Source organism: Raskinella chloraquaticus (SeqCode) (genome assembly GCF_021731865.1).
GTDB lineage: Bacteria > Pseudomonadota > Alphaproteobacteria > Rhizobiales > UBA4765 > Raskinella > Raskinella chloraquaticus.
The window spans coordinates 112,720-168,643 of record NZ_JAKFWN010000001.1; the positions used below are offsets into that span (position 1 = coordinate 112,720).

Annotated in this window: 55 protein-coding genes, 1 tRNA gene and 1 pseudogene (2 of these 57 running past the window's edge); 38 read left to right on the forward strand and 19 right to left on the reverse strand. The window is 61.3% G+C overall.

The window, feature by feature from the left end; translation table 11 throughout:
* Positions 1–29, forward strand: a tRNA-Pro gene (locus tag ACINK1_RS00555); it begins 48 nt to the left of the window's first position.
* Between the two features lie 14 nt (positions 30–43).
* Here ACINK1_RS00555 and ACINK1_RS00560 read toward each other — a convergent pair.
* Positions 44–652: a biotin transporter BioY gene (locus ACINK1_RS00560; RefSeq protein WP_376799898.1), complete on the reverse strand. Its 609-nt coding sequence runs from the start codon at positions 650–652 to the stop codon at positions 44–46.
* Positions 653–757: 105 nt separating this feature from the next.
* Between ACINK1_RS00560 and ACINK1_RS00565 the strand changes: the two genes are divergently transcribed.
* On the forward strand, positions 758–1,672 hold the full coding sequence (locus ACINK1_RS00565) for an MBL fold metallo-hydrolase (protein ID WP_376799897.1): 915 nt from the start codon (positions 758–760) through the stop codon (positions 1,670–1,672).
* A gap of 24 nt (positions 1,673–1,696) precedes the next feature.
* On the opposite strand, the gene ACINK1_RS00570 is transcribed toward ACINK1_RS00565, so the two are convergent.
* The 4 genes from ACINK1_RS00570 to ACINK1_RS00585 form a co-directional block, all read right to left on the reverse strand.
* On the reverse strand, positions 1,697–2,068 hold the full coding sequence (locus ACINK1_RS00570; RefSeq protein WP_376799896.1) for a DUF1428 domain-containing protein: 372 nt from the start codon (positions 2,066–2,068) through the stop codon (positions 1,697–1,699).
* Positions 2,069–2,086: 18 nt separating this feature from the next.
* On the reverse strand, positions 2,087–3,004 hold the full coding sequence (locus tag ACINK1_RS00575; protein WP_376799895.1) for a DUF1499 domain-containing protein: 918 nt from the start codon (positions 3,002–3,004) through the stop codon (positions 2,087–2,089).
* A gap of 56 nt (positions 3,005–3,060) precedes the next feature.
* On the reverse strand, positions 3,061–4,692 hold the full coding sequence (locus ACINK1_RS00580; RefSeq protein ID WP_395759940.1) for a long-chain-fatty-acid--CoA ligase: 1,632 nt from the start codon (positions 4,690–4,692) through the stop codon (positions 3,061–3,063).
* 80 nt (positions 4,693–4,772) lie between these two features.
* Positions 4,773–5,471, reverse strand: a complete 699-nt coding sequence (locus tag ACINK1_RS00585; RefSeq protein ID WP_376799893.1) for an HAD family hydrolase — start codon at positions 5,469–5,471, stop codon at positions 4,773–4,775.
* 52 nt (positions 5,472–5,523) lie between these two features.
* Between ACINK1_RS00585 and ACINK1_RS00590 the strand changes: the two genes are divergently transcribed.
* The 6 genes from ACINK1_RS00590 to ACINK1_RS00615 all read left to right on the forward strand — a co-directional run bounded on the left by ACINK1_RS00590 (position 5,524) and on the right by ACINK1_RS00615 (position 10,888).
* Positions 5,524–6,972: an amidase family protein gene (locus tag ACINK1_RS00590; protein WP_376799892.1), complete on the forward strand. Its 1,449-nt coding sequence runs from the start codon at positions 5,524–5,526 to the stop codon at positions 6,970–6,972.
* A 99-nt stretch (positions 6,973–7,071) separates the two neighbouring features.
* Positions 7,072–8,457 (forward strand): aspartate aminotransferase family protein, encoded by a 1,386-nt coding sequence (locus ACINK1_RS00595; protein WP_376799991.1) that lies wholly within the window; start codon positions 7,072–7,074, stop codon positions 8,455–8,457.
* Positions 8,458–8,566: 109 nt separating this feature from the next.
* The gene (locus ACINK1_RS00600; protein ID WP_376799891.1) at positions 8,567–8,755 is read left to right on the forward strand and encodes a hypothetical protein; all 189 of its coding nucleotides are present in this window, start codon (positions 8,567–8,569) and stop codon (positions 8,753–8,755) included.
* Between the two features lie 96 nt (positions 8,756–8,851).
* Positions 8,852–9,787: a metallophosphoesterase gene (locus ACINK1_RS00605; protein WP_376799890.1), complete on the forward strand. Its 936-nt coding sequence runs from the start codon at positions 8,852–8,854 to the stop codon at positions 9,785–9,787.
* 261 nt (positions 9,788–10,048) lie between these two features.
* Complete coding sequence (locus tag ACINK1_RS00610) at positions 10,049–10,282, forward strand: hypothetical protein (RefSeq protein ID WP_395759928.1); 234 nt, start codon at positions 10,049–10,051, stop codon at positions 10,280–10,282.
* A 9-nt stretch (positions 10,283–10,291) separates the two neighbouring features.
* Entirely contained in the window at positions 10,292–10,888 is a 597-nt protein-coding gene (locus tag ACINK1_RS00615; protein ID WP_395759941.1) for a TorF family putative porin, read from the forward strand.
* Positions 10,889–10,891: 3 nt separating this feature from the next.
* Here ACINK1_RS00615 and ACINK1_RS00620 read toward each other — a convergent pair whose 3' ends face one another.
* From ACINK1_RS00620 to pdxH, 3 genes are all read right to left on the reverse strand, one after another.
* Positions 10,892–11,626 carry an MBL fold metallo-hydrolase gene (locus ACINK1_RS00620; RefSeq protein ID WP_395759929.1) on the reverse strand — a complete coding sequence of 245 codons (735 nt, stop codon included), beginning with the start codon at positions 11,624–11,626 and terminating at the stop codon, positions 10,892–10,894.
* A 64-nt stretch (positions 11,627–11,690) separates the two neighbouring features.
* Positions 11,691–12,485, reverse strand: a complete 795-nt coding sequence (locus ACINK1_RS00625) for an SDR family NAD(P)-dependent oxidoreductase (protein ID WP_376799887.1) — start codon at positions 12,483–12,485, stop codon at positions 11,691–11,693.
* 19 nt (positions 12,486–12,504) lie between these two features.
* A complete protein-coding gene (pdxH, locus tag ACINK1_RS00630; protein WP_376799886.1) occupies positions 12,505–13,152 on the reverse strand; it encodes a pyridoxamine 5'-phosphate oxidase in 648 nt (215 codons plus the stop codon).
* 162 nt (positions 13,153–13,314) lie between these two features.
* Between pdxH and ACINK1_RS00635 the strand changes: the two genes are divergently transcribed.
* The 5 genes from ACINK1_RS00635 (at position 13,315) to ACINK1_RS00655 (ending at position 20,905) form a co-directional block, all read left to right on the forward strand.
* Positions 13,315–13,905: an RT0821/Lpp0805 family surface protein gene (locus ACINK1_RS00635; RefSeq protein ID WP_376799885.1), complete on the forward strand. Its 591-nt coding sequence runs from the start codon at positions 13,315–13,317 to the stop codon at positions 13,903–13,905.
* Between the two features lie 87 nt (positions 13,906–13,992).
* A complete protein-coding gene (locus tag ACINK1_RS00640) occupies positions 13,993–14,925 on the forward strand; it encodes a DnaJ C-terminal domain-containing protein (RefSeq protein ID WP_376799884.1) in 933 nt (310 codons plus the stop codon).
* A 207-nt stretch (positions 14,926–15,132) separates the two neighbouring features.
* Positions 15,133–15,930 carry an enoyl-ACP reductase FabI gene (gene fabI / locus ACINK1_RS00645; RefSeq protein ID WP_376799990.1) on the forward strand — a complete coding sequence of 266 codons (798 nt, stop codon included), beginning with the start codon at positions 15,133–15,135 and terminating at the stop codon, positions 15,928–15,930.
* A 78-nt stretch (positions 15,931–16,008) separates the two neighbouring features.
* Positions 16,009–16,608, forward strand: coding sequence for a histidine phosphatase family protein (locus ACINK1_RS00650; protein WP_376799883.1), 600 nt, complete (start codon positions 16,009–16,011; stop codon positions 16,606–16,608).
* Between the two features lie 226 nt (positions 16,609–16,834).
* Positions 16,835–20,905 carry a Pls/PosA family non-ribosomal peptide synthetase gene (locus tag ACINK1_RS00655; RefSeq protein WP_376799882.1) on the forward strand — a complete coding sequence of 1,357 codons (4,071 nt, stop codon included), beginning with the start codon at positions 16,835–16,837 and terminating at the stop codon, positions 20,903–20,905.
* On the opposite strand, the gene ACINK1_RS00660 is transcribed toward ACINK1_RS00655, so the two are convergent.
* Positions 20,883–21,581: a 4'-phosphopantetheinyl transferase superfamily protein gene (locus tag ACINK1_RS00660; RefSeq protein ID WP_376799881.1), complete on the reverse strand. Its 699-nt coding sequence runs from the start codon at positions 21,579–21,581 to the stop codon at positions 20,883–20,885. The two genes, ACINK1_RS00655 and ACINK1_RS00660, sit on opposite strands and share 23 nt — an antisense overlap.
* Positions 21,582–21,676: 95 nt before the next feature.
* On the opposite strand from ACINK1_RS00660, the gene aroC reads away from it, so the two are divergent.
* A complete protein-coding gene (gene aroC, locus ACINK1_RS00665) occupies positions 21,677–22,762 on the forward strand; it encodes a chorismate synthase (RefSeq protein ID WP_376799880.1) in 1,086 nt (361 codons plus the stop codon).
* Positions 22,755–23,993 carry a class I SAM-dependent RNA methyltransferase gene (locus ACINK1_RS00670; RefSeq protein ID WP_376799879.1) on the forward strand — a complete coding sequence of 413 codons (1,239 nt, stop codon included), beginning with the start codon at positions 22,755–22,757 and terminating at the stop codon, positions 23,991–23,993. Before aroC ends, ACINK1_RS00670 begins: the two co-directional genes overlap by 8 nt.
* Here the strand turns inward: ACINK1_RS00670 and ACINK1_RS00675 are convergent, their stop codons facing one another.
* A complete protein-coding gene (locus ACINK1_RS00675; RefSeq protein WP_376799878.1) occupies positions 23,994–24,125 on the reverse strand; it encodes a hypothetical protein in 132 nt (43 codons plus the stop codon).
* A gap of 154 nt (positions 24,126–24,279) precedes the next feature.
* On the opposite strand from ACINK1_RS00675, the gene ACINK1_RS00680 reads away from it, so the two are divergent.
* From ACINK1_RS00680 to ribB, 4 genes are all read left to right on the forward strand, one after another.
* Positions 24,280–25,320, forward strand: coding sequence for a class I SAM-dependent methyltransferase (locus ACINK1_RS00680; RefSeq protein WP_376799877.1), 1,041 nt, complete (start codon positions 24,280–24,282; stop codon positions 25,318–25,320).
* A 180-nt stretch (positions 25,321–25,500) separates the two neighbouring features.
* A complete protein-coding gene (locus tag ACINK1_RS00685) occupies positions 25,501–26,484 on the forward strand; it encodes a TerC family protein (protein WP_376799876.1) in 984 nt (327 codons plus the stop codon).
* 48 nt (positions 26,485–26,532) lie between these two features.
* Positions 26,533–26,976, forward strand: coding sequence for a hypothetical protein (locus ACINK1_RS00690; protein ID WP_376799875.1), 444 nt, complete (start codon positions 26,533–26,535; stop codon positions 26,974–26,976).
* Between the two features lie 35 nt (positions 26,977–27,011).
* Complete coding sequence (ribB, locus tag ACINK1_RS00695; RefSeq protein ID WP_376799874.1) at positions 27,012–28,109, forward strand: 3,4-dihydroxy-2-butanone-4-phosphate synthase; 1,098 nt, start codon at positions 27,012–27,014, stop codon at positions 28,107–28,109.
* Here the strand turns inward: ribB and ACINK1_RS00700 are convergent.
* From ACINK1_RS00700 to ACINK1_RS00725, 6 genes are read right to left on the reverse strand one after another with little or no spacing between them, the layout of a single operon-like run.
* On the reverse strand, positions 28,106–28,366 hold the full coding sequence (locus ACINK1_RS00700) for an exodeoxyribonuclease VII small subunit (RefSeq protein WP_376799873.1): 261 nt from the start codon (positions 28,364–28,366) through the stop codon (positions 28,106–28,108). The two genes, ribB and ACINK1_RS00700, sit on opposite strands and share 4 nt — an antisense overlap.
* Positions 28,367–28,376: 10 nt before the next feature.
* Entirely contained in the window at positions 28,377–29,156 is a 780-nt protein-coding gene (locus ACINK1_RS00705; protein WP_376799872.1) for a hypothetical protein, read from the reverse strand.
* A gap of 25 nt (positions 29,157–29,181) precedes the next feature.
* The gene (locus ACINK1_RS00710; RefSeq protein WP_376799871.1) at positions 29,182–30,108 is read right to left on the reverse strand and encodes a histone deacetylase family protein; all 927 of its coding nucleotides are present in this window, start codon (positions 30,106–30,108) and stop codon (positions 29,182–29,184) included.
* A gap of 36 nt (positions 30,109–30,144) precedes the next feature.
* A complete protein-coding gene (locus ACINK1_RS00715) occupies positions 30,145–30,921 on the reverse strand; it encodes an SDR family oxidoreductase (protein ID WP_376799870.1) in 777 nt (258 codons plus the stop codon).
* Positions 30,922–30,948: 27 nt separating this feature from the next.
* The gene (locus tag ACINK1_RS00720; RefSeq protein ID WP_376799869.1) at positions 30,949–31,695 is read right to left on the reverse strand and encodes a crotonase/enoyl-CoA hydratase family protein; all 747 of its coding nucleotides are present in this window, start codon (positions 31,693–31,695) and stop codon (positions 30,949–30,951) included.
* Positions 31,696–31,719: 24 nt separating this feature from the next.
* Positions 31,720–33,498, reverse strand: coding sequence for an acyl-CoA dehydrogenase (locus ACINK1_RS00725; RefSeq protein WP_376799868.1), 1,779 nt, complete (start codon positions 33,496–33,498; stop codon positions 31,720–31,722).
* Here ACINK1_RS00725 and ACINK1_RS00730 point away from each other — a divergent pair.
* The 6 genes from ACINK1_RS00730 to ACINK1_RS00755 all read left to right on the forward strand — a co-directional run bounded on the left by ACINK1_RS00730 (position 33,492) and on the right by ACINK1_RS00755 (position 38,688).
* Complete coding sequence (locus ACINK1_RS00730; RefSeq protein ID WP_376799867.1) at positions 33,492–34,613, forward strand: L-threonylcarbamoyladenylate synthase; 1,122 nt, start codon at positions 33,492–33,494, stop codon at positions 34,611–34,613. The two genes, ACINK1_RS00725 and ACINK1_RS00730, sit on opposite strands and share 7 nt — an antisense overlap.
* Positions 34,614–34,638: 25 nt before the next feature.
* Positions 34,639–36,078, forward strand: coding sequence for an FAD-binding oxidoreductase (locus ACINK1_RS00735; RefSeq protein ID WP_376799866.1), 1,440 nt, complete (start codon positions 34,639–34,641; stop codon positions 36,076–36,078).
* A 186-nt stretch (positions 36,079–36,264) separates the two neighbouring features.
* Complete coding sequence (locus tag ACINK1_RS00740; RefSeq protein ID WP_376799865.1) at positions 36,265–36,732, forward strand: hypothetical protein; 468 nt, start codon at positions 36,265–36,267, stop codon at positions 36,730–36,732.
* A gap of 30 nt (positions 36,733–36,762) precedes the next feature.
* On the forward strand, positions 36,763–37,683 hold the full coding sequence (locus ACINK1_RS00745) for a TIGR02301 family protein (RefSeq protein WP_376799864.1): 921 nt from the start codon (positions 36,763–36,765) through the stop codon (positions 37,681–37,683).
* A 118-nt stretch (positions 37,684–37,801) separates the two neighbouring features.
* On the forward strand, positions 37,802–38,056 hold the full coding sequence (locus ACINK1_RS00750) for a hypothetical protein (protein ID WP_376799863.1): 255 nt from the start codon (positions 37,802–37,804) through the stop codon (positions 38,054–38,056).
* Positions 38,053–38,688, forward strand: coding sequence for a hypothetical protein (locus tag ACINK1_RS00755; RefSeq protein WP_376799862.1), 636 nt, complete (start codon positions 38,053–38,055; stop codon positions 38,686–38,688). The genes ACINK1_RS00750 and ACINK1_RS00755 overlap by 4 nt, the downstream gene beginning before the upstream one ends.
* A gap of 12 nt (positions 38,689–38,700) precedes the next feature.
* Here ACINK1_RS00755 and ACINK1_RS00760 read toward each other — a convergent pair whose 3' ends face one another.
* Complete coding sequence (locus tag ACINK1_RS00760; protein WP_376799861.1) at positions 38,701–40,038, reverse strand: dihydroorotase; 1,338 nt, start codon at positions 40,036–40,038, stop codon at positions 38,701–38,703.
* An 81-nt stretch (positions 40,039–40,119) separates the two neighbouring features.
* Here ACINK1_RS00760 and ACINK1_RS00765 point away from each other — a divergent pair, with 81 nt between their 5' ends.
* On the forward strand, positions 40,120–40,998 hold the full coding sequence (locus tag ACINK1_RS00765) for a folate-binding protein YgfZ (RefSeq protein WP_376799860.1): 879 nt from the start codon (positions 40,120–40,122) through the stop codon (positions 40,996–40,998).
* Positions 40,995–41,594 carry a DNA-3-methyladenine glycosylase I gene (locus ACINK1_RS00770; RefSeq protein ID WP_376799859.1) on the forward strand — a complete coding sequence of 200 codons (600 nt, stop codon included), beginning with the start codon at positions 40,995–40,997 and terminating at the stop codon, positions 41,592–41,594. Before ACINK1_RS00765 ends, ACINK1_RS00770 begins: the two co-directional genes overlap by 4 nt.
* A 4-nt stretch (positions 41,595–41,598) precedes the next feature.
* On the opposite strand, the gene ACINK1_RS00775 is transcribed toward ACINK1_RS00770, so the two are convergent.
* Entirely contained in the window at positions 41,599–41,928 is a 330-nt protein-coding gene (locus ACINK1_RS00775; RefSeq protein ID WP_376799858.1) for a hypothetical protein, read from the reverse strand.
* A 147-nt stretch (positions 41,929–42,075) separates the two neighbouring features.
* Here ACINK1_RS00775 and ACINK1_RS00780 point away from each other — a divergent pair, with 147 nt between their 5' ends.
* Genes ACINK1_RS00780 through ACINK1_RS00790 form a run of 3 tightly spaced genes read left to right on the forward strand, consistent with a single transcriptional unit; the run spans position 42,076 to position 44,293 of the window.
* The gene (locus tag ACINK1_RS00780) at positions 42,076–42,711 is read left to right on the forward strand and encodes a YfbR-like 5'-deoxynucleotidase (protein WP_376799989.1); all 636 of its coding nucleotides are present in this window, start codon (positions 42,076–42,078) and stop codon (positions 42,709–42,711) included.
* 23 nt (positions 42,712–42,734) lie between these two features.
* A complete protein-coding gene (locus tag ACINK1_RS00785; protein ID WP_376799857.1) occupies positions 42,735–43,253 on the forward strand; it encodes a tyrosine phosphatase family protein in 519 nt (172 codons plus the stop codon).
* Complete coding sequence (locus tag ACINK1_RS00790; protein WP_376799856.1) at positions 43,250–44,293, forward strand: NAD regulator; 1,044 nt, start codon at positions 43,250–43,252, stop codon at positions 44,291–44,293. The genes ACINK1_RS00785 and ACINK1_RS00790 overlap by 4 nt, the downstream gene beginning before the upstream one ends.
* Positions 44,294–44,394: 101 nt before the next feature.
* Here ACINK1_RS00790 and ACINK1_RS00795 read toward each other — a convergent pair whose 3' ends face one another.
* A complete protein-coding gene (locus ACINK1_RS00795) occupies positions 44,395–45,084 on the reverse strand; it encodes a GntR family transcriptional regulator (protein WP_376799855.1) in 690 nt (229 codons plus the stop codon).
* Between the two features lie 239 nt (positions 45,085–45,323).
* Here ACINK1_RS00795 and ACINK1_RS00800 point away from each other — a divergent pair, with 239 nt between their 5' ends.
* The 8 genes and pseudogenes from ACINK1_RS00800 to ACINK1_RS00835 all read left to right on the forward strand — a co-directional run.
* The gene (locus tag ACINK1_RS00800) at positions 45,324–47,420 is read left to right on the forward strand and encodes a 3-hydroxyacyl-CoA dehydrogenase NAD-binding domain-containing protein (protein WP_376799854.1); all 2,097 of its coding nucleotides are present in this window, start codon (positions 45,324–45,326) and stop codon (positions 47,418–47,420) included.
* A gap of 5 nt (positions 47,421–47,425) precedes the next feature.
* Complete coding sequence (locus tag ACINK1_RS00805) at positions 47,426–49,087, forward strand: AMP-binding protein (protein ID WP_376799853.1); 1,662 nt, start codon at positions 47,426–47,428, stop codon at positions 49,085–49,087.
* 4 nt (positions 49,088–49,091) lie between these two features.
* Entirely contained in the window at positions 49,092–50,291 is a 1,200-nt protein-coding gene (gene pimC, locus ACINK1_RS00810) for a pimeloyl-CoA dehydrogenase large subunit (RefSeq protein ID WP_376799852.1), read from the forward strand.
* 6 nt (positions 50,292–50,297) lie between these two features.
* A pseudogene (locus tag ACINK1_RS00815) lies at positions 50,298–51,437 on the forward strand (acyl-CoA dehydrogenase family protein).
* 119 nt (positions 51,438–51,556) lie between these two features.
* On the forward strand, positions 51,557–53,155 hold the full coding sequence (locus ACINK1_RS00820; protein WP_376799850.1) for an ABC transporter substrate-binding protein: 1,599 nt from the start codon (positions 51,557–51,559) through the stop codon (positions 53,153–53,155).
* Between the two features lie 38 nt (positions 53,156–53,193).
* Positions 53,194–54,135 carry an ABC transporter permease gene (locus ACINK1_RS00825; protein ID WP_376799849.1) on the forward strand — a complete coding sequence of 314 codons (942 nt, stop codon included), beginning with the start codon at positions 53,194–53,196 and terminating at the stop codon, positions 54,133–54,135.
* Between the two features lie 32 nt (positions 54,136–54,167).
* Positions 54,168–55,034 (forward strand): ABC transporter permease, encoded by an 867-nt coding sequence (locus ACINK1_RS00830; RefSeq protein ID WP_376799988.1) that lies wholly within the window; start codon positions 54,168–54,170, stop codon positions 55,032–55,034.
* 4 nt (positions 55,035–55,038) lie between these two features.
* Positions 55,039–55,924, forward strand: the 5' portion of a protein-coding gene (locus tag ACINK1_RS00835) for an ABC transporter ATP-binding protein (RefSeq protein ID WP_376799848.1). Its footprint extends 104 nt past the window's final position; 886 of the gene's 990 nt are visible here — the first part of the coding sequence; the start codon lies at positions 55,039–55,041; its stop codon lies beyond the right edge, outside the window.

Below are 55,924 nucleotides of genomic sequence, written 5' to 3' on the forward strand. Positions count from 1 at the left end.
CGCAGGTTCGAATCCTGCCACTCCGACCATCCGCCTGCAGCGATCAGCTGCGGCGCAGACGCGCCGTTGCCTGCCACAAGAGGGGCATGGCAAAGGCCGCCACGGCGATTTTGAGCACTTCACCGGGCAGAAATGGCAGAAGTCCGATCTGGACGGCACGATGGACACCGATACCAAGCGATATCATCAGCCATGACAGTCCGCAGGCAAACAGCACGACATCAGCCATGCCCAGAATGATCGCGAACCGCCAGACCGAGCGATCAAGGCCGCGCCGGGCAGCGTTGCCCACGATCAGCGCCGCCATCAGGAAGCCCAGCAGGTATCCGCCTGTCGGGCCCATCAGATAGGCAGGGCCAGCCACCGCGGGCGGCGTGTTGGTAAAGACAGGAAAACCCATCAGCCCTTCGGCGACATAAAGAATGACGCTCAGCGCACCCAGCCGGGCGCCCAGCGTGGCACCGATGAAAAAGATGGCAAGCGTCTGCAGCGTCATGGGAACGGGATAGAACGGAACCTTGATCTTGGCGGCAATCGTCAGCAGGGCAGCGCCGGCAACCACAAGGGCGATGCGCGCTGCAAGTCCGCGCAATCCTTCCCTGCCAATCAAGCGACCAGCCAGCGTGCCAACATCGAGCGTGGTTGCGTTCATCGACCTTCACCTCCACTGTGGGCGTTCTCGGGCGCCCTCAACTTGCTTTACCATACTCGTTTCATAGCAAGAACGCGGCGTTTGGCAAATATGGCGGATCGCGTAATGGCTGACGATATTCCCTTCGACCGAAGCCTTGTATTCGAATATGGCCGTGCGGACTGGCTGAGCCCGCGCCTGCGCCGTCTCATCGCCAACAACCCCAGCCCGTTTACCTTTGTCGGCACCAATACCTATATCGTGGGCGTCGGCAGGGTGGCGGTGATCGACCCCGGACCGGATGATCCGGTGCACCTGGCGGGCCTCATCAAAAACCTCAACGGGGAAAAAGTGGAGGCGATCCTTGTCACCCACACCCATCGTGATCACTCACCTCTGGCGGTACGTCTGAAGGAGTTGACGGGCGCCCCGGTTCTGGGGATCGGGCCCCATATCGCGGCGCGCCCCCTCAATTTCGGTGAGTTTGACCGGCTGGAGGCGAGCGCCGACACACAATTCGTGCCTGATCGGGCGCTTGGCGATGGCGAAATCATCGCTGGCGATGGCTGGACGCTCGAGACCGTGCCAACGCCCGGCCATACGATGAACCACGCCGCCTTCGCCTTCAAGGAGGATAACGTCCTGTTTGCCGGCGACCATGTCATGGCATGGGCGACGAGCGTTATTGCGCCACCCGACGGCTCGATGAGCGCCTACATGGCATCGCTGCGCCGCGTCGCGGCCCGGCCTGAAACCGTCTATTGGCCAGGACATGGCGGTCCGGTGCGCAATGCCAAGCAATTCGCCGCAGCCTATGTCAAACATCGCCTGATGCGCGAGGCGGCAATTTTGCGCCAGTTGAAGGAGGGACTTACCACCATACCGGCGCTGGTTGGCGCCATCTATCAGGGCCTTGACCAGAAACTGACGGGCGCGGCCGGTCTGTCGGTCCTGGCGCACCTGGAAGATCTGGTCCAGCGGCAACTGGTTATCGCCGCGCCGGCGGCGACACTTACCGCAACCTACCACCCTGCCGGATGAGGGCTGCTGCCGCGATCGCCGGCTTTATTTTTCAAACTGGAACACTGGAGCGAAACCGCCGAAGATCATACGCTTGCCGTCAAACGGCATGGGATTTTTGAGCGCATCGAAACGCGCATCGGTTTTCATCAATTCGTCCATGCGGGACATGGCCGCGTCGCGCGTCTGGCGATCCGGCCATTCGATCCACGAAAAGACGATTGTCTCATCAGGGCTCGCCTGCACAGCGCGGCGAAAATCGGTGACTTTGCCATCAGGCACATCATCTCCCCAGCATTCGACAATGCGTACTGCGCCAAGCTCGACAAATACAGTGTTGCTCAGCGTTGCATGGGCGATGAATTCTTCTTTTGCCGCAGTTGGAACAGCAATCACAAATCCGTCCACATAAGCCATTGATATCACCTGTTATCGTCAGCGTTCAGCCGCCCGGTCCCGCAGTTCCGCCAGAAAATCGACGATCCGCCGGGCGTTGGTTCCAAGATCGAATGACCCGCTGCGCGAGGCGGAGCGCATGTCGATGCGGCTTTCGCGCTGCATGGCGGTGATTCTTATCACCACATCATCACGAAAGCCGTAGAAGCGGGTGCGCGCCACGGCTTCGATGATGCCGGGCGTGTAGTCCTTGATGGCGTTGGGATCGGCAGGCCGCCGCGCCTCCTGTTCAGGGGCGGGCGGGCGTGGTGCCGTGCGGCTGCGGGTGGTTGGTCGCGCACGTTGCGCCCTGCCCGGCGCGGGGGTCAGAATTTCTTCGGGGGCTTTACGCTCGATGATCCGCCAGCCATTGCTTTCAGCAATCTGCAGGGCCAGCGCGAAGGCCTCCGGCGCCGACACATCGATGCGCAGCGGGACAACCGTCGGATAGGCTTCGCTTTGCAGGGCTTTTTGTTGCGGAGGCAGCAAGCCGGCAGCGCGACCATCAACCGGATGATCGCGCAGAGCCGCGTTGAAGGCAGGCGGGTCATCGAAGTCGGTCGTTGCCTGGCGAAGATGGGGAAGCGTGAGGATCGCCGGCAGCAGCGTCGCAGGGATCACCAGAACAGCCAGCGACCAGATGATGCCGATCATGGCGAAGCGCGCGCCATCATAGCCTTCAGTCCAGATCCGCATCAGCGCCAGCACCCCGCAGACAAGTCCCAGCAGGGCACAGGCAACAAACGCACCAAGCACGGCAATTCCCGCGTCGCCATCGGCCGCGCCGGCGCGATGGAAGACAACACCGAACACCGCCATCGGCACCGACAGCGTGCCAAAACGCCGCGACCACACTGCCAGATGGGTGGATCTTTGAGGTGCAAGCGTCCAGGCGCGTCCGAAGGTCAGCATTGTCATGTCAAGGCACCCTCCGTTGTCGGGCGGGCCCGTCGTGCCGTGCGCGGGAGCAAAATTCAAGCATTTGGCAGTTTGTATTCCTTGAATTGCGCCCGCAATGCGGTCTTGAGGATCTTGCCTGTGGCGGTATGAGGGATTTCCGCCACAAACACCACATCGTCGGGAAGCCACCAGCGGGCAACCTTGCCCTCCATGAAGGTCAACAGGCTGTGGCGATCGGGCGTACGTCCTGCCTTGGGCACGATCACCAGCAACGGGCGCTCATCCCATTTGGGGTGGTGGACACCAATCACCGCTGCTTCTGCAACGTCGGGATGGCCGACGGCGATGTTCTCAAGATCGATCGATGATATCCACTCGCCGCCCGATTTGATGACGTCCTTGGAGCGATCGACAATACGCATGTAGCCGTAAGGATCGATGGTCGCGACATCGCCAGTGTCGAAATACCCGTCATCATCGAGTATGCGGCCGCCATCGCCTTTGAAATAGGATTTGGCGACCGCCGGCCCGCGCACCTTGAGGCGGCCGAAGGTCTTGTCGTCCCACGGCAGACGCTTTCCGTCATCATCGGTGATCTTCATGTCGACGCCGAAGGGCGCATGCCCTGTTGTTTGCTTGACGTCGAGCCAGGCTTCTTTGTCGAGATCCTGATATTCCGGTTTCATCGAGCAGACCGTCCCCAGCGGCGACAATTCCGTCATCCCCCATGCGTGCAAGACCTCGACGTCGTAGACATCGCGAAAGGTCTGGGTGACGGCGCGCGGGCAGGCTGAGCCGCCGATGACGACGCGCTTGAGGTGCGGCAGGCGGGCGGCGGGGTTCTGTTCGAGATATTGCAGCAGCATCAACCACACTGTCGGCACGGCGGCGCTGCAGGTCACGGCATGGCTATCGAGCATGTCATAAATGCTTGCCCCGTCCATCTTGGCGCCCGGCATGACCATTGTCGCGCCTGCCATCGGTGCCGTCAGTGCCAGCGACCAGCCATTGGCGTGGAACATCGGCACCACCGGCATGATGACATCGCGCGAGGCGAGCCCCAGCATGTCGGGATTATTGGCCATGACCGAATGCAGGACGTTGGAGCGGTGGGAATAGACTACACCTTTGGGATCACCCGTCGTGCCCGAGGTGTAGCACATGCCGGCAGCGGTATTCTCGTCGAATTCCACCCAGGCGAAATCATCATCCGCTTCAGCCAGCCAGGTTTCGTAAGCCACGGCATTTTTCAAGGTGGTTTCCGGCATGTGGGCAGCGTCCGTCAAAATAACGTAACGCTCGACACTCGTCAGCCTGCCTGCCAGCTTTTCCAGCAAGGGCACGAAGGTGAGATCGGTCATGATCAGGCGATCACCTGCGTGATTGACGATCCAGGCGATCTGGTCAGGGAAGAGCCGGGGATTGAGCGTATGATAGACAGCGCCGATACCGACGATGCCATACCACGCCTCAAGATGGCGATAGCCGTTCCAGGCGAGCGTGCCGACCCGATCGCCAAAGCCCATACCGTCTTTCGCCAATCGCTTGGCAACTTTGAGCGCGCGCTCACGAATGGTGCGATAATCGGTCGTGACAATCGGCCCTTCGACAGAGCGCGAAATCACCTTGCGTGCGCCGTGATTGAAGGCTGCATGATCGATGATGCGGTGCATCAGCAACGGCCAATCCTGCATCAGGCCCAGCATGACATCCTCCCCCTTCATGTCGACGTCAATGATCGATCTGTCGGCAGCTTACGCCACGAGGCCGCAAGTGCAATCGCCGGTTATAACCCCAGCGATTTCAGCGCTGAAGGAAGGTCGAGGGCAATAAGATCAGCAGCCTGCGCAAGGTCGGCGTGATAGGCAAGGCCGGTCGTGACCGCGATGCCAAGCGCGCCAGCGGCGCGCGCAGCATGAAGATCGTGGAGACTGTCGCCGATGACCGCGACCTCGCTCGGTCTGAAGCCGCTGCGATGAATATAGGCGGTGATCATGCCGGGATGCGGCTTGGCGCCAAAGCCTGAATCATAGCCGGCGATAAAGGGCAAATAGATATCAAGACCAAGCTGCACCATCTGCTCACGGGCGGCTGCCTCGCTGTCGTTCGTCACCAGCCCCATCGGCATGCCCGTCGCGCCCAGAGCCAGTATTGCCTCGACAGCGCCCGGCAGCGGGCACAGGCTGTCGAGGCCATGACGGGCAAACAGCAGATCCATCTCGGTGAAAAAATCCTGAGTAGCCTCACGGCCGATGATGTCAGCAAACGGCACGCCATAATCCGCGCTCGAACCGGCGATGATCGGTGAATGAGGGGCGAAGACTGCGCTGCGGGGATCGATGGCGGCGACGTCGATCAGCGCCGACTTCCTTGCCGCATCACCGGCGGCCAGATCGTCAAGAACTCTCAGCGTTGCCGGGCCCCAGGTGCGGGCGAAATCGAGGATGGTGCCATCCTTGTCAAACAACACTGCGCGGATCGCCATCAGTTGATTTTTCCCTCACGAAGGTTCACCACTCGCGAAGCGAGGTATTGCCATGTCGATTGATCTCACCCTGCCCGCGCATCGCCTGCTTGCCTTGCTGACGTCACGCCAGATCAGTGCCCGCGAGGTGGTTGACGCAACGCTGGCGCGGATCGAAACGATCAACCCCCGTCTCAATGCCATCATTGCAGTTGATGCGAAAGGGGCGATCGATGCGGCAGAGCGGATCGATGCCGCGCGGCGCAAGGGCGAAGATATGGCTCCACTTGCAGGGCTGCCCGTCACCATCAAGGATGCCTTCGACGTCGCAGGATTTGCTACCGTCGCCGGTGTCGAGGCGCTGAAGGAGAACCGCCCTGCGACGGATGCGGTGAGTGTGGCGCGGCTGCGGGCTGCGGGCACGATCATCATCGGCAAGACCAATGTACCACCCATGTCGGGGGATTTTCAGACCTGTAATCCCGTCTTCGGCACCACCAGCAATCCGTGGAAACGGACCCACACGCCCGGCGGCTCGTCAGGGGGCGCTGCGGCAGCCATTGCCGCGGGGTTGAGCGCTTTGGAGCTTGGCAGTGATCTGGGAGGCTCGATCCGCTGGCCGGCCCATGCCTGCGGCATTTTCGGTCTGAAGCCGACGCAGGGGATCATTCCGGCGACCGGCGGTGTTCCGCCCGCGCCCGGCACGCCGGCAACACCCAATATCCGCATCGCCTCGCCCGGGCCGCTGGCGCGCTCGGCGAAGGATCTCGCGCATGGCCTGCAAGTAATGGCCGGGCCGGAAGAAGACGCGCTCGTGCTCAAACTGCCGCGCTTCAAGGCCCATGGTCTGAAGGGCAAGCGGATCGCGATGCTGACCGCACATCCGCTGGCGCCCACGCAGCGTGCGATACAAGCCGGCGTGGTGAGCGCGGGCGCCGCCCTTGCCAGCGCCGGCGCGGTGGTCGAGGAGATTGACGACCTGCCGGCAAGCCTCAGCAACATCCATCGCCTGTTCACGACGCTGATGATGGCGCTGGTGACCCTCGATTTTTCGGAAAAGCTCAAAGTGTTTTTGCGCGAGAAGGCAAAGACGATCGCGCCCGATGATCCCTCCGGCGAGGCGGGACAAGCGCGGGGGGCAGCGCTCGATTTTGCCGGATGGATGCAGGCGGAAGGTGAGCGCGCGCGCATGGAGGCGGCGATGAAGGTGTTCTTCCAGCGCTATGATGCCATATTGTGCCCACCGGCAACCACGCTTGCCTTCGCCCATGATCATGGGCCATTCAACAGCCGCACCTTCGATATCGACGGGACGGCGCGCCCGCATGGCGATTTTTCCGCATGGTCCTCGATTGCCGGATTGCTGCGCCTGCCCGCAGTCGTAGCCCCGGTTGGTATGCATGACGGCCTGCCGCATGGCGTGCAGATCATCGCTGCGCCCTATCATGACCTGAAGGCGATCGGGATTGCTGGCATCGTCGAGAAACACCTGGGTGGAGCGCGCACGCCTCCCCTGCCGTGAGCGCAAGCGGTCGCCTCTTGCGGAGCCGGCATCTCCATGACCAAAGTGGACCCGGCTCTGCCCCGTGTACTGACGCTGCCCCTTATGTCGGAGATGATCATGCCCCTGTCCAACTCTGCCGTGCGCGATATCGAGACGCTGGTCCACCCCTACACCAATCTCGCGCTGCACCGCGAGACGGGGCCGCTGGTGATCAATCGTGGCGAGGGCGTGTTTGTCTATGACGAGCATGGCAAGGCCTATCTCGAAGGCATGGCGGGCTTATGGTGCGCGGCGCTGGGCTACGGCAATGAGGAGCTGGCGGAGGTTGCCGCTCGGCAGATCCGCACGCTGTCCTTCACCCATCTCTTCGGCGGCAAGAGCCACGATCCGGCCATCGAGCTTGCCGAAAAACTGAAGGAAATCGCCCCCTCGCCCATGTCGAAGGTGTTCTTCACCTGCTCGGGCTCGGAAGCCAATGACACACAGGTCAAGCTCATCTGGTACATGAACAACGCACTCGGGCGGCCGCAGAAGAAAAAGATCATTTCCCGCATCAAGGGCTATCACGGGGTAACGATCGCCTCGGCGTCCCTCACCGGCCTGCCCAACAACCATATCGACTTTGATCTGCCGATCCCGGGCATTCTGCACACCGGCACGCCGCATCACTACCGCAACGCGCTGCCGGGCGAGAGCGAGGTGGATTTTGCTACCCGACTTGCAGATGAACTCGAAGCGTTGATCCTCAAGGAAGGGCCGGAGACAATCGCCGCCTTCATCGCCGAGCCGATCATGGGAGCAGGCGGCGTCATTATCCCGCCCACCACCTATTTCGAGAAAATTCAGGAGGTACTTCAGCGCCATGATGTCGTGCTGATCGCCGATGAAGTGATCTGCGGCTTCGGACGTACCGGCAAGATGTGGGGCTCGCAGACCTTCAACATGCAGCCCAATGCGCTGTCCTGCGCGAAAGCGCTGACATCGGCCTATTTCCCGCTGGGTGCGGTGATGATCGACGAGCGGATGTATGACGCGCTCGTCAGCGAAAGCCGGAAGATCGGCACGTTCGGCCATGGCTTCACCTATTCCGGCCATCCGGTCGGCTCGGCCATGGCGCTGAAGACGATCGAGATTTATCAGCGTGAACGTATCGTCGAGAAAGTCGCCGCCAAGGCGCCGCAATTCCAGAAAAGGTTGAAGGCGCTGGCTGATCATCCGCTGGTTGGCGAAACGCGTGGAATTGGCCTCATCGGCGCGCTGGAGATGGTGGCGGACAAAGCGTCGAAGCGCAGCTTCGAGGCGAAGAAAATGATCGGCGCCATGTGCGTCAAGCATTGCGAAAAGGAAGGTCTGATCCTGCGCAATCTGCCCAATGACGCGATTGGCATCTGTCCTCCTCTTGTCATCAGCGAAGCGGAAATCGATCTGCTGTTTGACCGCCTGACGACAGCGCTGGACAAGACAGAAGCGGATGTGTCGGCACAAAATCTGCGCGCCGCTTAAAGTAACCAATTCATGAAAAAATTTTCAAATTTGTCTGGCTTTTGCCGCAATGGCGGCGTCAAATCTCCGCGAAGGTTCGACATTGATACGGACCTCACGGGAGAACGCCATGTTTGAATCCTCAACCAGACCGACCACGACAAGTGCACGGACAGCAACATCTGAACACGATCCCCTGTTCGATACAGGTGATGTCAAACTCGCCGCCGTTGCCGGCGCACTTCATGCCGGGCGGGTCAGCGCCAAACCTTGCGTTGAAGGCAATGTGCTGCGCCAGTTCCCCTGCGATTCGGATTGACGCGTCCACCTCGTCGCTCTTCGAGATGGCTCACGATCATCAACCCTTCGGCGAGATTTGAGTGGCATAAGCTCGCGTCCTGACCGAAGGACTGCCATGACGATTCGCTTGACGCGCCGCCAGGTATTGCGCTCTGCCTTGATGCTGGGGGGCAGCGGTCTGGCGTTTGGCGCTTATGCCAGCTGGGTCGAGCCGCGCTTTCGTCTGGCGATCCGCGAATATCGGATCAGCCCATCGGGGTGGCCGGCCGGCCTGCGGCTTACCGCCGCTTTTATCTCCGATCTTCATGCCAGCGAACCTTACATGTCGACGCAGCGCATTGCTGGCATCGTCGAGACGACCAACGCCCTGAAGCCCGACATCATTCTGCTGGGCGGCGATTATTGCGGCGGCGCCATCAACAAGCCGTTTATCGGCCCAGCCACCGTCGCGCCAATTCTGGCCGACCTTCACGCGCCGCTAGGCCGCCACGCCATTTTCGGCAATCACGACCACAATATCGGGATCGCCAGTGTCAGGCGTGCCTTCGCGGTGGGGCGTATCCCGACGCTTGAAAATGCGGTGACCCGGATCGAGACCGAAGCTGGCGCGTTCTGGCTGGCCGGCACGGCGTCCGCTCTTGCCTATTGGCTGCGGCGCGGCGGCGAGAGCGGGCCCGAGGAGCGCCCGATCGTCACCATACACGGGCGGCGTTTTCGCGGAGCGGATGATTTGCCCGGCACGCTGGCCAAAATCACCGATGACGCGCCAGTCCTCCTGCTCGCGCATGAGCCGGACCAGTTTGCGCAAGTCCCTGAGCGCGTCGCGCTCACCTTCAGCGGCCACACGCATGGCGGACAGGTCTACATTCCCGGCATCGGCCGCCCCTTCGTTCCCTCGCTCTATGGCGAGCGCTACGCCTATGGGCATATCGTCGAGAAGGGGCGCCATCTCGTCGTCAGTGGCGGGCTTGGCCTGTCGTTTCTGCCGGTACGCGCCCTATGCCCGCCGGAGATCACGCTGGTGCGAATCAGCGCTTCCTTTGCTGCGTAATTTCTGAGCACAACCATGCCAGCGATTGCGCGGCCATAAAAACAATGCGGGAAAGTCGAGAAACAAGTACCATTATGCCTTCAATTGAGAGTTTTTGACTCCTGTTTTTCATGATTCTGCACAAAATTTGATGTTTTTTTTGATTAACGTTTCATTAACTATATTTCGATTGGTTGGCGTTGGGCGAACGGGATGCGCAGTTGATGCAGTGGACATCCGCTCGGTTAACGTCGCTCGAATGGCTGATTGATTGGGGGCACCATGCGCATTCTGTTTTCTGCCTTTGCGGCAACATTGATCACCGTGTCTGTCGCACAAGCTGCCGACCCGCCGGCGGAAGCGGCACCACCACCGCCTGACTTCGATATCGCTTTCGGCGCCAAATGGCTGAGCGATTATAATTTCCGCGGGGTGTCACAGACCGATCGCGATTATGGCTTCCAGGGATATATCGAACCTAAATATAAATGGTTTTATATCGGCGCTGCCGGCTGATCGACCAGGCTGCCGACGCGGCCAACCGGCGAGTTCGATTTTTACGGCGGTGTTCGGCCCGTCTTCGGCAATCTCTCCTTTGATTTCGGCGCCACCTATTATTATTACGGCAAAGAAACCCAGTTGTTCTTCCAGGGCGCGCCGATAACCCCGCGCGAGACTTCCTATGTCGAGCCCTACGCCAAGGTGGCCTATAATTTTGACGACAAGGGATCGCTTGGCCTGGCGGTCTATCACGCTCCGAACTATCTGAATTCCGGCGCCTTCGGCACATATCTGTCGGGAACATGGTCGATTGCGCTACCCAATGATTTTTCCTTTTCGGGTGAGATCGCGCGCTACTTCTTCGGGCGCGTTGATCCGTTCCTTGGCGGCATCAACTTGCCGGAATACACCTACTGGAACCTCGGTCTGACCTACTCGGTACAGAACACGTGGAAGTTCGACGTTCGCTATCACCAGACCGATCTCAATCAGGCGCAGTGCCAGACATTGACGACCGATCCGCGCGGTCTGGTCTCAGGGCGCTCGCGGTGGTGCGGCGCGGCAATTGTCGGCACGATCTCGTTTGATACCAACTGGTCATCGCTGAAATGGCCGCTCTGACGATCAGCGCCCCGGCAGTATAATCAGCCGGGGCTTTTGAGGCAGGCGGGTCCGCGACACGATCAATTCCGGCGCGGCCCGCTCTTCCACCTGCCACTCATCGCGAACCTGCTCAACAAATCGTTTGAGTGTCCACGGGTTGAAATAGTGCATGGGTATCAGGATGGTCGGCGACAAATGCCGCACCACATCGACCATACCCGGCAAATCGAGCGTCCAGCTGCCGTCAACCGGCACCAGCAGGATATCGACACGGCCGATGGCCTGTATCTGTTCGGGCTCCAGCGGGTGGTGGAGATGACCGAGATGGGCGATGCACAGCCCCGCCACCTCGAAAATAAAGATCGAATTACCGCTTATCTCCGTACCCCTGAAGGTGCGGATATTGGTCGAGACATTGCGCAGCCGCACATCGCCAATCGCGAGATTATGGAAGGCCGGGGTGTCTGGAATATCGCTCCAGCCCCGCAGAACATGGGTAATCGCCGGGTCAGGTGAAAATGAAAAATGCGTGGAGTGCGCCTTGTTCATCGTCGCGATGACCGGCACCCGCCCTGATCTTACATAATCGTTGTAATCGGTTTCGATGGTGATGCCCTGCGGGCTTTCGATCAGAAACGTCGCATGACCGACAAACGTCAGTCGCACCTCGTCGCGGGCAAGAGGCGTTGCCGCGCGCCATACCGGGCCACGATCAGCCAGCAGCCGGCAGGCATCGCCTGTTGCCGGCTGAGCCATGAGAGGCGCGGCATTGAGCGCGAGCGCGGCCAGAAAGCCGGCTATCGCCCAAGTGCCTGTCGCGTTAGACGTGCTGCCCGCCATTGATGTGCAATTCCGCCCCGTTCACATAGGATGACTGATCGCTGCACAGGAAGTAAATGGCCTTGGCGACTTCTTCAGGCGTGCCAAGACGTCGCATGGGGATGTCCTCCTCGACGATCTTCTGGGTGCCGGGAGACAGGATCGCGGTATCAATCTCGCCGGGAGAAATGGCGTTGACCCTGATTCCCAGGGGCCCGAAATCATGGGCCATTTCGCGCGTCAGCCCCTGCAGGGCCGATTTCGACGTGGCGTAGGCGGCGCCAGCGAAAGGATGGACACGCGACCCGGCGATCGACGTGACGTTGACGACAGCGCCATGGGCTTTCGTCAATTCATCAACAAGGCCGCGCGCCAGCAGGATAGGCGCAAAGAAATTCACCTGAAACACCCGCTGCCAGGTCGGCACGTCCGTGAGGATCGTACCCAGACGCACACCATCGACGCCTTTGGGAGAAATGCCGGCATTATTGACCAGCGCATCGAGCCGTGACCCGTCAGCGACCAGCCTCCCCTTGATCTCGGCAATGGCCCGCATTGTATCCTCGCTGTCCGACAGGTCGACCTGGATGTGATCTTCCGGCCCCATTTCCCACGGACAGTTTTCCGGAAAGCCGTGGCGCGAGCAGGTGATCACCCGCCAACCTGCGGCGGAGAACCGTTTGACGGTGGCATGACCGATCCCTCGCGAGGCGCCGGTCAGCAACAAAATGCGACGCGGTTCGCTTCCACGTGCCGTGGCAGCTCCCTCGCTGTGGCGCGTCTCGCGTGCCGGCATGTCAATCAACCTCTCTGCATCATGGGTATAGGCGGGTGATCGACCATTGGTCAGTCGGGGAGTGGCGGCGAAAGACCGCCCGATCATGGAGGCGAAACGGTCGATCACGCCAGAACTCTATATAGGTCGGCACGATGCGAAAGCCACGCCAGTAGGGCGGTCGTGGAATATCACCGATGGCATAGCGCGCAGTCATTTTAGCAATTGCTGCTTCGAGTTCAAAGCGTCCGGCGATGGGCCGCGATTGCTGCGAGGCCCAGGCGCCGATCTGCGACAGGCGCGGCCGGCTGGCGAAATAGGCATCTGATTCGTCCTCGCTCACCGCTGTCACGGCGCCGCGCACGCGCACCTGACGGCGCAATGATTTCCAGTGGAACAACAAGGCTGCCTGGGCATTCTGCGCAAGTTCGCCACCCTTCTGGCTCTCTTCATTCGAGTAAAACACAAAGCCGCCATTATCCACGCCTTTAAGCAGCACCATGCGGACATTCGGCAGGCCGCTGCTGTCGGCCGTTGCCAGCGCCATGGCGTTGGGGTCGTTGATCTCGCTTGCCTGAGCCTCGCCAAACCAGCGGTCGAACAGCGCGAAAGGCTCAACACCGGGGACAAATTCATCGGGTGCATCAGCATTTTTTGATGCAGAAGGTTGCTCGGACTCACCAGCCATTAACCGATCTCATGTTTTTCTAACCGAAGGGGAAGGAGCCGCCGTCGCGGCTGCAGCTGTGATACCATGTTCGTTCGTTCAAGTGATATCAGCTTTCGACCGTATCCTCGTGGACAATCTCGTCGATGGCTCGGATGCCATGCCTTCTTTATCTGCGCGGTCGTGGTGCCGCTGCTCGGGGGGTGCTCGGCGATTTCCATTCCTCTCGGCGATGTTTTCGCCCAGAAACCCTCTGGGCCGTCGACCGCGACCGTGTCGTCAGTGCCGGTGACGAGCGTCACGAGGCAGGCTTTGGCCCCGCTCCCCAGCCGGACAATCGCCAGTGAGGCTGATCCCGTCACCACGGGATCAATCGCTGCGCCTGCCATTCCTTACAGCCCGACGCGGTCATCCTTGACGCAGAGCCACCCAGCGCTTGCCAATTCCGGGCTGGCGTCCATTCCGCCGGCAAAACTGCCCTCCCCCGTCATCAGCGCTGATGACCTGCCACTCATCGGTGCCGGTCTGGCGACAGCCCATCTTGATCAGGACAGTGCGGCGACGCTGCCATGGCTGAACGAAGCCAACGGCCATGGCGGGCTGATCGTGCCAGTTGCCTCGCCTGTCCGGCAAGGCGATACGATCTGCCGAGCCGTTGTCGTCTCCATTCAGCCGCGCGGGCAGCCCAGCGAATGGATTCAGGCCAATGCCTGCCGTACGGGTGCCGGCGAATGGACGCTCAATGACCAGCGGGCATGGCGCAATCCCGTTTGACAGGATACCCATTGCAGGATTGATCAAACCACCCCACATCTCGGGGCAGTCTGACGATGTCCCGATCATAGCGAAGCTTGCGATATCATGCGCGATCCCTACCAAATCCTGGGTATCAACCGTTCCGCTCCGGAAGCCGAAATCAAAAAGGCTTATCGCCGGCTGGCGAAAACGCATCATCCGGATCAAAATCAGGGTGATACCAAGGCAGCCGCGCGCTTCTCCGAGCTTAATCAGGCCTATGAAATCCTCAGCGACAAGGGAAAACGCGCGCAGTTTGATCGCGGCGAAATCGACGGCGAAGGCAAACCCCGTTTTGCCGGTATGGGCGCTGGCCAAGGGGGGGGACGCCAGGGACCTCAGGGCTTTGAATTCGAGTTTGGGCCGGGAGCGGGAATGCGCGGCGGGCGTCGCGGCGGAGGCGCTGATCCGTCCGATATATTTTCTGATCTGTTCGGCTCGATGCGTGGAGGCCCTCAGGGGCCACCGCCCCAGCGTGGAGCAGACGCACATGTCAAGGTCTCGGTGCCCTTCGCCGAGGCCGTGATCGGCGCCAAGCGGCGCATCGATCTGCCAACCGGAAAATCACTCGATGTGGCAATCCCTGCAGGTACGCTCGATGGCCAGACCATTCGCCTGAAGGGGCAGGGTTATGGCTCGGCCAACGGTCCGCCGGGAGACGGGCTGGTGACGATTGCAGTCCAGCCGCACGCCCTCTTCCGCCTCGACGGCGCGGATATCCGCATCGACCTGCCCATCACCCTCGACGAGGCGGTATTGGGGGCCAAGGTACGTGTGCCAACGCTTGACGGCCCCGTCGACATCACGATTGCGCCTCAGTCCAATAGCGGGCGCACGCTGCGCCTGAGGGGCAAGGGTGCGCCGACTGGCAGCTCGCGCGGCGATTTTCTGGTACGCTTGGTGGTCATTCTTCCCGAACAGAGCAACGCACTGTCTCAGCTTGCGGAAGAGATTCGCACGAAGCAGCCCTATTCGGTGCGCGGTCACGATTTTGGCTAATGACTTCAAATATTGCAACAAACCGACTTAATCCTCACGAAATCACGCAATCAGCGCATATCTTTAAGCGAAAGGGCTTTCGAAACAGCCCTTCGTCGTTTAAGGAAGCCGATCTTTTTACAGATCGCGACGGGGCGGTTGCTGCCGGCTGGCGGGCCTAGTCAAGCCGAAGCGCAGATGGGAGTGTAGTGGGTGAGCGGACAATTGATGGCGGGCAAGCGTGGCCTCGTGATGGGCGTTGCCAACAAGATGTCGATCGCCTGGGGCATCGCCAGGGCCGCCCATGCGCAGGGCGCTGAAATTGCATTCACCTACCAGGGTGACGCGTTGAAAAAGCGGGTTGAACCGCTGGCGCACGAGATTGGCGCCCAGGTCGTTGGCCATTGCGACGTGACGGATCCGGCATCAATAGATGCCTGCTTCGAAACGGTGCGCAAATTGTGGGGCAAGATCGATTTTCTTGTTCACGCCATCGCTTTTTCCGACAAGGATCAGCTGACAGGGCGTTACATCGAGACGACAGCGGATAATTTCAGCAAGACGATGCTGATCTCCTGCTATTCATTGACGGCGATTGCGCAGCGGGCGGAAAAGCTGATGGGCGAGGGCGGCTCGATGATCACGCTCACCTATTACGGCGCTGAAAAATGGATGCCGCATTACAATGTCATGGGCGTGGCGAAGGCAGCGCTTGAGGCATCGGTACGCTATCTGGCCGCTGATCTGGGGCCGAAGAACATTCGCGTCAACGCCATTTCCGCCGGCCCGATCAAGACGCTGGCAGCCTCAGGCATCGGCGATTTCCGCTATATCCTGCGCTGGAATGAATATAACGCCCCGTTGCGGCGCACCGTCACCACGGAAGATGTCGGCAATTCCGCGCTTTATCTGCTGTCGGATCTGTCACGCGGCGTTACAGGTGAAGTGCATCATGTGGACGCAGGCTATCATATTGTGGGCATGAAAAATCCTGATGCTCCCGATATGAGCCTTGCCCAGGACTGACGACGGACACGCGACCATGTCTGGCTACTTGCTTATATCGCGCGTAACGATGAAGCGGGCACCGAGGGATGGCTGCCGATGACGCTGCCATCCCCGCTTTATGTGGTACGGCACGGGCAGACCGACTGGAACAAGGCGGGGCGCTATCAGGGTCACGTCGATATCGCGCTCAACAATCACGGACGTTGGCAGGCGGTGCGCAACGGCATGGCGCTGGCGACGCATTTTGCCAGTATTGGAATGGCGCCTGCCAAAAGCGGTTTCGTCTCGTCGCCCTTGCAGCGCGCCAGCGAAACGGCGCGGCTGATCCGTCAGGCGTGCTCGCTCAAACCCGACGATATTCATCATGATGACGGCTTCGTCGAAGCGGCGTACGGGAGCTGGGAAGGATTGACGCAGGCGCAGGCAAGAGAGTGTTTTCCTGAGGATTTTCCCCGCCGGCGCGCCAATCGTCTCGAATTCGCGCCGCATGGAGGTGAAAGCTTTGCTCAATTGACAGAGCGCGTGATGGCACGTGTCAGAACGTTGACGGCACCCACCGTGCTTGTCTGTCACGGCGGCGTGGTCAAGGTGATCTTCGGTGCATATATGGGGCTTTCGGCGCGCCAATCTCTGTCGCTTGATATCCGCCAGGACCGCGTTTTCTGGTTCCGTTCGGGAAAGGTCGTCTATATCTGAGTTGATTTGACGCTGGGAGCAGCCTGCCGCGCATTTACCGTCTTTTTCAGCCCCAATTCAAATTCCGCTCAAGATGGTGCATAAGGGCAATTAACGTAAAGTTTGGTCCGGCCTGATGGCCGCGACCAACAGGGAGAAGGCCGGAGAATTCCGGCAGAGAGCATCATGGCGAAAGCCTTTTTCTTGTGGTCAATGATGGGTCCGCAGCGGCGCGGTCAGGTGAGACATGCTGACTGAAACGCCCGTGATCTCAAGCGATCCGCAGATTGGCCAACTCACAGCCTCGCGCGGCCCGAAACGCCCTGATCTTCTGCGCGATGAATTGCTGGCGGAAATCTTCGCGGCCACGGTGACCATTCATACCAACAAGACCGCGCTGATCGGCGAACTCGAGACCTTGTCCTACGGCGAACTTGATCGGCGCGCGAACGCGCTTGCCCGGGGGCTGGCGCGCCAGGGCGTGACACGCGGCGATGTGGTCGGGCTGTGGTACCCGCGAGGAATTGACCTGCTGGTCGCCCAGCTGGCCATCACCAAGGCGGGCGCTGCCTGGCTGCCTTTTGATGCTGATGTTGCCATCGAACGCATTGGTGTTTGTCTTGCCGACTGTGAGGCCAGGGGGCTGCTTGCCCCGCCGGCACTCCAGCACAAGGCCAGCGGTAAAATCGACGTCTTGATGTGGCATGAGGCTGAGCTGGCTGATCCTGCCAACAACGGCGCCATTGATCTGCGGGCTCTCGGCGTTACGCCGGATGACCGCGCCTATCTCATCTACACGTCCGGCTCGACCGGCATGCCGAAAGGCATCGCCATCTCGCATCGCAATATCTGTCACTATCTGCGCTCAGCCAATGAGACCTATCTCATCCGTGCCGATGACCGGGTGTTTCAGGGTTGCTCGGCCGCCTTCGATCTGTCGATGGAAGAAATCTGGGTGCCATTCCTCGTTGGCGCGACCTTGTGGGTCGCCAGCGCCGAGACGATTGCCGACAGCGAAACCCTGCCGCAGATCATCGCCGGTGCCGGCATCACGGTTCTTGATACCGTGCCAACGCTCCTTGGCCTGATGGCGCGCGACATTCCCTCATTGCGCATCATCATTCTGGGTGGGGAAGCCTGCCCGCCAAGCCTGGCGGAGCGCTGGTGCAAACCGGGGCGTACAATTTTCAATTCCTATGGTCCGACCGAGGCCACGGTGGTTGCCACCGTTGACATCGTTGAACAGGGCGCTCCGGTCACCATCGGCACACCAATTGCCAATTATACCGCGTATGTGGTCAGCGAAAATCTGCAGCCGGTGGCGCCGGGAACGCAGGGTGAATTGCTGATCGGCGGACCAGGCGTTGCCCTTGGCTATGTCATGCGGCCGGAACTGACGGCAGAAAAATTCATCGCCAATCCCTTTACCAGCGATGGCAGCGACCCGATCCTCTATCGCTCGGGCGATGCGGTGAGCCTGGGTCATGACGGCAAAATTCTCTTTCACGGGCGCATTGACGATCAGGTCAAGATCCGCGGTTTTCGTGTCGAACTGGGAGAGATCGAAAGCAAGCTCTCCGCCCTGCCCGGTATCCATCAGGCCGCCGTCATCCTGCGCAAGGATGATGGCATCGAAAGGCTGGTCGCCTTCTTCGTACCCTCAGGCAAAGAGGCGCCGCCCGTAGCCGATCTGCGTTCAGGGCTTGCCCGACAATTGCCGCCCTACATGGTGCCGACGCGCTTCGAGACGGTCGAGGCGTTGCCGCGCCTTGCCGCCTCCGGCAAGGTCGACCGCAAAGCGCTCGCCCTGCGCCCGTTACAAAGCGCGCCTGCCAACGACGTGCAGGAAGAGCCGCGCACGCCGGTCGAGGCAGCTCTTCTGGCAGCGATGCAGCAGGTATTTCCTGGACAGACACTGCCACTTGAAGGCGATTTCTTCACCGAGATCGGTGGCCATTCCCTGCTTGCCGCCCGGTTTGTGTCGCTGATGCGCGCCGACCAGCGCTTTGTCGGCATCACGCTTCAGGACATGTATGAAGGGCGCTCGATTGCGGGCATCGCCGAGCGGCTTGAGCGGCGCGGACTTGGAACAGGCGGGCAGGATCGTACATTTGAGCCGCCGCCGCTGCTGCGCCGCTTCCTGTGCGGGCTGGCGCAGGCCGCCGTCCTGCCGGTCATTCTCTTTTTCACCTGCATCCAGTGGCTTGGGATCTTTACGACGTTCCTGTTGCTTGATCTCGATGTTCTCGGCTTCTGGGGGCAGCTCTTATCGCTGCTTGGCATTTATGTCGTCCTGACCATCGCCACCACATTTGTTGGCATCGCCGGCAAATGGCTCAGTGTCGGGCGCGTCAAACCGGGCCGTTACCCGCTATGGGGCGTTTATTATTTCCGCGTCTGGCTGGCGATGAAATTCACTCTGCTCGTCAAGCCCAAATGGTTCCAGGGAACGCCGATCATGCGCGTCTACATGCGCATCATGGGGGCGCGCATCGGCAAGGACGCCATCATCTCGGAATTCGAGGCCGGCACGCTCGACCTCCTCACCATCGGCGACAGGGTCAGTACCGGCACGAAGCTCAAGATCGCCAATGTCGAAGTGGTCGGCAACGAGATGGTGATCGGTCGGGTGGTCATCGAGGATGATGCCTATATCGGCACCTCAAGCGTTCTCGAGCACGATACTATCATCGGCAAGGGCGCTGAAATCGGCGATCTGACTGCGGTGTTGGCCGGAACACATGTCGGCGCCTGGGAGAAATGGGAAGGCTCGCCCGCCCGCAAAGTGAGCGATATCGACGAGAGAGAATTGCCGCCGCAGGCTGAGGCTTCGGTGCTTCGCAAGAACATCATGACCTGCGCCTATGTCATTGCCTTGCTGACGATCCCGCCCATCGGCCTGCTGCCCATCTTTCCAGCCTTCGGGCTGTTTGATCATATGGATCTGCTGATCGCGGGATGGAGCAAGGCCGATACGCTGTCGGTGCTGCCGCTGTTGACCTGGCCAACGTCAATGGCGCTCATCGTCTTCACCATTGCCATTACGGTTGCCATGCGCTGGATAATCCTGCCAACCCGGCTGCAACCAGGCCGTTATTCGGTCCATTCATCCGTCTATTTCCGCAAATGGGCGCTGGCGCTGCTCACCGACGTCAAGCTTGAAACATTGTCGTCGCTGTTTGCCACGGCCTATATGCGCCTGTGGTATCGCATGATGGGTACCAAGATAGGACGCGGCGCGGAAATATCGACCAATTTGTCGGGGCGCTATGATCTGGTTGAAATCGGCGCCGGCAATTTCATTGCCGATGAAGTGCTGCTGGGAGACGAGGATATCCGGCGCGGCTGGATGACGCTTGAAAAGGTCACGACCGGCGATCGCGTCTTTGTCGGCAATGACGCGGTGGTGCCGCCCGGCACGCGCTTTGACAATGACAGCCTGCTTGGCATCAAGTCTGTGCCGCCGGCAAGCCGCCACATCAAGGCCGGTGAGACGTGGTTCGGATCGCCGTCGATCTCGTTTCCGACGCGCCAGCGCGTGACCGGCATTTCGGCCAACTGGACCTATGAGCCACCGCTCAGTCGCAAGATCGGGCGGCTTATCTTCGAGGCTTTCCACACCTCGTTTCCAACCATGCTGTTCATCACGCTTGGCTATTACACGGTGGAAACGCTTGATCCCCTGATGGAACAGCGCCAGTGGGGATTGGTATTCTGGCTCTTCCTGGTTGCATCCATCGTCATTCCGCTGATCATGACGTCATCGACCATTATCGTGAAATGGCTGTTCATGGGCGCCTACAAGCCGGTGATCAAGCCGATGTGGTCGTTCTGGGCGATGCGAACGGAAGCCTGCGCCGTTCTCTACTGGGGACTTGCCGGCAGGGTCTTGCTTGATTCACTGCGCGGCACTCCCTTTCTGCCGTGGATCTTGCGCCTCTACGGCGTCAAGATCGGCAAGGGAATCTGCATGTTCACCACAGACATCACCGAGTTTGATTGCGTCACCATCGGCGATTACTGCACCATCAACTCGTTGTCCGCCCTGCAGACGCACCTTTACGAGGACCGGCTGATGAAGGTCGGGCGGGTACTTCTGGGAACAGGTGTGAATGTCGGAGCGGGCGCGACCGTTCTCTACGACACTAAAATCGGTGATTTCGCCGATGTCGGTTCGCTGTGCGTGGTGATGAAGGGAGAGACCCTGCCCGCCCATACGGCATGGGTTGGCGCCCCGGCACAGCCGCACATCGCGCGCGCCCACACCTCGGCGAATACGCCGCATAATGCCGGCCTCACCCGCCAGGCGGCCGAGTGAAGACGCAACGCGCCTGAGTGATGAGCGCGGGCGCCGCTTCGCTGGCGCAAGCGCCGGCAAAGCCTTGCGGCAAATCGCTGAGATCATGCCAGTGAGCGTGTGCGCCATGATCCGCCGGCAGGCTCGACAGACCCTCCCATAATCCCTTGCCGCTCATTTTGGCGAGCGCCTCTTTGCGCACCCACATCTGCGTAAAATTATGCGCCAACGCCTCTTCCGACGCGCTGGCAAGCTCGCGGACCTCGGCGGAGGCAAATTCCGAAGCGGCGATGTCAAACGCCGGAATAGACGGGTCGATCGTTTCAAGATCAACGCCCACCGGGCCGGCGCGCGAGAGTGCAACAAGCGCCACGCCTTCCCGGTAGCTGAGGGAGAACGCGATACCACTCGCCTCCGGCCAGGCGAGATGAGGCTGGCGCGCCGGTCCATAGGAGAACAGAAGATCAGCCGGGTTCTGGCCAAGGGCAGCGGCAAGGATCAGCCGCAACGCCCGGCGTGCGGCGCGGTAGCGCTCGCCAACCAGCGGGTCGATAGCTGCGGCGGCACGAATGCGCTCGTCCTGCGACAGGCAGTCGAGTGGCGGCACCTCGGCCAGAACGACCAGCCAGATCGCCACCCCCGTATCCGGCAAGGGGCCGGGCATCATCGCCGGCCATTCGCGTGTATTGATGTCCATCAGAACACAGTGCGGCGGCCGGAGGGGACAGGCAAGCCAGCGCCGGCGATTTGACCGCGCGCCGCGTCCCGCCTAAACCGCAGCGAGGAGTGGCGATGTCGTTCAACAGTTTCGGTCATCTTTTTCGTGTTACCACGTTTGGTGAAAGTCATGGACCCGCCATTGGCTGCGTCGTTGATGGCTGTCCGCCGCTTTTGCCGCTGAGCGAGGCTGACATCCAGCCTTTTCTTGACAGGCGTCGCCCCGGCCAGAGCCGCTATACAACGCAACGCCAGGAAGCCGATCAGGTGCGTATCCTGTCGGGTGTTGTTGCTGACAGCGCCGGCATCCAGCGCACCACGGGCACGCCGATCGGCCTTCTCATCGACAACACTGATCAGCGCTCAAAAGATTATGATCGCATCCAATCGGCCTACCGCCCAGGGCACGCCGATTTCACCTATGATGTGAAATACGGCATTCGGGATCACCGGGGCGGCGGGCGCTCGTCAGCCCGCGAGACGGCGATGCGGGTCGCCGCCGGTGCGATTGCCCGCAAAGTGGTACCAGGCCTTACCGTGCGCGGGGCGCTGGTGCAGATGGGTCCGCACAAAATCGACCGTCAGCGCTGGGACTGGAACGCGGTGGAGGCTAATCCGTTTTTCTGCCCGGACGGCGAGATGGCGGCATTCTACGGTGATTATCTCGATGGCGTGCGCAAGGAGGGTTCCTCCATCGGCGCGGTGATCGAGATTGTTGCCGACGGCGTTCCCGCCGGCCTGGGGGCGCCGATTTACGGCAAGCTCGATGCCGATCTGGCGGCAGCCTTCATGGGCATCAATGCCGTGAAGGGGGTTGAGATCGGCGAGGGGTTTGGCGCTGCCGCACTGCGCGGCGAGGATAATGCTGACGAGATGCGGGCTGGCAATGACGGCAAGCCGGTTTTCCTCTCCAATCATGCCGGCGGTATCCTCGGCGGCATTTCAACCGGGCAGCAGGTGGTGGCGCGCTTTGCGGTGAAGCCTACCTCGTCGATCCTCATTGCGCGCCGCTCGATTGACAGCGCGGGCGATGATGTCGAGGTGAAGACCACAGGCCGTCATGATCCGTGCGTTGGCATCCGCGCCGTCCCGGTGGGCGAAGCGATGATGGCACTCGTGATCGCCGATCATTATCTGCGTCAGCGCGGCCAATGTGGCTGATTTGCCGGCGCTGATCAGGGTAACGATTGAGCGATTGGGGCATCGCGGTGATGGCATAGCCACCAGCGGTGGTCGCACGCTCTTTGTTGCTGGCGCCCTGCCGGGCGAGATCGTCGATATCGATCCCGCCGGTGGCGAGCGAGCGCAACTGGTATCGATCATCGAGCCCTCGGCGCACCGCGTCGCGCCGCCATGCATCCATTTTACAACATGCGGTGGCTGCGTCGCGCAACATATGGATGGTCGCCTCTACGACGAATGGAAGCGCGACAGCATCACAACGGCGTTGGGGCAACAGGGGATTTCAGTGCCACTGGAGGCGATGCTTCGCGTTGAGCCCGGCACAAGGCGTCGCGTTTCGCTGGCGCTTGTACGTGAGGGCAAGACAGTCATTTTCGGCTTTCACGGCGCACGCTCCAACGACGTTATCGCCATCACTGCCTGCCTGGTCATGACACCCGCCATCGCCGCAGCCCTGCCAGCGCTTGCCAGGCTTTTAAGCCCGCTGGTCACGGGGCGCGACAGCCTTGCCGTCAGCGTGCTCGATACCGCGCAAGGTCTTGATGTCTCGCTTGCGCCAGCAAAATTGCCGCGCGACGCGATGAGCCGCCTGTTTGCTGCGGCCGGGGCGATCGGTCTGGCGCGCCTCAGCATCGGGGAGGAAAACGCCACCTTCCGCCCGCCATCCCTGCCGACCGGCGAGATCGCTCGGCTGCAGCCGGCGGGCGGCTTTGCCCAGGCCGTGGCGCCGGTCGAGGAGGCAATTGCCGGGCTGGCAAAGGACGCATTGAGCGGCGCCAGGCGGATCATTGAACTTTTCTGCGGCAGCGGCGCGCTGACGCTGCGCCTGGCCCGCCATATGGCGATCCACGCGGTTGAAAGCGACCCACACGCGCTTGCAGCCCTCGACCAGACAGCGCGCCATGCAAGTGGTCTGAAACCGGTAACCCGCGAGCAGCGAGACCTCTTCCGGCGCCCGCTCATGATCTCGGAACTCAAAAACTACGATGCCGCACTGCTTGACCCGCCGCGCCAGGGCGCGCAGGCGCAGATGGCCGGGCTTGCGGCGTCAAAATTGAAGAAGATCGTCTATGTGTCCTGCGCGCCGGCGAGTTTCGCGCGCGATGCGCGGGTGTTGATCGATGGCGGCTTTCGTCTCAGCCGCATAACGCCGATCGACCAGTTCCTGTGGTCTCATCACGTCGAGCTTGTTGGCGTGTTCGAGCGCTGATCAGAGGGCTGCCACAATGCTCCCCGCATACGGCAAGCCAAGCTCAGCACCGCGCACCGAAGGCGTGCTAAACAGAAGATAGGTTGCCGCCACGACACTCATGGCCGCCATGAAACGAGCTCTATTCAACATGACACTCTCCCCGGCATCACTTGCCGCGTTGTTATGGCGGCACCATCGCGCAGGGCGGTTTCCAAATGGTTGAAATGGGCCATCCCGGCTTGGCCGCAATCGAAGAAGGGTTAAGATTTATGTCTGTGATGATGATCGCCAACAGGAGATCGGGATGGCTACGCCTGTCACGCGCCTTGCCTATACGCTGAACCACGGTTTGCGGGTGGCGTGGTATACGAGCGCTCTGCTGCTGGCGCGTCGCAACGAGGCTAAGCCGACCGATGCCGGCGCGGCGACGCAGGCGGCCCGGGGGTCCACCACCAGCCGCGAGGTGCTGTTGGCCGATATGGCAAGGCTTTTCACCCGGGATGTCAAAAATGCCGATGCCGGGATCTACCGGCTGGCGCATGACTGGTTCGGGCCGCTTGATGAAGAGGTTCGGCGCATGCGCCTTTTCCTCAACGACGTTCCAGCGGTGGCGCGGCGGCGTGCGCAGAAGAGCGCCAACGAGCCGCTCGCGACATATCGCGGCAAGCGCCCCGCCTATTATCTGCAGAATTTCCACTATCAATCTGATGGCTGGATGAGTGAAGAGAGCGCGGCGCGCTACGACATGCAGGTCGAGGTGCTGTTTGGCGGCACGGCGGCCGCCATGCGCCGGCAGACGATTGCGCCGATCGCCCGCCATCTTAAAGGCCGCGACCAGCGATCATTACGCCTTCTCGATGTGGGTGCCGGCACTGCCCGCTGGCTGAAGGATCTGCGCCCGGCCTTTCCTGCCCTGCCGGTCACGATTGCCGACATGTCGGAAACCTATCTGTCACGGGCGCTTGCCGAGCGCGGCAATGAAGGCCGGCTGACGGCGCTCCTTGCCAAGGCGGAAGCACTTCCGCTTGCCGACAGCAGCCAGGATATCGTCACCGCCATCTATCTGTTTCACGAATTGCCGCCAAAAATTCGTCGGGCTGCGGCGGCCGAGATCGCCCGCGTGCTGAAGCCCGGCGGTCTGTTCGTGATGAATGATTCGCTCCAGCGTGGCGATCATCCGCCCTATGACGGCATGCTGGAGCGCTTTCCCCAGGCCGTCCACGAACCTTATTATGCTGGCTATCTTGGCGAGGATCTCAACGCGCTCTTCGGCGCCCATGGCCTCTCGCCGGTATCGCGCGAGCGGGCGTTTCTGTCCACGGTTGCCGCCTTTCGCAAGGGTTGAGACGGCGGTGAGGCAGGCAAGGGCTTGAATTTTTGGCAAAACACCGCTATACAAATCTTCAGTTCGGGCCCCTCTGGCAGCCGTCGTTGACGGTTGCGATGTCGGACGGAAGTTCAACATCTAGGCGCCCGTCTCCTCAATGCAATCCATAGCGGAGCACGCGGCAGAAGGAATTTTGCCATGGACATGGTTTTGTCGTTTGCCTCGTCGTCGGTTCTGGGCACGCCTGTGTGGGTCTGGTTTGCCTTTCATCTCATGATCTTCATTCTGCTGGCTTTCGATCTGGGCGTGCTGAACCGCAGCAGCCGCGAGATGGGCATTGGCGAGAGCCTGAGGCTCTCCGTCTTCTATATCGCTATCGCCATCGCCTTCGGCGTCGTGGTCTGGGGCTATCTCGGATCGCAGAGAGCGATTGAATATTACACCGGCTACACGATCGAAAAGGCGTTATCGATTGACAATATCTTCGTTATTTCGCTCATTTTTGCCTATTTTTCCATTCCGCCAGCCTTCCAGTACCGGGCGCTGGTATGGGGCATCATCGCCGTGCTCATTCTGCGCGGCGTGATGATCGCCGCCGGGGCGGCACTCATCCATCAATATGAGTGGGTTCTCTATATTTTTGGCGCCTTCCTGATCTACACAGGCATCAAAATGCTGGGTGGGCACGACAACGCCCCTGATCTCGACCGCAATCCGCTCCTTGCGTTTCTGCGCCGTCACATGCGCATCACCGAAAAGCTGCATGGGGAAGCATTCTTTGTTCGTCTGCCTGATCCGGCCTCAGACAAAAAAGTTCTGTATGCCACGCCGCTGTTTCTGGCGCTGGCTGTCATAAACGTTGCCGATATTGTTTTTGCCGTTGACTCAGTCCCGGCCATTTTCGCTGTAACGACGGATACTTTTATCGTGTACACGGCGAATATCATGGCCATTCTCGGACTGCGCGCGCTCTATTTCGCGTTAGCGGCGATGGTCGCGCGGTTTAAATATCTGTCGATCTCTCTGGCGCTCATCCTGGTGCTGATCGGCGTCAAGATTTTCTGGAGCGGTCTGGTTGCCAAAGTCGACCCGCTGCTGTCGCTTGCCATGACTTTGGCGTTGCTCGGCGGCGGTATCGGCTTCTCGTTGTGGAAAACCAGATCTGCAACTGCCAAAGATTGACACGACGGCGGGTGGGTCTAGGTTGCGCCTGCCATCTGGAGATCACTCATGCGCGTCGTCCTTGCCCTTGCTGTTGCCATCTTCGCCGCGCCATCGCTGACGGAAGCGCGAACGGTTGATCGGCAAATCCCCGCCGCGCGCTGCGGTCGCCTTGTCTGCGGGGCGCCGATCGATGTCGTGTGTCATGCGCAGGGCGGGCGCACCGCGACGGTGGTGGTGCCGTGGAGCCGCGCTGATCTGCCGTCCTCCGTCATGGCCGGCACACTGACGCGTCTTACCTTCTCCTCGGGGCAATATCGCAGCAGCCTCTATGGTTCGCCACGCCTGCGCACCCGTCACGGCAGAAGCGAAGCCGTCTTCGATATAGGCCCATGGTTCGATGGCGCTCTCTTCGCCCTGCTGCAGACAAGCAGCGATGTCCGGGTCTCTGGCGATTATGGCTCCTACCGGGTCGAACGGCGCAAAGGCCAGGCCGACCCCTGCGCCATCTGAACCAGGCGCTCGTCACCCGACTGAGGTTGAATGTCATGAACGAACGCCTGGACGCCGTGCAGCGAGTGATCGACGCCTTCAAACAGGGCGCGATGGTCGCTGTTCTTGATGATGATGATCGCGAGAATGAGGGCGATCTCATCGTTGCCGCCTCCATGTGTACCAGCGAGAAGATGGCCTTCATCATCCGCCACAGCTCAGGCATCGTCTGTGCTCCATTGACCGTTGCCGAAGCCAGGCGTCTGCGGCTTGATCCGATGGTATCGGTGAACGACGCGCCCCACAGCACCGCTTTTACCGTTTCCGTCGATGTGCGCCACGGCACCACCACCGGCATATCAGCCGATGATCGCACCAACACGGTGCGCGCCCTTGCCAATGGCAATATCGGCGCCAGCGATTTCGTCCGCCCCGGCCATGTCTTTCCGCTTGTTGCGCGCCCCGGTGGCGTTCTCATGCGCTCCGGCCATACGGAAGCTGCGGTTGATCTGTGCCGTCTCGCTGGTCTGCCGGAAGTCGGCGTCATCGGCGAATTGATGAATGATGATGGCACGGTGATGCGCGGGCCGCAGGTGCGCGCCTTCTCAAGCCGGCACGCCATTCCCGTTATCACGGTTGCCGACCTGATCGCCTTCCGGCAGGTGCGCGAGCGGCTGGTGGAGCGTGTGAGTGAGTTCACCGTCACCACGCCCATCGGCCCGGCGCGTGGTATTTCGTACCGCACGCCATTTGATGAGCTGGAGCAGCTGGCGGTCGTTTTCGGCGATGTTGCGGGCAAAGCGGGCGTTGCGGCGCGGCTGCACCGTCAGGATATTCTGGCCGACATCTTCGGCGACCAGACAACATTGAAAGCCACTTATCACAAATTTTCCGAAGCAGGCTGCGGCGTACTCATCTATCTGCGCGAAGGCTCGGCTGGCGTGCCGTCAGCATCGATGGCGCCAGGCGGCAATGAAGGCCATGGCAGCGCGTCAAGCCGTAACGAGACATGGCGCGAAGTAGGGCTCGGCGCGCAAATCCTGCGCGACCTGGGGATCTCTTCGATCCGCCTGTTGTCCTCGCGCGAGCGCCGCTATATCGGGCTTGAGGGATTTGGCATCACAATCGCGGCAACAGAACGGCTCGGTGATTAGGCGCGCTCATCCAGCGGCTCGCTGCCCTGCGGGCTGCCATCCTTTCCAAGCTTGATCTTGCGCACCTTCATCTCCGCTGCCTGAAGCATGGTCTCGCAATGGGATTTCAGCGCCTCGCCGCGCTCATAGATGGCAATCGATTCCTCAAGCGGCACGTCGCCACGCTCAAGCTTGCTGACGATCTGTTCGAGTTCGGCCAGCGCCTTCTCGAAACTCAAGCCGCCGAGATCAGTTTTACTGTCGCTTGCTTTGGCCACGGAGCCTCCTTCAGACGCTTGCCATACCAGCACCGGTTGCCTGCGGAAAGGCGGAAATGATTTCTTCAACAATCGGCCCGTTGAGCTTTTCTTCAAGGCGGCTCAGGGCGCGCGCCACGACGCCACCATCGAAGGCGCGATGGTCGAAGGAAAAAAAGAGTTCCAGCGACCCGTCATCCGCCATAGCGCCGTAGGACAACAGCACGGTGAACATATGGACGGCGTTGGTGATCGTCACACCCTGCCCGGCCAGAGATGAAATACCGAAGGTACCAAAATAATTGGCACGCTGGCGGCCGATATTGAGGCCAAGCCACCATATCAGGCGGCGCAGGGGCAGAGGCAGGGAGGCTATCGCGAACACGCGACGGAAATCGCGCTCCTCCTGCCAGTCAACGGTCTTGGCGCGGCGCAGGCGCTCGGCGAGTTCGCCCAGCGACATATGCTCCGGTCCCTTCATGCGCACGAAGAAGAGCGTCGGCTCGCCGTCGAACACCCGTTCGGTAGCGATCATCGACACGCTCATGGGATATTCGTAGATGTGCGGCCAAGGGAATTTGACATAGGCGCGGCGCAGTTCCGGCATGTCGGCTGCCACCAGCCCGTAGGCTCTGGCAATCATTGCCGGCCATAGCGGTTTGGCGCCGCGGGGCAATTGCGCCAGCACTCTGGCAAGCGGACCCAATCCGAGGCGGCGCGAAATCACGCCCTTCGTGGTGTCGCCAGCAAAATAACAGACATCGGCGATGATACGACGTGGCCCTGACAGAGCAATGCTGCGCCCTTTCATGATGCCTCTCCCGGTGACGCGGCGCTCACATGCCCATCAGCGCGCTTACATGGGAATCGACCGAGCGCGCCAAGCCTTCGAGATCATAGCCACCTTCGAGCACCGAGACGAGCCGCGAGCCGGCATGCTTGTCAGCGATATCCATCAGTCTGCGGGTGACGAGACCGAAATCGCGCTCGTGAACGTTGAGCTGGGCCAGTGGGTCTCGCGAGTGGGCGTCAAAGCCAGCAGAAATGATGACAAACTCGGGCGCGAATTTGTCGAGCGCCGGCAGGATCGCCGTATCAAAGGCGTCGATGAATTCCTCCGACCCCTCGCCCGGCCGCAGCGGACAATTGACGATATTGCCAACGCCGCGCTCAGCCCGCGCGCCGGTGCCGGGATAGCACGGCATCTGGTGGGTCGAGGCATACATCACAGACTTATCCTCCCAGAAAATATCCTGGGTGCCATTGCCGTGATGAACGTCAAAATCGATGATGGCAACGCGGCCGATGCCGTGCTTGTGCTGGACATGGCGGGCAGCAATCGCCGCATTGTTGAGAAAGCAGAAGCCCATCGCCCGGACGCGCTCGGCATGATGGCCGGGCGGGCGGATGGCGCAGAAGGCGTTATCCACTTGTCGTGACAGCACCTCGTCGCTTGCCTGAATGACGGCGCCGGCGCCGCGCATCAGCGCCTCCCAGGTGCCCGGCGACATGGATGTGTCGGGATCAATCGACACCAGCCCATCGCGCGGCGCCATGTCATGCAGCTCGTCCACATATTCGGCGGGATGAGCAAGATAGCCAAGATCAGGCGTGCCAAGGTGCGCACGCTCGCGGACCAGGGTCGAAAAGCGCTCATCCTCCAGCCGGCGCTCAATGGCGCGCATGCGATCAGGCCGCTCAGGATGGCCATGCGGCGGCTCATGGGTGAGGAAGGCCGGATGGGTCACATACAGGGTCGCCATGCGGCTGTCCTCTCAGTCAATCAGGATCACTTACGCCTAAAGCGCGCGGGCGCCAGCAGCAGCCCAGCCGCCATCAGCGGGAATGATCGCCCCTGATACATAACGTGCCGCATCGGATGCAAGGAAAAGACAAACCTGCGCCACATCATCTGGCGTTCCCATACGCTGCATGGGAACCGAGCGGGCGACCGCGTTGCGGGATTTTTCATCAGGTGCGAGGCGTGCCATGCCCTCGGTACCGTCAATCGGGCCGGGGATGACTGAATTGACGCGGATGCCCTCCGGTCCCCATTCGATGGCAAGCGTCCTGGTTACCATATCGACGCCGGCCTTGGCGGCGCACACATGCACCTGAAAGGCCATGGGGATCATCGCCTGCGGCGCCGAGATATTGATGATCGAGCCGCCCGGCTTGGCGATATGGGCATAGGCCGCCTTCATGACATGGAAGGTACCGAGAAGGTCGATATCAATAACCGCCTTGAAGCCATTGGTGCTGAGGGCGGCGGCGGGAGAGGGAAAATTTCCGGCAGCACCCGACACCAGCACATCGACCTTGCCAAAGCGCCCGGCAAAATCAGCAAGCGCGTCGGCGACTGCCTGCGGCTGGCGCACATCAAGGCTGTAGCCCGCTGCTTCAAGGCCGCCTTGTGAAAGGCGCTTGACCGCCGCGTCGACCTTGTCCTGACTGCGGCTGGCGACACCCAGCTGGCAACCCTGCGCGGCGAAGGCTTCGGCGATGCCCAGATTGATGCCGCTGGTACCGCCAAAGACAAAAACGCGTTTGCCCGACAATGCGAAATCGATACTCATCACAGCTCTCCAAAGGTTATCGGGCGCCTATTTCTTGCGGGTCATGAAGGCGGTGAAAGCCTGCATCGCTTCCGGCCCCCGCAGGCAGGCCTTGAAGTGTTCGGCCTCTTCGTCGATGCGGGCGAGCACCTCATCGCGGTCGCTGCGCAGCAAGCGTTTGGTGATCGCCATGGCGTTTGGCGGCTTGGCGGTAATTTCGCGGGCAACCTCGATGGCGCGCGCTTCGGTACCCTCATCCTCGATCATGTCGTTGATCAACCCCGCCGACAATGCCTTGCGGGCATCCCAGCGACGGCCAAGCGCGAAGAGTTCAAAGGCGCGTTGGGGTCCCAGCAGGCGCGGCCCCAGCAGGCTCGAGGCTGCCTCTGGCACCAGACCAAGATCAACGAAGGGGGTGGCGAATGTCGAGCGCTGGCTCGCCACCACGTAATCGCAATGAAGCAGCATGGTGACGCCAACGCCGACCGCTACACCGTCAACGGCAGCGACCAGCGGCTTGTTGCAGCCAACGAGCGCGCGCAGAAAATGCAGGACCGGATCGCCCAATCCGCCACTGCTTGAGGCGGCGATGAAATCCTGGAGGTCATTGCCGGCGCTGAAGGCCCCGGGAACACCAGCAATCAGGACGGCGCGCAAGGCAGAATCGTTGTTGGCCGCTTCAAGATGTCTGGCCATCGCCGAATACATCGCCAAGGTCAGCGCGTTTTTCTTGTCGGCACGGTCCATACGCATGAGCGCGACACCGCCCTCGGCATGATAGGAAATCGATGTCATGGTGCTCGCCTGTTTCCTTCCCGATTATTCAGCGGCGACAAGGGCGATATCGCCCAATGTGCCGGCGCCGTCGACGATGCTGGTTTCGAGGCCGGAAGCGGCGATGGCGATATTCTCGGCAAAGAAACGGGCGCGGGCAATGCGTTGGCTGCTTTCATGATCGGCCGGCCCGCGAACGGACGCCAGCGCCTCTTCGCCCAGCCCCGCTCCACCAGCAGCCAGCGCAAACAGCCGCAGATAGGGGGTGGCGCCGGCCAGCGCGTCGTTGGGCGATGTGCCAAGCGTTGCCAGCAGCCAATCACTGGCGCGCGCCAGAGCCTCAACCGCCTCGTGGAGGCGATCTGCCATGTGACCGAAGGCCGGCTGGTTGCTTTCCTTCAGGCGACGCACGGTGGCGCGGTGGCGATCAATCTCCTGGCGGACGAGCGCGCCATTGCCGATGGGCAGTTTGCGGGTCACGAGATCAATCGACTGGATGCCGTTGGTGCCCTCATAGATGGTCAGGATGCGGGCATCGCGCAGATGCTGGGCTGCCCCCGTCTCCTCGACAAAACCCATGCCGCCATGGATCTGGATGCCAAGCGAAGCAACTTCGATGCCGATATCAGTAGCAAATGCCTTGGCGACCGGGGTCAGCAGCGAAGCAAGCTCGCTTGCCGCGCGTGCCTTGTCACCTTCAAGGCGATGGGATTTGTCGAGTTCGGCCGCAAGGCGAAACGAGATCGCCCTGGCGGCGGCAGTCTTGGCCTTCATCTCCAGCAGCATACGGCGAATGTCAGGGTGTTCGATGATGCGGCTCATCGGGCCGGATTTGACGCCCAGCGCCTTGCCTTGGCGGCGCTCCATGGCAAAGGCCATGGCCTGCTGAGTGGCGCGTTCAGCAATCGCCACACCCTGCAGGGCGACGCCGAGGCGAGCATTGTTCATCATGGTGAACATGCAGTTGAGACCGCGATTTTCCTCGCCGATCAGATAGCCGATGGCGCCTCCCTCATCGCCATAGACCATCGTGCAGGTGGGGGACGCATGAATGCCAAGCTTGTGCTCGACGCCAGCGCAGCGGACATCATTGCGAGCGCCAAGCGCGCCATCGGCACCCACCATGAATTTCGGCACAAGAAAGAGCGAGATACCGCGCGTTCCCTCGGGCGCATCGGGCAGGCGGGCCAGAACGAGATGGATGATGTTGTCGGACAGGTCATGCTCGCCGTAAGTGATAAAAATCTTCTGGCCAAAAATCCGGTAGGTGCCATCCCCCACCGGCTCGGCTTTCGAGCGCAGCGCCGCCAGATCGGATCCCGCCTGCGGCTCGGTGAGGTTCATGGTGCCAAACCACTCCCCCTGGATGAGCTTGCCGAGGTAGGTTGCCTTCAGATAATCGCTGCCATGAGCGGTCAGCGCCTCAACTGCGCCCATGGTCAGCAGGGGGCCTAGCCCATAGGCCATGCAGGCTGAATTCCACATCTCGACGCAGGCTGAATTCAGCAGCACCGGCAGTCCCTGCCCGCCATGAGCCTCAGGACCCGGGAGGGCGTTCCAGCCAGCCTCGCACCATTCCCTGTACACCTCGCCCCAGCCGGTCGGCATGATGACCTTGCCGTTTTCGAGCCGGGCGCCCGCCTTGTCGCCCAGACGGTTCAGAGGAGCGATCCGTTCGTTCGCAAATTTGCCGGCTTCCTCCAGGATGGTGTCAACGAGATCACTGGAAAGATCGCCGTACATCCCAGCGTCCAGCGCCGCCTCAAGCCCGGCAACATGACGCATGGCAAACGCAATATCCTTGACGGGCGCAGTGTATGACATCATTCCTCCCTGAAGCCGCATTGGCGATATGGATCGCGCCCTTGGGGGCAACGGCTTTCTTCAACAGCACTGTCGGGGAAGGCTGGGCCGAGGTCAATGCTGGAGAAATGCGACCCTCGGCTGGCTGGAGAAACATGACGGTGACGGCGCCTTCGCGGATCATGGATGGGGATAACGATCTGGCCATCGCCGAGGCGGCGCGAATCGTGCGGACGGGTCAGCTCGTCGGTTTGCCGACGGAAACCGTCTACGGGGTGGCAGGCGATGCTACGTCAAGCCAGGCGATTGCGCGCATTTACGCCGCCAAGGGCCGCCCCACCTTCAACCCGTTGATCGTGCATGTCGCCAGCCTTGACGACGCGCGCTGCCATGGTGTGTTTTCACCAGCGCTGGAGACGCTGGCGCAGCGCTTCTGGCCAGGGCCGCTGACGCTTGTCATGCCGGTACGTCTGGACAGTCCGGTTGCTGAACTGGCACGTGCCGGCCTGCCAACGGTCGCGCTGAGAGTGCCGGCGCACCCGGTCGCGCGGGCTGTCATCGAGCGCGCTGGCCGGCCGCTTGCCGCCCCGTCGGCCAATCGGTCGGGTCATGTGACCGCCACCGAGGCGCGCCATGTGGCGCAGGATCTGGGTAGCGCGGTGCAGCTCATTCTTGATGGCGGCACGCGCAGCCTTGGGCTTGAATCGACGATACTGACCGAGATCGAGGGCAAAATCGTGCAATTGCGCGCCGGCGCGCTCACGCGGGACAAAATAACAGCCGTTCTTGGTTATCCCGTATCGGCTGCAGAAACCGGCGGCGATGGGCCGCTCGCTCCGGGCATGCTCGCCAAACATTATGCTCCGGAAAAACGGCTGCGGCTTGATGCGGTGTTTCCTTATCCGGGCGAGGCGTTTCTCGGATTTGGTGCGCTTCCGCCCCATTTATCGGCGCTTGCTCCCTCCCTTACCCTGTCGGCAAGCGGCGATCTGACCGAGGCCGCCGCCAATCTGTTTGCGTACCTCAGGGCTCTCGATGGCGGGACCGGTGCAGCCATCGCGGTCGCGCCGATCCCGCATGAGGGACTAGGCGAAGCGATCAATGACCGGCTGGCGCGGGCAGCCCTGGGTCGCTAAGTTCGCAGGCAGAAAAGGCCATTTCATGAGCTTCATCCAACCCACTCTTCTTCAGCGCAGCGTCGATCCACGCCTCATCCCCGGCCTGCGGGCGATTGTCGGCGAGCGATATGTGCTCATCGATGAGGCCGCTGTCGCTCCGCATCTGGTTGAATGGCGTCATCTCTATCGTGGTGCCTGTGCCTGCGTGGTGAAACCGGCAAACACCGCTGAAGTGGCGGCAATCGTTCAGCTGTGTGGCCAGCTCAACGCCGCGATCGTGCCGCAAGGCGGTAATACCGGCCTTGTTGGCGGGCAGATTCCGTTTGATTCAGGCGCTGTTGTTCTGTCGCTGGCGCGCCTGGATCGCTTGCGTTCAATTGATCCGCAAAGCAATGCCATGACGGTTGAAGCGGGAATGACGCTTCGGGCGGCCCAGGACGCAGCGGCCGCCGCTGACCGGCTGTTTCCCTTGTCACTTGCCTCCGAGGGATCATGCCTGATCGGCGGCAATATCGCCACCAACGCCGGTGGCACCGCAGTGCTTGCCTATGGCAATATGCGCGATCTGGTTCTGGGGCTCGAAGTGGTGCTGGCCGACGGGCGGATCTGGAACGGGCTGAGGGCGCTGCGCAAAGACAATACGGGCTATGATCTGAAGAACCTGTTCATTGGTTCGGAGGGGACACTTGGCATCGTCACCGCCGCCGTTCTGAAACTTTTTCCGAAGCCTCGCGCCCAGGAGACGGCCTTTATCGGCGTTGAAACGCCCGAAGCGGCTCTTGGTCTTCTGAACTCAGCATTGGCGCGGGCCGGGCGCGGGCTCACAACCTATGAGCTGATGCCGCGCTTTGGCGTCGACATCGTCCTCAAGCACGCGCCGGGCAGCCGCGATCCGCTTTCTGCCCGCTATCCCTGGTATGTGCTCATGGAGCTGTCATCGGGTCAGGAGGAACCGCTGCGCCCCTTTATCGAAGGCATTCTGGAAGAAGGAATTGCATCCGGCCTTGTCAAGGACGCGGCTCTCGCCGATTCGCTTGAGCAGCGACGCGCGCTATGGCGGTTGCGCGAAGCAATGTCGGAGGTGCAATCACTCGAGGGCGGCTCGATCAAGCATGATGTGGCGGTGCCCGTGCATCTGGTGCCGCAGTTCCTCACCGAAGCGCTGGCAATGGTCAATGCGCTCATCCCCGGATGCCGGCCTTGTGCCTTCGGCCATGTGGGCGATGGAAATATCCATTTCAACATCTCGCAGCCGGAAGGCGCTGACCGCGACGCCTTCATTGCCCGCTGGGAAGAGGTCAATGCTGCGGTACATCGCGTGGTGGCGCGCCTCAATGGCTCGATTTCAGCCGAACATGGCATCGGGCTGCTGAAGCGCGAGGCGCTCGTTGAGGTCAAAGAGCCTGTCGAGCTTGATCTCATGCGCCAGATCAAGGGGCTGCTTGACCCGACGGGGCTCATGAACCCGGGCAAAGTTGTCTGACCCGCGTCCGACCGGCTCAAGGTATGGCCTGTGGGGGATTGTCAGCCCTCATGTGTTGCCTATTTCCGCGGCATTAACTGATGATCAACCAAGATTGATCAAGAATGGCAGCGATGACCTATTTCAGCGAAAGCCCTGCACGCTATGCCATGTCCGTCTGATAGCACCCTTTGCCGTCATGATCTGGTGGCTTTCAATATCAATCCGAAATCTTTTCTTGCAACGGATTACCTCAATCATTTCAATGAAGTGATCATGTTGATCAACATGCTTCCCGATATGCCCGACATGCTCGATGATGTGCTCGAATGGGAGCCTAAAAGCTACCCCAACCATTTTGCACAATCCGGCTTTGCCGGGCGCGAGATGGCGATTGCCGCTTATCATCAATCACCGATCCATGTGCGCGGCGCCTTCGACGCGGTGGTGTCGGAAATCGACACGCTGCTGCTGTCGACCATGTCGGACCTGAAAAGAACGCGCGATAATCCCGAGATGATGATCAATCTGGCCCGCCAGGCCTTAGGCGATCTGCATGGGCTCGTGGAAGCAGCGTCAGGCATTATCAATGCTGCCGACTGCGTGCCGGTTGACAGTCGTGATCATGAAAATCATGCACAGTCGACTATCGATGCCCTGTTCGCAGAGGCTTGATCGTTTGCGCTGAACGGCGCACAAGACGACATGGCGAACCAACCCAAGACACCGGATACTCCCGTGCTCGGCGTCTCCGTCGGCATCTGGCATGAGGAGAAAGTGCTGCTCGTGCGGCGTGGCAACGAGCCGATGGCGGGCAAATGGAGCCTGCCCGGCGGTCGTGTGGAGTTTGGAGAAGGATTGGCGGACGCAGCGTTGCGCGAAGCGCGCGAAGAGACCGGCGTCAGCGTTCATCTCGCCGGCTTTGTCGATTTCATTGAGTTGTTCGCGCGTGGCAAAGCCAACATCCCGCTGCGCCACGTCGTTCTGGCGCTGTTCGCGGGGCGCTGGACGCAGGGCGACGTCGTTGCTGGCAGCGATGCCAGCGCAGCGAAATTTGTGACCCTGGACGAGTTGTCGACCCTCGATGTAACGCCCGGCCTGCGTGGCTATGTCGGGCGCACGAGGGCGTTTCTCGAACGCGTGAAACTCAGAGAAAGCCAAAGCGAACCGGTTGCTGGCGGCGGCGACGGCGACGGCAACAATCTGCTGTCGGCGTTTGCGCCCATGCTGGTCGCGCTATCTCTGGCGGCAGGTGCGTTGCTGCCCTTGCCCGTCGCGGCGCAGACGCCAAGCCCCGAACCGCAGTCAGCGATCGACACGCGTGAGCCGCCCTATCAGAAAAAGATTGAACGACTGAGTGAAATACTGGGCGCGCTCACCTATCTGCGTCCCCTGTGCCGGCCTGAGGACGGCCCGCTATGGCGTCAGCAAATGTCACAGCTCATCGAGGCTGAAGGGACGACGCCGGAGCGCCGGGATCGCCTTGTCGCTGCCTTCAATCGGGGATTTTCTGCGTTTGCCGAAACGCACCGCACCTGCACGATCACTGCCGTGGTGTCTGCTGAACGCTTTCGTCAGGAAGGGACACAACTTGCCGACGAAATCGCCAGTCGCTTCGTTGACTGAACACCGTCGCGTTTCTGTCAAATGCGCCAATTAACCTCTTTGAAAGGTGGGACAAGACGGCGTGGTTCGGGATTGCTAGTTTGCAGGTGTCGAGAAAATGCCCGAGGAGTTGAGTGGCGTGTACAGGATCATATTTCCTTCTGATCGATCCGATGAAGATCAGCGACGTCAGGCCCTGGATTATATCACCGATGCCTGGATCGAGGCGGTGAAGGATGGACTTGATCCCAACCAGATCGCCGTCGCGGCCCTTGAGGCGTCGATCCGCGAGATGGTGGCGCTGCGCGGTGAAACCTACACGATCGACATGCTGGCGCGCCAGAGCGGACGCGTGGAGGCTGGAGAATGTTCGGCGCACGCAACGCGTCAGTGAGCGCGCTTGCACGGCATATGGGACTGGCAGTGATTGCCCTCACTCTGACCGGCCGGCTGGCGTTCGCCGAGGATGCTTTCGGCGGCAAGGGGCTTGCTGATCGCCAGCCGGTCGTGACCAACGCCTCTGAGGTACCCTTCATTCAGCCGGCCAAGACCGAAGTAAAACCGGAAGCAGTGTTACGCGACATCTCGGAGCTGCCAGCGCCAGTCGCGTTGATGCGCAGCCGTATTCTGGCAGCGGCAAAAAGCGGCGATCTTGGCGCCGTCAAGGCGCTGATCAGCGATGGCAGCGTCAAACTGTCAAGCGGGCAGGAGCCGGCGGATGATCCGGTGAGGACATGGCGCCGGCAATATCCCGAGAGCAATGGCGTTGAAATCCTGTCCATTCTTGTTGGCATTCTCGAAAGCGGCTTTGTCCGGCTCGACGCCGGCGCGGAGCGTGAAATCTACGTCTGGCCCTACTTCGCACACATGCCGCTGAAGAACCTCGACCCGCCGCGCCTGGTTGAACTTTACCGGCTGCTCACCGCCTTTGATGTCCAGCGCATGCGCGAAGCCGGCAGCTATACGTTTTTCCGCGTCGGCATTGGCGCTGACGGCAAATGGCAATACTTCGTCTCCGGACAATGAACTGCGTCGCCGTCAGCCACGCGGCAACGCATCATCAAAAACTACCGGCAGACCGGCGCCGCGGGTGACAATCTCGCCTTCCCAGGCGACACGCTGCCCGCGAATGATGGTGCCTACCGGCCAGCCCGTTACCTTTTGCCCGTCATAAGGCGTCCATTTCGCCTTGGAGGCAATCCAGTCCCTGGTAATCGTCACCTGGCGTTTCAAATCGACAACCGTGAAATCCGCGTCGTAGCCAACGGCGATACGGCCTTTGCGCGACATGGAGAACAGGCGCTGCGGGCCGGCCGATGTGAGGTCGATAAACCGTTCCAGCGTCAAGCGTCCCCTGGCGACCCAGTCAAGCATGATCGGCACCAGCGTCTGGACGCCGGGCATGCCTGAGGGGGTATCAGGATAGACACCGCGCTTTTCCTCCAGCGTATGTGGCGCATGATCCGAGCCCAGCACATCAGCAACACCTGATTGCACTCCCCACCACAGAACGTCAGCATGGCGCTGATCACGCATCGGCGGGTTCATCTGCGCGAGCGTGCCAAGCCGGTCATAACAATCGGGGGCGATGAGGGTGAGATGATTGGGCGTCACCTCGCAGCTCGCTACGTCCTTGTGGGCTGAAAGATAACGCATCTCTTCAGCCGTCGAAATATGCAACACATGAACGCGGGCGCCGGCCAGGCGGGCTAAAGCCACAAGCCGGCGCGTTGCCATGAGGGCTGCCTGAGGATCACGCCAGACGGGATGGGAGGAGGGATCACCCTTGATCCGCAGATCGCGCCGCTCGCGCAGTCGAAATTCATCCTCGGCATGGAAAGCCGCCCGGCGGCGGATGCGAGCAAGGATCAGGCCCAGCGTTTCATCATCCTCCACCAGGAGCGAACCGGTGGAGGAGCCGATAAAAACCTTGATCCCCGCCGCGCCGGGAAGACGTTCAAGATCGGGCAGATCAGCAATATTCTCGCGGGTTCCACCAACCCAGAAGGCGTGATCGCAGGACATCCGCCTTGCGGCCCGCTTCAGCTTGTCGGCGAGCGCGCCCTCGCTGGTTGTCTGCGGATTGGTGTTGGGCATCTCGAAAACCGCCGTCACACCGCCCAGCACCGCAGCATCCGCCCCCGTCTGAAGGTCTTCCTTGTGTTCCAGTCCCGGCTCGCGAAAATGCACCTGGCTGTCGATGACGCCCGGGAGAATGTGAAGGCCGGTGCAGTCGATGGTCTGGCCGCCGACATCGCCTGGAATCGTGCCAATTGCGGCGATGCGCCCGGCGGTGACACCAAGATCGCGCCTGCCGATGCCGTCATGATTGGCAACGATGCCGCCGCGTAAAACCAGATCATAGGCAGCCATCAAAATCTCCGTCCTTGTAAGCGCCGCCTTAGCCCCTTACGTTCCGCGCCGGTCATTGGCAACTCTGCTACAGGGAGGGAAGGCATGAGCCTTTCAGCGGCACTTCTGGAAGATCGGGGCGTCGTGGCCGTTTTTGGTCCGGACGCCAGTTCTTTCCTGCAGAATCTGGTCACTTGCGATGTTTTGAAACTCGCGCCGCTCAATGCCAGCCTCGGTGCGCTGCTGAGCCCGCAGGGTAAGATTTTCTGTGACTTTCTCATTGCGCGTGATGACGAGGATGGCTTCCTCGTCGATATCACGCGGGCCCTGGCGGGTGATCTGATCCAAAAGCTCAATCTCTACCGGCTGCGCGCCAAGGTCGAGATCGTCGATGTCAGCGATCAACTCGCCGTCGCCGCGCTGTGGGGAGAAGACGTGGTGATCGGTGATGGCATCAGCTACCGCGATCCGCGCCATCCGCGCCTCGGCCAGCGCGCTTTTCTGCCGCGACAGGACGCTTCAACGTTACTCATTGCCGCAACCGCGACGATCGTCGATGCCGATGCCTATCACGCCCATCGCATCGCCTTGGCGATCCCGGAAGGCGGCAAGGATTTCACGCTTGGCGACACGTTTCCCCACGAGGCTGATCTCGACCGGCTCGGCGGGGTTGATTTTGCCAAGGGTTGCTATGTCGGGCAGGAGGTGGTGAGCCGCATGGAGCACCGCACCAGCGTGCGCAAGCGTGTCGTGCCGATCACTTTCGGCCCCATGCGCCCGATGGACGGCCATGACGTCACATGTGGTGAACGGGTCATCGGCTATGTCGGCTCAACCGCGAACGGGCGCGGATTGGCCATGCTGCGGCTTGATCATGTGGTCGAGGCGCAGGCGAAGGGCGAGACGCTGATGGCCGGCAGCATCGACATCCATCCTCGCAATCCCGACTGGGCCGATTTCCAGCTGGCAGGAGGCAAGGCGTGAGCCTGATATCGCACAGCGACGGGCATAACCGCTGCTGGTGGGCGGGCGAGGATGCCCTTTATGTCGCTTATCATGACAGCGACTGGGGCGTGCCGGAATATGATTCCCGCGCCCTGTTCGAGAAACTCATTCTCGATGGCTTCCAGGCGGGATTGTCGTGGATAACCATTTTACGCAAGCGGGAGAATTTCCGTCGAGCCTTTGCCGGATTTGACGCCCGCAAGCTGGTCGAGTTCGATGCGGGCGATGTTGAGCGGCTGATGCAGGACACAGGCATCGTGCGCAACCGCGCCAAGATCGAGGGCACGATCAGGGCAGCAAAGCTTTATCTCGACATCGAGGAAGGTGAAGGGTTCTCGCCGTTTCTGTGGAAATTTGTCGGCGACGCCCCGCTGCAGCCATGTCGCCAGCAACGAAGCGATGTGCCAACCGAGACAGCCGAGAGCCGGGCGATGTCAAAGGAGCTGAAACGCCGCGGCTTTTCCTTCGTGGGACCGACCATCACCTACGCCTTCATGCAGGCCGTGGGCATGACCAATGACCATCTCACCGGCTGCTTCCGTCACGGCTCGTGCCACGCGCATGGCAAGCATTAAGCGCCTATCTGGAGGATCTGTCCGCAACCCGCATCGCCGTGAGCACGCGGACCAGCGGTTGGCGGGGTGCTGCCAGAACGACAATCCGCGCTGTCGCGGGCGGGGCATCGTCCAGCCCGGCGATACCCCCCTCAAGCGTATATTTCGAGCGCCCAAGACCATCGACGCGCCGGGGGGATGACATCACCCTGCCCTCGCCGAGAAGCGTCCGGACATCGTTGGCCGACAAGGCGCGCTCGCCCAGGCGGGTCCTGGCATGACCGGCAAAGTCGAGACGCAGGCGTTCACTGGCCAGCAGATAGCGAAAAAAGGCTTCCGCCTGGCGTGCGGACATGGGCGCTGCGGCTGGCGAGGGATCAGTCAGCATGATCGGGTTGATGGCAAAATCGGCACTGTGTATCGACGAATCGTCCTATCATCGCACCGTGCCAAGGGTGAAGCGCACTTTCATTCATCGCCCAATACCGGTTATCTCGCCACCATGCCGCGCTCGTCTGCCAAAACCCAACCTCCGCGCGCCTGGCAGCGCATGCTGTCGGGACGGCGCCTCGATTTGCTCGACCCCTCGCCGCTCGACATCGAGATCGAGGACATCGCCCATGGCCTGGCCCGCGTGGCACGGTGGAACGGTCAGACGCATGGGGCGCACGCCTATTCAGTAGCCCAGCACTCGCTGGCGGTCGAGGCACTCTATCGGCAGGCGCATGCTGAGGCCGATGAGAATTCATGCCTGACGACGTTGCTGCATGATGCGGCGGAATACGTGATCGGCGACATGATTTCCCCCTTCAAGGCTGTACTTGGCCCCGAATACAAGGATGTCGAGGCGAGGCTGTCGGCAGCGATCCATCGTCGGTTTCAGCTGCCGGCACTGCCAAGCGCCACGCTGAAACGGCATATCAAGGATGCCGACCGCGTGGCCGCCTATTTCGAGGCAACACGGCTTGCCGGCTTCGATGAGGCGGAAGCGTCGAAATTCTTCGGAGAACCACCCGTCCTTGCCGGCGCCTTTCTGACGGCCTATTTCCTGCCCTGGCCCACCGCACTGGCGCAGGCACGATTTCTTGAACGTTTCGCCGAATTGTCACGCAACCTCACTTTGCGTCGGCTAAAATAGCGCTCAATCCTCGAGGACATGTGATGTATATTCACGTCTGCCCCCTGTCGAAGCTGGAACGGACCGTCACCAACATCAATCCGGCGCGCCTGATCAGTCTGGTGCGACTGGTGCCGGAGGTGCCAAGCCCCCCCAGCATGGCGGCTGAACATCATCTGCGCCTGCCCTTCCACGACATCAGCGAACCGCGCGAAGGCTATGTCATGCCCGGCGCCGAACATGTCGAACGCCTGCTGGCCTTCGCCAATAGCTGGGATCGCAGCGCGCCGATGTTGCTCCACTGTTTTGCCGGCATTTCCCGATCAACGGCTGCTGCCTATGTGGTTGCCTGCGCGCTCCAGCCCCGGCGCAGCGAGGCAGAGATAGCCGATGAACTGCGCCATGCCTCGCCCACCGCAACCCCCAACCCCCGCCTGGTCGCCATTGCCGATGACATGCTGATGCGCGAAGGGCGCATGAACGCAGCAATCATCGCCATCGGACGGGGGGCAGAAGCTGCGGAAGGCGTTCCGTTCAAATTGAAATTATTGGCCGAGGAATGAACTCTCCTGGCGACAGCGCGCTACGCGACCCACTGAGCGGGGCTCCACCGGTGCGCCCCGGGCTCGAGATCGACCTGACGGCTGCCATCATCACGGTCAGCGCTGATCAGCCGCTTATCCTCACCACGCCACCCGAGACAACCGATGATGAGGCAGCAAATTCCGGCGGCCTGCCATCAGGCCCGTTCAATCCGCTCGCCCATCGTACGCTTGAAATCGGTCTGCGCAGCTGGGTTGCCGAACAGACGGGCTTCGAATTCGGCTATGTCGAACAACTTTATTCGTTCGGTGATCGCGGGCGTCATGCCCGCCCTGGCGACAGCAGCCCGCATGTGGTGTCGATTGGCTATCTGGCGCTGACGCAGCTGCGCGATGGCGGCGCGCCGACGCATGGCTCGGGGCGCTGGCGCAACTGGTATGGTCTCCTGCCGTGGGAGGATATGCGCGGCGGCAGGCCGGCTGTTCTCGACACGGTGATCCTGCCCGCTCTCAATAACTGGGCCAAACAAGTCCCGTCTGCCGGCGAAGGGCCAAGGCCTCTGGGGCGGGCGGAACGGGTGCGGCTGCTGTTTGGAACGGATGGTATCAGCTGGGATGAAGAGAAAGTGCTGGAGCGCTATGAATGCCTCTATGAGGCAGGCCTGATGGGCGAAGCCGCGCGCGACGGGCGCCCCAGCGCACTGCGCGACAGCCGCCCGCCGCAACTCGGCTCAACGATGCCGTTTGATCATCGCCGGATCGCCGCCACCGCCATGGGGCGCCTGCGCGCCAAGCTCAAATATCGCCCTGTCGTGTTTGAATTGATGGCGGATGAATTTACGCTCACCGCGCTGCAACGCACCGTTGAAGCGATTTCCGGAAAACATCTGCATAAGCAGAATTTTCGTCGGCTGGTGGAACATGCCGCCCTCGTCGAGCCGACGGGCGAGGTGACCTCGCGCACCGGCGGGCGGCCGGCGGCGCTCTACAGATTCCGCCGCGAGGTGACGCGCGAGCGCCCGGCTCCAGGGCTGAAGCTGTCGGTCGCGCGCCAAGTGTAGTCTTCCGCTCGATCCTTGACGACGGCGCGTGATATCTGCGGACCGCGCCGATCGGTCAGAACCCGACATGCGGCATGAATGCGACGGAAAGACAGCGGCTGTCAGCGGCCGCCGGCAACCTGTTCTGGCTTGTTTCCAGACGCCGCACTGCTCGAAATCGGCGCCGGCATGCTGAGATAGACGTCACGCACCGTTACGATGTGCTGCATCATCGCCAGACGAGCCTTGACATGATCGCCGCGCAAAATGGCTTGAATAACGGCCTCATGCTCCTGATGAGAGGCGACCAGGCGGCCCAGAGATGAGAAAAACTGCGCCCGCCGGAATGGCTGCAGACGCTGGCGGGTCTGCAGTGTCAGTTCGGCGAGGTAGGCATTGTGACCGCCTTCATAAAGGCGAGTGTGAAACACTTCGTTGGCACTCGCATAGGCGGCGCGATCACCTGAACTCACCATGCTCGCCATCTGTGTGTGGATTGCCACGAGATCGTCACGTTGCGCCAAAGTCATGGAGCGTGCCGCGTACTCGGCGCACAGACCTTCCAATTCGGTCATGATCTGGAACATATCACCCAGCATCTGGTCGCTTGGCAATGCGATCACGGCGCCACGATGAGGGCGATGAACGACAAGCCCGCTCGCCGCCAATTGCCGCAAGGCTTCGCGAACCGGCGTTCGCGACGCGCCATAGCTGCGGGCAAGCTCGTTTTCGTCAAGCGCAGACCCCGGCAGGCGCCTGCCTGAAAGAATCTGATCGGTCAGTGCAAGTCGTATAGTTTCAGCGCGCGTCATTCCATTCTACCGTGTATCTGTTCGGCACTGGATTTGTGTCTCACGGCGATGCCACAATTTGCAGCAAAGCGATACAGGCAAACGCGTCATCTACACCGCCGCAGCATCGTGGCGCCGCTTAAGCCGCGCACCAGGAGGCCCCGGGGGGCGGCAGCTTGACTCACCCTCCAGCGCTACCTAGCGTTTTGGTGCTCGTAATTGTGCATCGGCACATCGTCGCAGCAAGCGGGAGAACCAAGGTGGAGCGCAAGGTTGTGACGCGGCATGATGGCCGCATTCTGGTCATCGAACTTGCCAATCCGCCGGTCAATGCCCTGGCTCATGAGGTACGCGACGCGGTTCTGGCGGCGCTACAGGCGGCGCAGGCAGACGCCGGTACAGATGCTGTCGTCATCACCGGCGCCGGCAAGCTCTTCTGCGGCGGCGCGGAAATCAAGGAATTCGGCCAGACGCCGCGGGCACCGCATCTGGCGGAAATCGTCAACGCCATCGAAGAATCGGCAAAGCCGGTCATCGCGGCGTTGAATGGCAGTGCATTGGGCGGCGGATTTGAAATTGCACTCGGCTGTCATGTGCGTCTGGCGGTTCCCGGTGCCAATGTCGTGCTGCCTGAGGTCAAGCTTGGCCTGTTGCCAGGGGCTGGCGGCACGCAGCGTGTGCCGCGCCTGATTGGATTGCGCAAAGCTCTGCCCTTTATCGTCAACGGCGAGGCGATGAGTGCTGCGCAGGCGTTGACGCTTGGACTGCTCGACGGCGTTGAGGACGGCGATATTGTCGGCCATGCCATCAAGCGGGCCCGGCACATGGTCGAGAGCAACGCGCCAATACGGCGGACTGGCCGATTGCGCGACGCGCTTGAGGCGTCACGTCGCGATGCTGCTGCTTTCGAGGATGACGCCGCCGCACTCCTCAAGAAGGCCCGCAGTCTCGAGGCACCGGCGGCGTGCATCACCGCGCTGCGCAACACGCTGACTTTGACGCTTGAAGAAGGGCTCGCGGCGGAGCGGGCGCTGTTCGTCAAACTGCGTGATGGCGGGCAGTCGAAAGCGCTGCGTCATCTGTTTTTCGCCGAGCGCGCTGCGCAGAAGGTGGCCGGCGTGCCCGCAGACACAAAGCCGCGCAGCGTCGGGCGTGTCGCCATCCTGGGCGCTGGCACCATGGGTGGCGGCATCGCCATGGCGTTTGCCAGTGCCGGCTTTCCTGTGAGCGTCATTGATCCCGATACGGCGGCGCTGAAGCGCGGCTTCCAGACAATCGAAAACAATTATCGCGCGAGCGAAAAGCGCGGCGGCATGAGTGCGGGTGCGGTGGCTGCAGCGCTCAACCGACTGACACCGTCGCAGTCGATCAACGACGTCGCGTCCGCCGACCTTGTCATCGAAGCGGTGTACGAGAACATGGACCTGAAGAAGCGGATCTTTGCTGATTTCGACCGCTTGACGACACCGGGTACGGTGCTGGCGACCAATACGTCGAGCCTTGATATCGATGAAATCGCCGCTGCCACCAGCCGCCCCCAGGACGTGGTCGGTATGCATTTCTTCAGTCCGGCGAATGTGATGAAGCTGCTGGAAATTGTTCGCGGCAAGGCAACGGCGCCAGAGGTGCTCGTCACCGCCATGAACATCGGCAAGCGTATCGGCAAGGTGCCGGTGACGGTCGGGGTATGTTACGGGTTTGTCGGAAACCGCATGTTGCATGCGCGCGGCAGCGAGGTTGAACGGTTGCTTCTGGAGGGCGCCAGCCCGCGCGATATCGATGCGGCCGCCACCCGTTTCGGCTTTGCCATGGGACCTTGTGCGGTAGGGGACCTTGCCGGGCTCGATGTCGGCTGGCGCATCCGCAAGGAGCGCGGCATTACATCCCCCGTCGCCGACGCCATCTGCGAGATGGGCCGCTTCGGGCAGAAGACCAGCCGAGGCTATTTCATCTATGAGCCGGGCTCGCGACTTCCCGTTCCCGATCCTGAAGTCGACGCGCTGACAGCAAAACTTGCAAGCGACATGGGCATGGCGCGGCGCAGTATCGCTATCGAGGAAATCCAGGAGCGCCTGCTCTATCCTTTGATCAACGAGGGCGCGCGTATTCTGGAAGAAGGGATTGCCGAGCGGGCGAGCGATATCGATCTCATCTGGATCAACGGCTATGGTTTTCCGCTATGGCGCGGCGGGCCGCTCTTTTATGCCGATACGGTGGGGCTTGGTGTGATCGCCGAGCGGCTCGACCACTACGCCAGCTTGAGCGGCGACAAGCGGCTGAAGCCGGCAAAGCTGCTGCGATCACTTGCGATTGCCGGCAAGGGTTTCGGCGATATTGCCGCTGCTGCGAAAGGCTGAGTGCCATGGCGTCCCCGTGCTGGGAGCGCTTTTATCCACCGGGCATCACAGCCGACTTCGTGCCGGCGCGCGAGACGCTCAGTGCGTTCTTTATCGAATTGGTCGAACGGCATGGCGATCAGATCGCCATCGATTTCAACGATCACCAGATCAGCTATCGCCAGCTTGGCGCTCTCGCCGCTCGTCTTGCCGATGGCCTGAAGCAGCGGGGTATCGGGCCAGGCGATACGGTTGCGCTTTATCTGCCAAACTCGCCTTTTCATCCGGCATTCTTTTTTGCCGTCCTTCTCGCCGGCGCGCGAGTGACGCATCTCAGCCCGCTTGATGCCGTCCGCGAACTGGCGTTCAAATGCCGTGACAGCGAAGCACGCCTTCTCGTCGCTCTTGATGAACCGCCCTTTGCCGACATGGCGTTGCGCCTGCTTGGTGAGGGCGCTGTCGCGAGACTGGTCTTGTGTGATGAGGCAATCGCTTTTTCTGAACAATCCACGCCAACCGCAAGGTCGGTCGGGCCGGCGAACGTCGAGTGCGCGTGCGATCTCATGGCCAACACGGCAGACACGCTTGTCGCAGCCCCCGTCGCAGCCGACGACGTCGCCGTGCTGCAATATACGGGCGGGACGACGGGTGAGCCAAAGGCCGCCATGCTCACACATGGCAATCTGACGTCAGCCACCCGCATCTATCAGGCATGGTTCAGCAACGACATCAATTCAGGGCCGCATGCGGTCGTGCTCGCCGTTCTGCCGCTGTTTCATATCATGGCGCTGGTGTCGATCCTGTTGCGCCGCTTTGCCGACGGGGCACGACTGGTGCTGCTGCGCCGGTTTGAGGTCACAAAAGTCCTCACGCTCATCAGCCGAAAGCGGATCACCGGCTTTGCTGGCGTGCCGACGATGTGGATCGCGATTGCCAATCACCCCGGCGTTGAAAACCATGATCTTTCAAGCCTTCAGCGCATCAGTTCAGGGGGCGCGCCGCTCGCGGTTGAAACGCATGAGCGCATCCGCTCCCTCACCGGGCATGCGTTGCGTGGTGGCTGGGGCATGACCGAGACGTGCGCTGCCGGCACCAATCTTCCGGTCAATATGCCGCCGGGCAAGGAGGGAAGCGTTGGCCTGCCGCTGCCAGGCATCATGATCGATATCGTCGATCCCGATCAGCCCCAGCGCACGCTGGCGCCTGGCGACATCGGCGAAATCCGTATCAGCGGGCCCAATATATGCACCAGCTATTGGCGCCGGCCAGCAGAGACGAAGGCGTCGCGTCGCGGTGATGCGCTTCTCACCGGCGATCTGGCGCGCATGGATGAGGACGGCTTCATCTATATCGTCGAGCGCAAGAAGGACCTGATCGTGTCAAGCGGCTACAATGTCTACCCGCTCGCGATCGAGAATGCGCTGCTGGAACACCCGGCGATTGCCGAGGCGGTGGTGATCGGCGTGAAGGATGCCTATCGCGGCGAAGCAGCAAAGGCCTTTGTCGTACTGCATCCGGGAAAAGCACCGTTTTCACTCGATGAGCTGCGTCTGTTTCTGAGCGATCGCCTCGGGCGCCATGAAATGCCGCAAGCGCTGGTCTTTCGCAGCGACTTGCCAAAGACATCTGTTGGTAAATACTCGCGCAAGATGCTGCGCGATCAGGACGCCGCGAACGGGATGGAATAAAGCCATGGACCTGCAATTCACCGCCGAAGAAGAGGATTTCCGCCAGGAGGTGCGCGCCTTCATCAAAGATCATCTTCCCGAGCGCATCCGGCGGCACCTGATCGAAGGGCGCAGCGCCTCGAAGGATGACATCGTCGAGTGGACGCGCATCCTCTACAAAAAAGGCTGGTCAACACCACGCTGGCCGGTTGAGCTTGGCGGCACGGGGTGGAGTGCGATCAAGCAATATATTTTTCTTGAGGAAGGGCTGGCCGCACCGGCGCCCGAGCTTCTGCCTTTCGGCGTATCGATGGTTGGCCCCGTCATCTACACCTTTGGCAACGCTGCGCAGAAGGCGCGTTATCTGCCGCGCATCGCCAATCTCGATGAATGGTGGTGCCAGGGCTTTTCCGAGCCCGGCGCCGGCTCTGATCTGGCTGCGGTAGCGACCCGGGCGGTGCGGCAGGGTGATCATTACCTCGTCAACGGTCAGAAGACATGGACGACTTACGCGCAACATGCCGACTGGATCTTTTGCCTGTGCCGCACCGACACGGGCGCGAAGAAGCAGGAGGGCATTTCCTTCCTGCTCATCGATATGAAATCGCCCGGCATTGCGGTCCGCCCGATCCAGACGATCGATGGCGGGCATGAGATCAACGAGGTATTTTTCGACGAGGTCAAGGTGCCAGTCGGCAATCTGGTCGGCGAGGAGAACAAGGGTTGGGATTATGCCAAATTCCTGCTGTCGAATGAGCGTGTGGGGATTGCCCGCGTCGGCACGTCGAAGGCGCGCCTGCGCCGTCTGCGCGAACTGGCGGCCATCGCTGGACCTGATGGGCGCAGGGCAATTGATCGACCGCGCTTCCGCGACCGGCTGATCGAAACGGAAATTGCCCTCAAGGCCCTGGAGATCACGCAATTGCGGGTCTTGTCGGATGAGGCCGCCGGGAAATTCAAAGGCCGCCCCAACCCTGCCTCGTCGGTCCTGAAAATTCGTGGATCGGAACTTCAGCAGGCCACCAGCGAATTGCTGCTGGACATCGTTGGCCCCTACGCCCTGCCAGCGCAGCAAAGCACGGACGGGCGCAACGAACCGCCGGTTGGTCCTGACTGGGCGGATGCGGTGGCGCCGCTCTATTTCAATCTGCGCAAGGTATCGATCTATGGCGGCTCGAACGAAATCCAGCGCAACATCATCGCCAAAGCCATTCTCGGATTGTGAGCGCGCATGAATTTCGATCTCAACGACGAACAGCGGCTGCTGACTGAAAGCGTCAGCCGGCTGATGATGGATCGCTATGATTTCAATCAGCGCAAGACCTACGCCATGAGCGAGGAGGGCTTCAGCCCCGCCATGTGGCAGGCTTATGGTGAGCTTGGCCTGCTGGCGCTGCCCTTCAGCGAGGACGATGGCGGCATCGGTGGCGGGCCCGTCGAGATCATGATCATCATGGAGGAGATCGGCCGGGCGCTGGCGCTGGAGCCCTATCTCCCCCACATCGTCATGAGTGCCAGCCTGCTGCGCCACGCCGCAAGCCCTGAGCAGCGGGCGCGCCTGTTGCCCGGCATGATGGATGGTACACGCCATATCGCGCCGGCGCTGGGGGAAATGACAGGAGGGTATGATCTCTCCCATGTCAGGACGACGGCGCGGGAAGAAGGCGCCGGCTTTCGCCTCGATGGCGCGAAAACGCTCGTGCTTCATGGCGGGTGCGCACATACCTTCCTTGTCTCGGCGCGTCTTCAGGGCCGGCCGGCGGATCAGCAAGGGATCGGGCTGTTTGTTGTCGAGGCGGATGACAAGGGCGTCAGCCATCGTCCCTACCGCACACAAGATGGGCAGAGCGCGGCGGAGCTGATGCTCGCCGACGTTCATGTCGCAAAAGACATGATGCTTGCCTGTGGCAGCGAAGCCGGACCCGCCATTGCGCGCATGGCGGATGAAGCCATCGCGGCGATCGCGGCTGAAGCCGTCGGCGCCATGGACAGCCTGGTGAAGGGGACGGTTGACTAGCTCAAGGTACGCAAGCAGTTTGGCCAGGTGATTGGCAATTTCCAGGCGTTGCAGCATCGGGCGGCCGACATGGTGGTCGAGCTTGAACAGGCGCGCTCGATGGCGCTTTATGCCACGATGATGTCGCGCCATGAGGATGCGATTGCGCGCGCGGCGGCGATATCGTCCGCGAAAGTCCAGATCAATCGCTCGGCCCGCCTGATCGCGCAAGCGTGCGTGCAGCTTCATGGCGGCATCGGCATGACCATGGAACACCCGGCCGGTCACTACATGAAGCGGCTGACAATGATCGAAAAGACGCTTGGTGACAGCGATTTCCACATGGATCGGCTGGCGAGCGATACCAACGGATAGTAGAGGCGTGCGCCTAAATTCGCGGCGCTCCTTGCAACGTTGTTGTGCTTGCCAGCCGGCGCTGCCCGCCTCACAATAAGCGGTCAAAGCACCGTGGGTGCGATGGGAGGGGAATGACAATGGATCGCCGGACATTTCTGAAAACAGCCGCAGGCAGCGGGACAATCGCAGCAGCACCCGGTCTCTTCGCACCTGCGCTGGCGCAGGGCGCCGCCAAGGTCCTGAGGTTCGTACCGCAGGCCAACCTTGCCAATTTCGACCCGATCTGGGGCACCACCTATGTCGTGCGCAACGCCGCAGCACTCGTTTACGACACGCTCTACGGCGTCGATGCCAATCTCAAACCGCAGCGCCAGATGGTGGAAAGCGAAGAGACTTCCGCCGACGGGCTGGTGTGGACCTTCAAACTGCGCCCCAATCTCAAATTCCATGACGGCACGCCGGTGCTTGCCAAGGATGTGGTGATGAGCCTCACCCGCTGGTCGGCCCGCGACCCGATGGGGCTGATGCTGAAGGGTATCCAGAAAGAGCTGGTGGCGGTTGATGACCGCACCTTCCGTTGGGTGCTGTCGAAGCCTTATCCGAAAATGCTGCTGGCGCTGGGCAAGAACAACGCGCCGTGCACGTGGATCATGCCGGAGCGGATCGCCAAGACCGACCCGTTCCAGCAGATCAACGAATATGTCGGCTCAGGTCCGATGAAATTCGCCCGCAGCGAATGGGTGCCGGGCGCCAAGGCTGTCTTCGAGCGCTTTGCTGATTACGTGCCGCGTGCGGAACCGGCATCCTGGCTTGCCGGCGGCAAGAAGATGAATTTCGACCGCGTCGAATGGATTATCATTCCCGATGGTGCGACCGCCGCGGCGGCGCTGCAAAGCGGCGAGGTCGACTGGGTCGAGCAGCCGCTGCCTGATCTTGTGCCCTTGCTGCGCAAGAACCCCAATGTCAACGTCGATATCGCCGATCCGCTGGGCAATATTGGCTCGTTTCGCATGAACCATCTTCATCCGCCCTTCAATAATGTGAAGGTGCGGCGCGCCGTTCTCATGGCGCTTGATCAGGAAGACTATATGCGCGCCGTCGTCGGCGACGACACCAGCCTGTGGAAGCGCCTGCCGGGCTTCTTTACGCCCGGCACCGAGCTTTATTCCGAGGAAGGGGGCGAGGTGCTCAAGGGACCGCGCAATCTGGAAGCGGCGAAGAAGCTTCTGGCTGAATCAGGCTATAAGGGCGAGCCGGTGACCTGCGTCGTGGCGCAGGATATCCCGATCACCAAGGCGCAGGGCGATGTGACCGCCGATCTGTTGAAAAAAATCGGCATGAATGTCGATTTCGTCGCCACCGATTGGGGCACGACGATCGCCCGTCGCGCCCAGAAGACCCCGCCCGGTCAAGGCGGATGGAATATGTTCCACACCTGGCATGCGGGCGCCGATTGCACCAATCCGGCCCCCTATACTGCCATCCGGGGCAGCGGCGAAAAAGCCTGGTTCGGCTGGCCAGATGTGCCGGCGATTGAAACCGAAGTAACCAACTGGTTTGAGGCGACATCGCTTGATCAGGAAAAGGCGGCGATCAGTCGCCTCAACAAGGCAGCCCTCGACAACGCCATCTTCGCGCCGACCGGCTTCTTCCTGGTCAATCAGGCGTGGCGCAAGAATGTCAGCGGCATCGTCAAGGGGCCGCTCCCCTTCCACTGGGGCGTCACCAAGAGCTGATCGCCGCGCAATCGCCGGAAAGGGCCAGGGCCGAGACCATGTTTGCCTACATTCTCAAGCGGCTGGTCTCCACCCTGCCCGTCATGGCGGTGGTCGGGCTGTTTGTCTTCAGCCTTCTCTACATTGCCCCCGGCGATCCGGCTGCGATCATCGCCGGGGATCAGGCAACGCCTGATGATATCGCCCGCATCCGTGCCGGACTGGGGCTCGACCGCCCCTTTCTGGTGCGTTTTGCCGAATGGGCGGTCAACATCCTTTACGGCGATCTCGGCACGTCGATCTTCACCGGGCAGCCGGTCATCTATCTTATCAACCAGCGCATCGCGCCCACGCTGTCGCTGATGCTGGTGACGTTTGTTTTTGCAGTGACCGTGGCCGTTCCCATCGGCGTGCTGGCGGCATGGAAAGCCGGCACGTGGATCGACCGTCTGGTCAGCACGTTTGCCGTCCTCGGGTTTTCGGTGCCGAGTTTCGTGGTTGGCTACGTGCTTGCCTATATTTTTGCCCTGCAGCTCAACTGGTTTCCGGTGCAGGGCTATACGCCCCTGTCGGAAGGCTTCGGCCCCTGGCTTGGCAATCTCGTTTTGCCGGCGATCACGCTTGGCTTTGTCTATATTGCACTGATTGCCCGTATCACGCGCGCCACCATGCTCGACGTGCTGCAGCAAGACTATATGCGCACCGCGCGCGCCAAGGGTCTCGGGAAAGGCGCCATCCTTTTTCTGCATGCGCTTAAAAATGCCTCGGTGCCGATTGTCACCGTCATCGGCATCGGCATCGCGCTGGTCATCGGCGGGGCGGTGGTAACCGAAAGTGTTTTTGCTATCCCCGGCCTTGGCCGCCTCACCATCGATGCGATTCTGCGCCGCGACTACCCGGTCATTCAGGGGCTCGTCCTGCTGTTTTCCTTCATTTACGTGCTGATCAACCTGGCCATCGATCTCATCTATACCGTTCTTGATCCGAGGATCCGCTATTGAGCGACGTTGCCCCACGCTTTACCGCCGCCGAAATGCTGCCCGACATCCTGCCGCAGCGGGTACACCGCTCGCTCGTGTGGACGCTGGTGCGCCGCTATCCGACGATTGCGGTGGGCGGCGGATTGCTGCTGGCGATGCTGCTCATCGCCCTGTTGGCGCCGTTGATTGCCAGCGCCGATCCAACCGCGCTGGCGCCAGCAAAACGTGCCCGCCCGCCTTCGGCTGATTACTGGTTCGGCACCGACATGCTGGGGCGCGATATCTTCGCGCGCGTCATTTACGGGGCGCGCGTGTCGCTGACGGTCGGTTTCTGCGTTGCGCTTCTCGCCTCGCTCGCCGGCCTCATGATCGGTCTTGTCTCAGGCATGGTGCGCTGGTCGGATGCGATCATCATGCGTATCGTTGATGGCATGATGTCGATACCGCCCGTGCTGCTTGCCATCACGCTGATGGCGCTGACACGTGGCAGCATTCAAAACGTCATCATCGCCATCACGCTGGCGGAAATCCCGCGTGTGGCGCGCCTGGTGCGCGGCGTCGTTCTGACCCTGCGCGAGCAACCCTATGTCGAGGCGGCGATCACCACCGGCACCTCGATGCCGATGCTGATCTGGCGCCATATCCTGCCGAACACCCTGGCGCCGATGAGCGTGCAGGCAACCTATATCTGCGCCAGCGCCATGATCGTCGAGGCGATCCTTTCCTTCATCGGCGCCGGCGTGCCGCCGACCGTGCCTTCGTGGGGAAATATCATGGCGGAGGGCCGCGCCCTGTGGCAGGTGAAGCCGTTCATGATCTTCTTTCCCGCCGTTTTTCTGTCACTGACGGTGCTGGCAGTGAACCTGGTAGGCGATGGCATGCGCGATGCGCTCGATCCGCGTCTTGCCAAGAGTATCTAGAGCGATGGCGCTTCTCGAAGTCGAAAATCTGCAGGTGCATTTTGCCACCAGCGACGGCGTCAACCGGGCAGTCGACGGCCTCTCGCTGTCTATTCAGGCGGGAGAAACCCTGGCAATTGTCGGCGAAAGCGGCTGCGGCAAATCGGTGACAGCCATGTCGATGCTGCGGCTCATTCCCACGCCGCCAGGCAAGCTTTCCGGCGCCATCCGCTTCGAGGGCCGCGATCTTCTTGCTCTTGGCGATGATGAGATGCAGGCGATCCGCGGCAATCGCATCTCGATGGTGTTTCAGGAGCCGATGACCTCGCTCAATCCGGTGCTGACGGTGGGCAGGCAGATCGGCGAGACGCTGCGCGTGCATCAGGGTCTCGACCGCGCGGCAGCAGAAGCCCGCGCCATCGACATGCTGAAGCTTGTCGGCATTCCAGCGCCCGAGCGGCGCATCCGCGAATACCCGCATCAATTGTCAGGTGGCATGCGCCAGCGGGTGATGATCGCCATTGCTCTTGCCTGCAACCCCAAGCTTCTCATCGCCGATGAGCCAACCACCGCGCTTGACGTCACCATCCAGGCACAGATCCTCGAACTGATGGCGGACCTCAAGCGCCGGGTGGGAGCGGCGATCCTGCTCATCACCCATGATCTGGGCGTGGTGGCGCAGGTAGCCGACCGGGTGGTGGTGATGTATGCCGGGCGCAAGGTGGAAGAAGCCCCGGTGCGCGAATTGCTGCGCCAGCCGCGCCATCCCTATACGCGCGGATTGATGGGCGCGGTGCCTAAACTAGGCGCTTCGCTGCGCGGCAAAAACGAGCGGTTGACCGAAATCCCCGGCAGCGTGCCAAGCCTTAAATCGCGCATTGATGGCTGCATCTATGCCGGGCGATGCGCGC

What these genes read in the sequence shown, in the direction of transcription:
- ACINK1_RS00720 (WP_376799869.1), bottom strand. Translation starts at nt 31,695, where the DNA reads ATGACATCGATTTCCTATCATGCCGAGGGCGGTGTCGCGCTCATGCGT.
- ACINK1_RS00620 (WP_395759929.1), bottom strand. Translation starts at nt 11,626, where the DNA reads ATGGCTCAGCCGGCAACAGGCGATGCCTGCCGGCTGCTGGCTGATCGT.
- ACINK1_RS00610 (WP_395759928.1), top strand. Translation starts at nt 10,049, where the DNA reads ATGCGCATTCTGTTTTCTGCCTTTGCGGCAACATTGATCACCGTGTCT.
- ACINK1_RS00590 (WP_376799892.1), top strand. Translation starts at nt 5,524, where the DNA reads ATGTCGATTGATCTCACCCTGCCCGCGCATCGCCTGCTTGCCTTGCTG.
- ACINK1_RS00595 (WP_376799991.1), top strand. Translation starts at nt 7,072, where the DNA reads ATGCCCCTGTCCAACTCTGCCGTGCGCGATATCGAGACGCTGGTCCAC.
- ACINK1_RS00705 (WP_376799872.1), bottom strand. Translation starts at nt 29,156, where the DNA reads ATGAAAGGGCGCAGCATTGCTCTGTCAGGGCCACGTCGTATCATCGCC.
- ACINK1_RS00820 (WP_376799850.1), top strand. Translation starts at nt 51,557, where the DNA reads ATGGATCGCCGGACATTTCTGAAAACAGCCGCAGGCAGCGGGACAATC.
- ACINK1_RS00785 (WP_376799857.1), top strand. Translation starts at nt 42,735, where the DNA reads ATGTATATTCACGTCTGCCCCCTGTCGAAGCTGGAACGGACCGTCACC.
- ACINK1_RS00735 (WP_376799866.1), top strand. Translation starts at nt 34,639, where the DNA reads ATGAGCTTCATCCAACCCACTCTTCTTCAGCGCAGCGTCGATCCACGC.
- ribB (WP_376799874.1), top strand. Translation starts at nt 27,012, where the DNA reads ATGAACGAACGCCTGGACGCCGTGCAGCGAGTGATCGACGCCTTCAAA.
- ACINK1_RS00655 (WP_376799882.1), top strand. Translation starts at nt 16,835, where the DNA reads ATGCTGACTGAAACGCCCGTGATCTCAAGCGATCCGCAGATTGGCCAA.
- ACINK1_RS00680 (WP_376799877.1), top strand. Translation starts at nt 24,280, where the DNA reads ATGGCTACGCCTGTCACGCGCCTTGCCTATACGCTGAACCACGGTTTG.
- ACINK1_RS00745 (WP_376799864.1), top strand. Translation starts at nt 36,763, where the DNA reads ATGGCGAACCAACCCAAGACACCGGATACTCCCGTGCTCGGCGTCTCC.
- ACINK1_RS00790 (WP_376799856.1), top strand. Translation starts at nt 43,250, where the DNA reads ATGAACTCTCCTGGCGACAGCGCGCTACGCGACCCACTGAGCGGGGCT.
- ACINK1_RS00775 (WP_376799858.1), bottom strand. Translation starts at nt 41,928, where the DNA reads ATGTCCGCACGCCAGGCGGAAGCCTTTTTTCGCTATCTGCTGGCCAGT.
- ACINK1_RS00575 (WP_376799895.1), bottom strand. Translation starts at nt 3,004, where the DNA reads ATGACAATGCTGACCTTCGGACGCGCCTGGACGCTTGCACCTCAAAGA.
- aroC (WP_376799880.1), top strand. Translation starts at nt 21,677, where the DNA reads ATGTCGTTCAACAGTTTCGGTCATCTTTTTCGTGTTACCACGTTTGGT.
- ACINK1_RS00675 (WP_376799878.1), bottom strand. Translation starts at nt 24,125, where the DNA reads ATGTTGAATAGAGCTCGTTTCATGGCGGCCATGAGTGTCGTGGCGGCA.
- ACINK1_RS00585 (WP_376799893.1), bottom strand. Translation starts at nt 5,471, where the DNA reads ATGGCGATCCGCGCAGTGTTGTTTGACAAGGATGGCACCATCCTCGAT.
- ACINK1_RS00560 (WP_376799898.1), bottom strand. Translation starts at nt 652, where the DNA reads ATGAACGCAACCACGCTCGATGTTGGCACGCTGGCTGGTCGCTTGATT.
- ACINK1_RS00825 (WP_376799849.1), top strand. Translation starts at nt 53,194, where the DNA reads ATGTTTGCCTACATTCTCAAGCGGCTGGTCTCCACCCTGCCCGTCATG.
- ACINK1_RS00580 (WP_395759940.1), bottom strand. Translation starts at nt 4,692, where the DNA reads ATGCTGGGCCTGATGCAGGATTGGCCGTTGCTGATGCACCGCATCATC.
- ACINK1_RS00600 (WP_376799891.1), top strand. Translation starts at nt 8,567, where the DNA reads ATGTTTGAATCCTCAACCAGACCGACCACGACAAGTGCACGGACAGCA.
- ACINK1_RS00660 (WP_376799881.1), bottom strand. Translation starts at nt 21,581, where the DNA reads ATGGACATCAATACACGCGAATGGCCGGCGATGATGCCCGGCCCCTTG.
- ACINK1_RS00690 (WP_376799875.1), top strand. Translation starts at nt 26,533, where the DNA reads ATGCGCGTCGTCCTTGCCCTTGCTGTTGCCATCTTCGCCGCGCCATCG.
- ACINK1_RS00570 (WP_376799896.1), bottom strand. Translation starts at nt 2,068, where the DNA reads ATGGCTTATGTGGACGGATTTGTGATTGCTGTTCCAACTGCGGCAAAA.
- ACINK1_RS00795 (WP_376799855.1), bottom strand. Translation starts at nt 45,084, where the DNA reads ATGACGCGCGCTGAAACTATACGACTTGCACTGACCGATCAGATTCTT.
- ACINK1_RS00640 (WP_376799884.1), top strand. Translation starts at nt 13,993, where the DNA reads ATGCGCGATCCCTACCAAATCCTGGGTATCAACCGTTCCGCTCCGGAA.
- ACINK1_RS00710 (WP_376799871.1), bottom strand. Translation starts at nt 30,108, where the DNA reads ATGGCGACCCTGTATGTGACCCATCCGGCCTTCCTCACCCATGAGCCG.
- ACINK1_RS00765 (WP_376799860.1), top strand. Translation starts at nt 40,120, where the DNA reads ATGAGCCTTTCAGCGGCACTTCTGGAAGATCGGGGCGTCGTGGCCGTT.
- ACINK1_RS00650 (WP_376799883.1), top strand. Translation starts at nt 16,009, where the DNA reads ATGACGCTGCCATCCCCGCTTTATGTGGTACGGCACGGGCAGACCGAC.
- ACINK1_RS00605 (WP_376799890.1), top strand. Translation starts at nt 8,852, where the DNA reads ATGACGATTCGCTTGACGCGCCGCCAGGTATTGCGCTCTGCCTTGATG.
- pdxH (WP_376799886.1), bottom strand. Translation starts at nt 13,152, where the DNA reads ATGGCTGGTGAGTCCGAGCAACCTTCTGCATCAAAAAATGCTGATGCA.
- fabI (WP_376799990.1), top strand. Translation starts at nt 15,133, where the DNA reads ATGGCGGGCAAGCGTGGCCTCGTGATGGGCGTTGCCAACAAGATGTCG.
- ACINK1_RS00805 (WP_376799853.1), top strand. Translation starts at nt 47,426, where the DNA reads ATGGCGTCCCCGTGCTGGGAGCGCTTTTATCCACCGGGCATCACAGCC.
- ACINK1_RS00830 (WP_376799988.1), top strand. Translation starts at nt 54,168, where the DNA reads ATGCTGCCCGACATCCTGCCGCAGCGGGTACACCGCTCGCTCGTGTGG.
- ACINK1_RS00780 (WP_376799989.1), top strand. Translation starts at nt 42,076, where the DNA reads ATGCCGCGCTCGTCTGCCAAAACCCAACCTCCGCGCGCCTGGCAGCGC.
- ACINK1_RS00730 (WP_376799867.1), top strand. Translation starts at nt 33,492, where the DNA reads ATGACATCATTCCTCCCTGAAGCCGCATTGGCGATATGGATCGCGCCC.
- ACINK1_RS00685 (WP_376799876.1), top strand. Translation starts at nt 25,501, where the DNA reads ATGGACATGGTTTTGTCGTTTGCCTCGTCGTCGGTTCTGGGCACGCCT.
- pimC (WP_376799852.1), top strand. Translation starts at nt 49,092, where the DNA reads ATGGACCTGCAATTCACCGCCGAAGAAGAGGATTTCCGCCAGGAGGTG.
- ACINK1_RS00715 (WP_376799870.1), bottom strand. Translation starts at nt 30,921, where the DNA reads ATGAGTATCGATTTCGCATTGTCGGGCAAACGCGTTTTTGTCTTTGGC.
- ACINK1_RS00725 (WP_376799868.1), bottom strand. Translation starts at nt 33,498, where the DNA reads ATGTCATACACTGCGCCCGTCAAGGATATTGCGTTTGCCATGCGTCAT.
- ACINK1_RS00625 (WP_376799887.1), bottom strand. Translation starts at nt 12,485, where the DNA reads ATGCCGGCACGCGAGACGCGCCACAGCGAGGGAGCTGCCACGGCACGT.
- ACINK1_RS00565 (WP_376799897.1), top strand. Translation starts at nt 758, where the DNA reads ATGGCTGACGATATTCCCTTCGACCGAAGCCTTGTATTCGAATATGGC.